Raw genomic sequence first — 56,962 nt, forward strand, 5'->3', positions numbered from 1 at the left:
GCGAGCGGCGTCGGGGTGCCCGCGGCGAGCCCGTCGGTGCGGGTCCGCCCGGGGTCCGGCCGCAGGTCGGTGCGGGCCAGCAGCACCGTGGTGGTGTCGCCGTCGCGGCCGGCGGCGAGCTTGGCCAGCTCGTCGCGCACCTCGGTCATGGCCGGCCGGGCCGCCGGGTCGGGGTCGAGCATCCGCATCAGCGGCCGTTCCAGGGACCCGGCGCGCCGCGGCGGGCGGATCTCCCCGCCGGCCACCTTGTGCAGCAGCCGTAGGGCGTTGACGTCCATCCCGAACGGCGGCTCGCCCTCGAGGCACGCGTAGAGCGTGGCGCCGAGCGAGAAGACGTCGCTGGCCGCCGACATCTCGACGCCCTGGGCGACCTCGGGGGCCAGGAAGGCCGGCGTGCCGGTGATCTGGCCGGTCTGGGTCAGCGTGACGTCCCCGGCCGCGTGCGAGATGCCGAAGTCGGTGATCTTGACCAGGCCCTCGACCCGTCCACCGCGGCCGATGAGCACGTTGCCGGGTTTGACGTCGCGGTGGACGATGCCCGCCGCGTGCACGGCGGCCAGCGCGTCGGCCAGCTGGGCGCCGATCTGGGCCACCTGGTCGATCCGCAGCGAGCCCTCGTCCTGCAGCACCGCGGCCAGGCTGCGCGAGGGCAGGTACTCCATGACGAGGTACGGCGTCCCGCCCTCCAGGACGACGTCGTAGACCGTGACGGCGTGCGGGTGGCTCAGCCGGGCGGCGATGCGGCCCTCGCGCAGGGCCCGCTGGCGCTGCTCGTCGCCGAGTCCCGGCGCGTTCCCCGCCGGCAGCAGGATCTGCTTGACCGCGACCTGACGGCCGAGCAGCTCGTCCCGGCCCAGCCACACCGAGCCCTGGCCACCGCCACCGATCTGCGTCAGCAGCCGGTAGCGGGCCGCGACGAGGCGGCCGGGCGCGGTGGTGGTCACCGGACGCCCTTACCCCCCGGTGCCGCCCCGCTGAACCTGCAGGTCACACGCCGCTGGGCACGCCGAAGCGGCGGGCGTACTCCTCCTGCGCACCCGAGGGCAGGACGTCGTAGAGCTCACCGAGCTCCTCGACCGCCTCGGGGGCCAGGTCGTCGAACAGCCGCGCCCAGGTCGGGGGCTCGTCGTAGCTGCGTGTCAGCAGCAGCTCCCACGCCTGTGCCTGGCGGTCGCGCTTGCTGCGCTCGGCGACGAACTCCGAGAGGTAGCGGTCCTTGGCCGCCTCCTTCTCCTCGCGGGTCGCCGAGGGCGGCAGGCCGGCGGGGTCGGCGCCGTGCAGGACGGTCACGATGGCCTCCACGACCTCTGGTCGGACCTGCTCCGGCTCGCTCATCCGTCCTGCCTCCTCGTGATCGTGTCGGCGCTCCGCCTCGACGCCTGGCCCGGGTCCCGCGGTGTCACCACGCACTCCCGTGAGGGGTCAGCCTGCCCCGTGCCGTCCCGCCGGACCACCCGGGACGGCACCCGGCGTGCCCGTGACGTCCCGGGGCGCCGGCTGACCCACGTCGCACCGCCCGCTAGGATCGGCCCCACTGGAGGATTCGCCTAGTGGCCTATGGCGCTCGCTTGGAAAGCGGGTTGGGGGCAACCCCTCGGGAGTTCGAATCTCCCATCCTCCGCAACGACGGGGTCGCCACGGCGGCCGGCACGACCACCCCTCCCGGCCAGGGCGCCGGAGGGCAGTTGCGCACCCGGGAGCGCCGCGGCCGGCAGGGGCCGCGGTGACCCGTTCCACCAGCGTGACGATCGATGCCACCGGCCCGTCCTCCTCACCCCTCGCAGGCTCGAGGCGAGCCCCGGGACGGGGCCTGGGCGTCACGGGACGCGAGGCTGCCGGCCGGCGTCCTCTACAGTGGTGGCAGACCCCTCGTGTGGCGTCACCCCGTGAACCTCCCCAGGGCCGGAAGGCAGCAAGGATAAGCGGGCTCTGGCGGGTGCGCGGGGGGTCCCTTGCTTCCCGGGCCCGCCTGTCGGAGCGCGGTTCACAGACTCCTGCCAGGTTCGTGCGTTTGCATCCTTGAACCGTCAAGGGGAGGAGCCGTCGTGGCCCGTCGTCGTCGCACCTGGTGGATCGTCGGGGGGATCGTCGCGGTCCTCGCGCTCGGCCTCGGCATCGGGCCGCTCCTGTACGCCGCCACCCAGGAGGACGCCGCGGCCGCGCCGACCGTGCAGGCCCAGCCCTCGGAGGTCGAGCTCGCTGCCGACACCGACGGCGCCTGGACCGTCTCGCCCGGCTCGTCGGCCGGCTACCGCGTCGACGAGGTCCTCAACGGGGCGAACGTCACCGTCGCGGGCACCACCGACCAGGTCACCGGCTCGGTCACCGTCGAGGGCGGGGACATGGCCTCGGCAGAGGTCGTCGTCGACGTCGCCAGCATCCGCACCGACAACGGCCAGCGGGACAGCTACTTCCGCTCGAACGTCATGGACGTCGAGACCCACCCGACGGCCACCTTCACCGTGCAGGGGCCGGTGGACCTCCCCGAGCTGAGCGGGACGCCGGTGACTGTGCCGGTCACCGGGGAGCTCACGCTCGTCGGCACCACCCGGCCGGTGCAGGCCGACCTCGCCGTCGTCCGCACGGCCGAGGGCGTGGACGTCTCCGGGGCGGTCCCGGTGGTGTTCGCCGACTTCGGCATCGACGCCCCGGACCTGGGCTTCGTCCGGGTGGAGGACCGCGGCCAGGTCGAGTTCCTGCTGCGCCTGACGAAGTGACGAGCCGGACGTCCCGGTGCTGCCGGGACGTCGGTCCGGGCACGTAACCTCGCCGCGTGGCTCTGGCGCTCTACCGGAAGTACCGCCCGGCGACCTTCGCCGAGGTGGTCGGCCAGGATCACGTGACCACCCCGCTGGTCAACGCCGTCGACGGCGGGCGGATCAACCACGCCTACCTGTTCAGCGGCCCGCGCGGCTGCGGCAAGACGTCGTCGGCGCGGATCCTGGCCCGTTCCCTGAACTGCGAGCAGGGGCCGACGTCGACACCCTGCGGGGTGTGCGGCTCCTGCGTGGCGCTCGCGCCCGACGGCCCCGGCTCGCTCGACGTCATCGAGATCGACGCGGCCAGCCACGGCGGTGTCGACGACGCCCGCGACCTGCGCGAGCGCGCGTTCTTCGCCCCGGTGAGCAGCCGCTACAAGGTCTACATCGTCGACGAGGCGCACATGGTGACCACGCAGGGCTTCAACGCCCTGCTCAAGGTGGTCGAGGAACCCCCGGAGTTCCTGGTCTTCGTCTTCGCGACGACGGAGCCGGACAAGGTGCTGCCGACGATCCGCTCGCGCACCCACCACTACCCGTTCCGCCTGGTGCCGCCGACGACGCTGCGCGGCCTGCTGGAGAGGACCTGCGCCGCCGAGGGCGTGCAGGTGGAGCCGACGGTGTTCCCGCTGGTCGTGCGGGCCGGTGGCGGCTCGGTCCGCGACTCGCTGTCGATCCTCGACCAGCTGCTGGCCGGCGCCGGGCCCGAGGGCGTCACCTACGCCAGCGCGGTCGGGCTGCTCGGTGTCACCGACGACGCCCTGCTCGACGAGGCCATCGACGCGCTGGCCGCCTCGGACGCGCCGGGCGTCTTCCGCGCCGTCGACCGCGTGGTCGAGGCCGGGCACGACCCGCGGCGCTTCGCCACCGACCTGCTCGACCGGCTGCGCGACCTGATCGTCCTGGACGCGGTGCCCGACGCCGGCGGCAACGGCCTGCTCGACTGCCCGCCCGACCGGCTCGACCTCATGGTCCAGCAGGCCCGTGCGCTGGGCTCGGCCACGCTGTCCCGGCTGGCCGACACCGTGCACGACGGGCTGTCCGAAATGCGCGGCACGACGGCGCCGCGGCTGCTGCTCGAGCTGGTCTGCGCCCGGATGCTGCTGCCCGGCACCGACGACTCGAGCGTCGCCACGCTGCAGCGGCTCGAGCGGCTGGAGCGGCGGCTGTCGATCGCGGGGGGCGGTGCCGGGACCGACGTCGCCGCCGACGTCACGCCGGCGCGGGAGCCGGTCCGTGAGCCGGTGCGGGAGCCCGCGCGGCCGGCGCCCGCCCACGACGAGCCGGCCCCGGCCGAGCGCCCGGGTGCGCCACGGCGGGAGTACGTCCGCCCGTCGCAGCGCGGGTCCGCCGTCATCGCGGGACCGGCCGAGGCGCCCGCCGCGCCGCCGGCCGCTCCGGTCACCCCGCCGGCGACGCCGTCGGTCGCACCTGCGGAGCCGGCCGCGGCCGCCGCCCCCGTCCCGGCCGCCGCGCCGCCGGGTGACGACGACTGGCCCGAGACCACGCCGCCCGGCTCGGGTGCGTCCCGCCCGGCGCCGGCCCCCGCCGCTCCCGCCGACGACGACTGGCCCGAGACGACCGCCCCGGGCTCGGGCGCGAGCCGCCCGGCCCCCGTTCCGTCGCCGACCCCCACCCCGGCTCCCGCGGACCGGTCGGGCGTGCGCGTGGCCACGGGCGAGCCGGACATCCCGCTGCCGCCGGAGCCCACCGACGACGAGGAGTGGCCGCACCCCGCGGAGCCGGCCGCCGCCCGCGCCGCGGCGGCCCGGGTGGCCGAGCCGCGCCCGCCCGCCGCACCTCCGCGGGCCGCGGCCGAGTCCACGCCGGCCCCGCGCGGTGGCGAACCGACACCCGTCGTGTCGGCGAACCCCGGGGGGATCGACGGGGCCGCCGACGGCGCGCTGACGACCGGCGACGTCCGCCGGGTGTGGCCGGAGCTGCTCGCCGTCGTCAAGCGGCACAAGCGCACGACCGAGGCGCTGCTGAAGAACGCCCAGGTGCACGACCTGCGCGGGGGCGTGCTCACGCTGTCGACCGGCTCGCCGGCGCTGGCCCGCCGGATCGGCGACGACCTCAACAAGGACGTGCTGCGCGAGGCGCTCAACGAGCTGCTCGGGGTGCGGTGGAAGGTCGAGGCGGTCGTCGAGGGCGCCACGGGCCGGTCGCCGGGGACCACGGTGACGCCCGAGGTGGCCCGCGAGGCCGCGCGCGCCGCCGAGGCCGCCGAGGCGCGTGAGCTCATGGCCGAGCGGGCCGCGGAGACCTCCGACGGCGGCGACCGGGAGCACGTGCCGGCCGTCGACCCCGAGCAGGCGGCGCTGGCGCTGCTGCGCGCCCAGCTGGGGGCCCGGCCGGTCGACTGAGGACCTCGTCCTGCCCGTGAAGGACCCCCTTGCCCTCACCACTCGCAGGCTCGAGGCGGGCCCCCTGCAGGGGGGCCGATCGAGGCTCGCGGCGGGACCAGGGACGAGGTCGAGCGGATCGTCGGTGCGGCGGCATAGGCTCGGTGGCATGTTCCCCGGTGGTGGCCAGCCCGACCTGCAGGCGATCCTCCAGCAGGCCCAGCAGATGCAGCAGGCGCTGGCCGCCGCCCAGGACCAGCTGGCCAACGAGGAGGTCACCGGCTCGGCCGGCGGTGGTCTGGTCACCGCCACGATGACCGGCAGCGGTGAGCTGACCGCCGTCACCATCGCGCCCGCCGCCGTCGACCCCGACGACCTGGAGACGCTGCAGGACCTCGTGGTCGCCGCCGTCCGCGACGCCTCCCGCCTCGCGAGCGAGCTGACCGCCGACCGCATGGGCCCGCTGGCCGGCGGCCTCGGGGGCGGCTTCCCCGGCGGGGGTGGTCTCCCCGGTGGCGGCGTCCCCGGTGGTGGTGTCCCCGGCCTGCCCGGCGCCTGATCTCCCGCACCCCGGCGCGCGCCGGGGTGCCCCGTCTCTTTCCCCGAGGAGCACCGTGTACGAGGGTGCCGTCCAGGACCTCATCGACGAGCTCGGCCGCCTGCCCGGCGTCGGGCCCAAGAGCGCCCAGCGCATCGCCTTCCACCTGCTGGCCGCCGAGTCCGCTGACGTCGGCCGGCTCGTGGCCGCCCTGCAGCGCGTCCAGGCCGAGGTCCGCTTCTGCGTGACCTGCTACAACGTCGCCGAGGCCGAGCAGTGCCGCATCTGCCGCGACCCGCGCCGCTCCGACGACGTCATCTGCGTCGTCGAGGAGCCCAAGGACGTCGTCGCGATCGAGCGCACGCGGGAGTTCCGCGGCCGCTACCACGTGCTCGGCGGCGCGATCAGCCCGATCGAGGGCGTCGGCCCCGACGACCTGCGGGTCAAGGAGCTCATGACCCGGCTCATGCACGGCTCGGTCACCGAGCTGATCCTCGCCACCGACCCCAACCTCGAGGGTGAGGCGACCGCGGCCTACCTGGCCCGCCTGGTGAGGCCGCTGGGGCTGACGGTGTCGCGGCTGGCCAGCGGCCTGCCCGTGGGCGGCGACCTCGAGTACGCCGACGAGATCACGCTGGGCCGGGCGTTCGAGGGTCGCCGCCGCATCGACGCCTGAAGGACCCTCCTGCCCCCCGCCGCTCGCAGGCTCGCGGCGCGACCCTGCAGGAGGGCCGCCGTCCTCCCCACCCCCGGGACGCCTCGGAGGGGCCGGGTGCCGGAGGCGCTCCATCGCACCACCCGGACGCCGTCCGCGCTGGTCGCGGGCGCGGTCCGGCAAGGTCACAGGATGGTGTCGATGAGTTCGCGCGGCTCACGACCGTCCTCGGGGCACCCCTAGGGTCCGACGCACGTCCGTGTGGTTCTTCCGCCACACGGCGCCCAGTCGCAGAACTCATCCGGCCCCGCGGGGTCGAGAAGGCAGGTCTTCCGCGATGCAGCGTCGACCCCAGCGTCTGCTGGCCGCCTCGGCGGCCGCGCTCACCGCAGTCACCCTGACTGCCTGTGCCTCCAGCGACCGCGACTCCGGCGGCGGCGGGACGGAGGGCGAGGCCGAGTCCGGCGGCACCCTCGTGTTCGGAGCCGCCGGTGACCCGGCCATGTTCGACCCCGCCTTCGGCAGCGACGGCGAGACCTTCCGGGTCGCCCGTCAGATCCACGAGGGCCTGCTCACCAACGAGCCGGGCGGGACCGACCCGGTGCCCGCGCTCGCCGAGGACTACGAGGTCAGCGACGACGGCCTCGAGTACACGTTCACCCTGCGCCAGGGCGTCACGTTCCACGACGACACCGAGTTCAACGCCGAGGCGGTCTGCTTCAACTTCGACCGCTGGTACAACTTCGAGGGCCTGGCCCAGAGCCCGAGCGCCTCGTACTACTACCAGGCGGTCTTCGGCGGCTTCGCCAGCACGCCGGACACCCCGAGCATCTACGAGAGCTGCGAGGCGACCGACGAGGACACCGCGGTCATCCGGCTGACCCAGGTCACCTCGAAGTTCCCGGCCGCGCTGTCGTTGCCGGCGTTCTCCATCCAGAGCCCGACGGCGCTGCAGGAGTACGACGCGGACAACCTCTCCGGCAGCGAGGACGCGCTCACCTACTCCGAGTACGCCCTCGAGCACCCCACCGGCACGGGCCCGTTCCGCTTCGAGAGCTGGGACCGCGGCAACGGCCAGGTCACCATCGTCCGCAACGAGGACTACTGGGGTGAGCCGGCGCTGCTCGACGAGATCATCTTCCGCACCATCTCCGACCAGAACACCCGCCGGCAGGAGCTGCAGGCCGGGTCCATCGACGGCTACGACTTCGTCGCCCCGGCCGACTACCAGACGCTCGAGGACGAGGGCTTCCAGGTCCTGGTGCGCGACCCGTTCAACATCCTCTACCTGGGCTTCAACGGCGGGAACGTCCCCGGTACCACCGCCAACCCCGCCCTGAAGGACCCACGGGTGCGCCAGGCGATCGCGCACGCGATCGACCGGGACACGATCGTCAGCTCCCTGCTGCCCGAGGGGGCCGAGGCGGCCACGCAGTTCATGCCGCCGACGGTCGACGGTTGGGCCGACGACGTCACCACGTACGAGTACGACGCGGCGCGTGCCCGCCAACTCCTGCAGGAGGCCGGCGCCGAGGGGACGACGCTGCGGTTCTACTACCCGACCGACGTCAGCCGGCCCTACCTGCCGGACCCGGCCGCGATCTACCAGGTCGTCAGCCAGAACCTCACCGACGCCGGCTTCACCATCGAGCCGGTCGCCCTGCCGTGGAACCCGGACTACCTGAACGCGGTGCAGGCCGGCCAGGCCGACATCCACCTGCTCGGGTGGACCGGTGACTACAACGACGCCTACAACTTCATCGGCACCTTCTTCGCCGAGGCGTCGAACGGCCAGGCGTCGGCGGAGTTCGGGGCGTTCAGCGCGCCGGAGATCTTCGAGGCGCTCGCCCAGGCCGACGCCGAGCCGGACCCGAGCACCCGGACGGAGCTGTACCAGGAGGCCAACCGCCGGATCATGGACTACCTGCCGGGTGTCCCGATCTCGCACTCGCCCCCGGCGCTGGTCGTCTCGGAGGACGTCAGCGGTCTGGAGCCGAGCCCGCTGACCGCCGAGGTCTTCTCCACGGTCTCCATCGGCGGCTGATCCCCGTCCGCGAGTCCGAGGAAGGGTCGGGTCCTCCGCGTCGTGCTCCGCTTCATCATCCGACGGCTCCTGCAGCTCGTCCCCATCCTCCTGGGCCTGTCGGTCCTGCTCTTCGCCTGGCTCCGGGCCCTCCCCGGTGGCCCGGCGCAGGCCGCCCTGGGGGAGCGGGCCACCCCCGAGGCGATCGCCCGCTACAACGAGCTGTTCGGTCTCGACCAGCCGATCTACGTGCAGTACCTGCGCTTCCTCGGCCGCGCGCTCACCCTCGACTTCGGCGTCTCGGCGCGCACCGGCCGCCCGGTCACCGAGGAGTTCCTCGAGCGGTTCCCGGGCACGATCGAGCTGACGCTGTTCGCGATGGTCTTCGCCATCGGCCTCGGCATCCCGCTGGGCTACCTCGCCGCCCGCCGCCACGGCAGCTGGCTGGACTCGACGTCGGTCATCGGGTCGCTGCTCGGCGTGGCGATCCCCGTCTTCTTCCTCGCCTACCTGCTCCGGCTGCTGTTCGCCGTCGAGCTGGGCTGGCTGCCGGGCTCGGGCCGCCAGGACGTGCGGATCGAGGCCACGCGCGTCACCGGCTTCTACGTGCTGGACGGGCTGCTGACCCGGGAGTGGGACGCCGCCTGGGACGCGATGGCGCACCTGGTGCTGCCCGGGATCGCGCTCGGCACCATCCCGCTGGCCATCATCGTGCGCATCACCCGGGCGTCGGTGCTCGACGTGGTGAACGAGGACTACGTGCGGACGGCGAACGCCAAGGGGCTGGCCACGCAGACGGTGCGGCGCCGCCACGTCATCCGCAACGCCCTGCTCCCGGTGTCGACGACGATCGGCCTGCAGACCGGCCTGCTGCTCTCCGGCGCCGTCCTCACCGAGACCGTGTTCGCCTTCGGGGGCGTGGGCTCGGCGTTGCGCGACGCCATCTTCGCCCGCGACTTCTCCATCCTGCAGGGCTTCATCCTCCTGCTGGCGATCGTGTACGTGCTGGTCAACCTGCTGGTCGACATCTCCTACGGCCTGCTCGACCCGAGAGTGAGGGTCGGATGACCGCGGTGGGCGAGGTCAAGCGGCGCCGCATCGACGAGCTGGCGGCGCGGGCCGGTCAGGTGCCCGAGGGCGAGGGCGGCGTCTCGCTCACCAAGAGCGCCGTCCGCCGCCTGCGCCGCGACCCCGTGGCGATCACCGGCGCGGTCATCGTGGTGGTCTTCCTCGTCGTGGCGGCCTTCGCGCCGCTGCTGGCCCCCCGCGACCCGCTGGCGCAGACGCTGTTGTCGGAGATCCGGCCCGGCTTCATCCCCGGCAGCCGGGAGGGGTTCCCCCTCGGCGTCGACAACCTGGGGCGCGACACGCTGTCCCGGCTCGTCTACGGCTCGCGGCAGTCGCTGCTGATCGGCGTGGTGTCCACCGTCCTCGGCGCCGCCGTCGGCATGGCGCTGGGTGTCCTGGCCGGCGCGTTCGGCGGCTGGGTGGACACCGTGGTCATGCGGTTCGTCGACATCCTGCTGTCGATCCCCGGGCTGCTGATGGCGATCAGCATCTCGGTGCTGCTGGGGCAGAACCAGTACGCGCTGATGATCGCCATCGCCGTCACCCAGGTACCGGTGTTCGCCCGGCTGCTGCGCGGGTCGATGCTCGCCCAGCGGGGCAGCGACTACGCCCTCGCCGCCCGGGCGCTGGGGGTCAGACGGGGGCGCATCGTCTTCGGCCACGTGCTGCCGAACTCGCTGTCCCCGGTGATCGTGCAGGCGACGCTGTCGCTGGCGACGGCCATCATCGAGGCGGCCGCGCTGTCGTTCCTCGGCCTCGGTGACCCCGACCTGGCGCGGCCGGAGTGGGGGGCGATGCTGTCCACCGCCCAGGACTACCTCTCGATCCGCCCGGAGCTGGCCGTCTACCCGGCGCTGTGCATCATCGTGGTCGCGCTCGGCTTCACCCTGCTCGGGGAGTCGCTGCGGGAGGCGCTCGACCCGAAGTTCCGGAGGTGAGCGGGGCGTGACGATGGAGGTGCTGCCGGCCGACGGCCCCGCGCGCGGGGATCTGCCGGTGCTCGAGGTGGACGACCTCACGGTCACCTTCTCGCGGCGCGGCGAGCAGCCCACGCGCGCGGTGGACGGCGTCGGCTTCTCCGTGGCGGCCGGTGAGACGGTCGGCCTGGTCGGGGAGTCCGGGTGCGGCAAGTCGGTCACGTCACTGGCGATCATGGGGCTGCTGCCCGAGCGCGGGGTGCGGGTCGGGGGGTCGGTCCGCTTCGGCGGCCAGGAGCTGGTGGGCGCGTCCGACCGGACGCTGCGCTCACTGCGCGGGGCGGACATGGCGATGGTCTTCCAGGACCCGCTGTCCTCGCTCAACCCGACCGTGTCGATCGGCACGCAGGTCACCGAGGTGCTGGTCGAGCACCGCGACATGTCGCGCAAGCAGGCGGCCGCGGAGGCCACCGACCTGCTCGACCGGGTGGGCATCCCCGACCCGGCGCGCCGGCTCAAGGAGTACCCGCACCAGCTCTCCGGGGGGATGCGGCAGCGTGCCCTCATCGCGATGGCGCTGGCCTGCTCACCCCGGCTGCTCATCGCCGACGAGCCGACCACCGCGCTGGACGTGACCATCCAGGCGCAGATCCTCGAGCTGCTCCGCGAGCTCGTCGTCGACACCGGGACGGCACTGGTGATGATCACCCACGACCTGGGCGTGGTCGCCGGGCTGTGCGACCGCGTGCACGTCATGTACGCCGGCCGGATCATCGAGTCGGCCGACCGGCACGACCTCTTCGCCCGCCCCCGGCAGCCCTACACCGGCGGGCTGCTCGCCTCGGTGCCCCGGCTGGACGGCGCGCGCGGGGTGCCGCTGCACCCGATCCGCGGCTCGGCCCGCGACGCGATCCCGTGGGCCGAGGGGTGCGCGTTCGCGCCACGCTGTGACAACGCCCAGGACGACTGCCTGACCGAGGTCGCGGGGAGCACCGTGCCACTGGAGTACGACGGGCCGGGGCGCGAGCTGCGCTGCCGCCACCCGCTCACCTACCCGTCGACCCCCGCCGGGGCCACCGCCTCGGGAGCTGCCCGGTGACCGCCGGGGGCGAGCCCCTGCTGCGCGTGGAGGGCCTGGAAGTGCACTTCCCGATCAAGCGGGGGGTGTTCTTCGACCGCACCGTCGGCCACGTCCGCGCCGTCGACGGTGTCGACCTGACCGTCGACCGGGGCACCACGTACGGGCTGGTGGGGGAGTCCGGCTGCGGGAAGTCGACCTTCGGGCGCGCCGTCCTCCGGCTGGTCGAGCCCACCGCCGGCCGGGTGGTCTTCGACGGGGTCGACGTCGCCGCGCTCTCCGGCGAGCCGCTGCGCCACATGCGCCGCCGCATGCAGATGGTCTTCCAGGACCCGCTGGGCAGCCTCGACCCGCGGCAGGACGTCGAGTCGCTGCTGTCCGAGCCGCTGCAGGCGCACGGGCTCGGCGGGGGAAAGGCGGGCATCGCGCAGCGGATCCGGACGCTGCTCGACGCCGTCGGTCTGCCCGCGGCGGCGCTGCGCCGCTACCCGCACGAGTTCTCCGGCGGCCAGCGGCAGCGCATCGGCATCGCCCGGGCCATCTCGCTCGAGCCAGACCTGCTCATCGCCGACGAGCCGGTCTCCGCGCTCGACGTCAGCGTGCAGGCGCAGGTGGTGAACCTGCTCGAGGAGCTGCAGCAGCGGCTGGGCCTGACCTACCTGGTCATCGCGCACGACCTGGCGGTGGTCCGGCACATCAGCGACGTCGTGGGCGTCATGTACCTCGGGTCGCTGGTGGAGCAGGCGCCGTCCGACGTCCTCTACGAGCAGCCGCTGCACCCCTACACGCGGGCGCTGATGAGCGCGGTGCCGGTGCCGGACCCGGTGGTCGAGGAGAGCCGCGAGCGCATCCTGCTCGCGGGCGACCTGCCCTCGCCGGCGAACCCGCCCAGCGGCTGCCGGTTCCACACCCGCTGCCCGTGGCGGCAGGAGACCCGCTGCGACGACGAGGTGCCCGTCCTGCGCGAGCTCGGCACCGGGCACCTGGTCAGCTGCCACTGGGCCGAGGAGATCCGCGACGGCCTGATGCAGCCGCGCTCGCCGGAGGAGGTCGCCGCCAGCCAGGGGGTGGCCATCGCCGCGACCGGCGCCGCGAACCCCGAGAGCGACGCGCTGGTCCAGGGCCTGGACGCCCCCATCGAGCGGCGGTGAGGCCCCGAGACCCCCTGCCCCCACCGCTCGCAGGCTCGCGGTGGGACCCTGCAGGGGGGCCGGCGTCACTCGACGACGACGTCGTCCCCGCGCCGCAGGGCCCTCCGGACCCGCAGCCGCAGCACGCGGCTGTAGGCGCGGACGAACTGGGTGTAGCCCGGCGTCGGGCCGTGGTAGCCGAGGAAGCCGCGCGGACCCGCGACCATCTCCCCCGTGCCGACGTCGTAACGGGCCCCGTGCCAGGGACAGACCAGGCAGCCGTCGGCGTCGAGCTCGCCCTTCGACATGTCCGCCAGCTGGTGGCGGCAGCGGCGCGAGACGGCGAAGTACTCCCCGTCGCGGTTGCCGACCGCCCAGGTGCCGGCCCGGCGCACCGCCCCGGGGGGCAGCTCGCTGGCGGGGATGCGGTCGTTCTCGCTCACGGGGTCCTCCTCGGGCCGGGTGCTGGGCTGACCGGGCCCTACCCGGTTGCGCGCGTCCTACCCGGCCCGGCCGTTCCGGCGGCGTCCACCCGCGGACGCCCCTAGGGTCGGTCCCGTGCGCCGGGTGATGGGGGTCCTCGCCGTCGCGGCGGTGCTGCTGCTCGCCGGCGGCGGGCCTGCGCTGGCCGAGCCGCCCTTCTCCGTGCCCGGGGAGGTGACCGACCTCGTCGGGGCGCTCGGTGGCGACACCGCCCAGGTGCAGCAGGCCGTCGACGAGCGGCAGGCCGAGGACGGCACGCAGGTGTTCGTCGCCTACGTCTCCTCCTTCGACGGCCTGGCGTCCGGCGAGTGGGCGGCGCGGACCGCGCAGTTCTCGGGGCTCGGCCGCACCGACGCGCTGCTCGCCGTCGCCGTGGACGACCGGCAGTACGGCTACTGGGTCGACGACGCCTTCCCGTCGAGCACGGCGGAGATCGACGACCTCCTGGCCACCGACGTGGAGCCCGACCTCGCGGCCGGCGACTGGGCCGGGGCGGCGGTGGCCTTCGCCGACGGGCTGGGCGGCACGACGTCCTCGACCTCCTCGGACGCCGGGTCGGGCGGCGGCGGGTCCGGCGCGGCCACCGCCGCCGTCGTCGGCGGGATCGCCGTCGTCGGGGGCGGGGCGTACCTGGTGGCGCGGTCCCGGCGCCGCCGCCGGGAGGCGCAGCCGCCGCCCACCACCCGGCTGGAGCGTCCCGACCCGCACGCCGGCGTGCCCACCGAGGAGTTGCAGGGCCGGGCGAGTTCCGCGCTGCTCGACCTCGACGAGGCGGTGAAGACCTCCGCCCTGGACCTCGACTTCGCGCGGCTGCAGTACGGCGAGGCCGCCGTCGCCGGGTTCACCGAGGCGCTGGCGCAGTCGCGCCAGGAGCTCACCCGCGCCTTCACGCTGCGCCAGCAGCTCGACGACGAGGTGCCCGAGGACGAGCCGACCCGGCGCGCCGTGGTGACCGAGATCCTGCAGTTGACCGCGGCCGCCGACGAGCGGCTCGACGCCCAGGCCGAGGCGTTCGCCCAGCTGCGCGACCTGGAGCGGACCGCGCCGCAGGTCCTGGAGGGGCTGGGACCGCGGATCACCGCGCTGCACGGCCGGCTGCCCCAGGACGAGGAGCGCACGGCCCGGCTGCGCCGCCGCTACGCCGCCGCGGCGCTGGCGCCGGTGGCCGACAACGTCGACCAGGCCCGTGCGCGGCTGGCCGCCGCCGAGCAGGAGGCCGCCGAGGCGCGCGCCGCCCTCGACGCCGGCCGGTCCGGGGAGGCGGTGGGCGACCTGCGCGCGGCCGAGGACGCCCTGGCGCAGGTGGGCACCCTGCTCGACGCCGTCGCCCGCCTCGAGCGCGACCTCGAGGCCGCCGCCGCCCGCATCCCCGCCGTCCGCGCCGAGACCGAGGAGGACCTCGCCGAGGCCCGCGCGCTGCTGTCCTCCGGTGGTGACAGCGCCGGCCTGCGCCCCCAGGTGGCCCGCGCGGAGGCCGGGCTGGCCGCCGCCGACGAGGCGCTGCGCCCCGGCGACGGCGGGCTGCCCGACCCGATCACCGCGCTGCGCCGGCTCGAGGAGGCCGACCTCGCGCTCGAGCAGGCGCTGGCCGTGGCCCGGGACGCGCAGACGCGCACCCGCCGGGCCGCCGCCGCGCTCGACCAGACGCTGCTGCGGGCCCGCTCGACGGTAGCCGCGGCGGCCGACTTCATCGCCACCCGGCGCGGCGCGGTCGGGCCCGACGCACGCACCCGGCTGGCCGAGGCGCAGCGCCACCTCGACGTCGCCGCGGGCACCGGCCGCACCGACCCCGAGAGCGCGCTGCGGGAGGCGCAGGTGGCCGACCAGCTGGCCCAGCAGGCGCTGCAGCTGGCCCAGGACGACGTCAGCACCTGGTCGGGCGGCTACGGCGGCGGCTACGGCGGCGGCGGGTACGGCGGCGGCTACGGGCCCGGGTACGGCGGCGGGCGGGGCGGCGTGGACCTCGGCAGCCTCGTGCTGGGCGGCATCCTGGCCGGCGGCGCCCGCGGGGGGTTCGGTGGCGGCTACGGCGGCGGGGGGCTCGGCGGCGGTTTCGGCGGCGGGCGCGGCGGAGGCGGCGGGCGGCCCCGCGGCGGCGGGTTCGGTGGCTCGCGCAGCCGCGGGCGCACCGGCGGCGGCCGCTTCTGACCGGAGCTCCCGTGCACCTCCGCGGGCACGGGAGCTCCGATCGCGGAGCCGAAGGGGTCGGGAACTGTCGGCCCCCGGTGGGACGGTGCCCTCCCCGATCACCGAGGAGCAGACCATGCCCACGCGCGACACCCCCTGGCCCGACGGCACGCCCTGCTGGATCGACTACGGCGCGCCCGACGTCCCCGCGGCCAAGGCCTTCTACGGCTCGCTGTTCGGCTGGGACTGGACGGCCGACAGCCCCGAGTTCGGCGGCTACGTCAACGCGCTGAAGAACGGCCACCAGGCCGCCGGCCTCGGCCCGCTCGTGGACCCGGGTGCCTCGCCGTCCTGGACGACGTACTTCGCGGCCGGTGACGCGGCCGCCACCTGTGACCGGATCCGCCAGGCCGGCGGCACCGTCGTCGTCGAGCCGATGGAGGTCGGGCCGATGGGCACGATGGTCGTCGCGGCCGACCCGCAGGGCAACGCCTTCGGCCTGTGGCAGGCCGGCACGCACACCGGCGTCCAGGTGTACGGCGAACCCGGCTCGCTGGCCTGGAACGACGCGGCGGTCGACGACCCGGGCGCGGCCCGCGAGTTCTACGCCGCCGTCTTCGGGTTCACCTACGACGAGGTGCCCGGCGCCGAGGGCTACACCACCTTCGCCACCGCCGACCGCCCGCTCGGCGGTCTCGGCGGCCTCGCCCCGGGTGCGCCGAAGGGGTGGGCGACCTGCTTCGCGGTCGCCTCCACCGACGACGCCGTGGCCGCGGTCGAGGCCGCGGACGGCAAGGTGACGATGGCGCCGATGGACACCGAGTACGGCCGTGTCGCCGTCGTCAGCGACCCGTGGGGCGCGTCGTTCTCGGTGATGCAGTAGGAGGACCCCGTCGCCCCTCACGCCTCGCAGGCTCGGCGCGGGTCCCTGCCAGAGGGCCGTTCCGGCAGGTCACCGGCTGGGCAGCTGGCCGTAGGTGTGCTCGGGGGTGAACCGGACGACGAGCCGCCGGTCGGCGACCATCGCCGCGCGGTACTCGTCCCAGTCCTCGTGCTCGCCGGAGATGCCGCGGTAGTAGGCGACCAGCTCGTCGGCCGCGGCGTCGTGCGGGTCGGTGGCCACCGGGGTGAGCTCCGCGGTGCCCTCGACGGCCACCCACGACCAGAAGTCCTGCGACGAGACGTGCAGGGTCAGCCGCGGGTCGGCCTGCAGGTTGCGGGTCTTGGCGCGGTCGGCGGTCACCGACACCCGGAACAGCCGCTGCGCCGGGTCGTAGGCGTACCCCACGTTGGACAGCTGCGGCCGGCCGTCCCGCTTCACCGTGGCCAGCACGCCCCAGCGGTGCTCGGCGAGGAAGGCGAGGTGCCGGTCGTCGGCGCTCACCGGACCCGCCCGCGGGCCTTGAGCGGCACCGGCGGCAGCGCCGGGGCGGGCTGACGGCCACCCTCGTACCCCTCGACGACGCCGAAGCGCTCGTCCTCGGCGTTCCACCGCTCGGCGTACTCGACGATCTCCTCGCCGGACCGGCCGACGAAGTTCCACCACATCACCAGCCGCTCCTCGAACGGCTCGCCGCCGAGGAGCAGCAGCTTCGTGGCCGCCTCGGTGCGGATCCGCACCGTCCGGCGGCCGGTGCCGAGGTAGACCATCGCGCCGTGGGCCAGCGGCGCGCCCTCGACGTCGGCACCGCCGGAGGCGCCGAGCAGCGCGTGCTCGAAGTCCGGCTCCAGCGGCAGCTCGACGTCGGCGCCCGCGGCGAGGTCCAGGTCGACCCCGACGATCGGGGTGTGTGCCGTCCCCGGCGACGTCGCCCCGCCGAAGCCGCCCATGAGCACCGTGGCCCCCACGCCGTCGGAGTCGAAGCCGGGCAGGGTGGCGTGGTGTTCGAAGGCGGGCGCGGTGTCGCGGGCGGCGTCGGGCAGCGCCACCCACAGCTGGGCGCCGTGGAGGTACCGCGGGTGGGGCACCGGCGACTGCTCGGAGTGGCTGATTCCGTGCCCGGCGGTCATCAGCGCCAGCTCGCCGGGGCCGAAGGCGACGTCGCTGCCGAGCGAGTCGCGGTGGTGCACCCGGCCCTGCAGCAGCCAGGAGACCGTCTGCAGCCCGGTGTGCGGGTGCGGCGGCACCTGCATGCCCGGGCCCTCGGCGACGTCGTCGGGGCCGTAGTGGTCGACGAACGCCCAGGCGCCGACCATCCGCCGGCCCAGCGTGGGCAGCAGCCGCCGCACCATGGTGCCCTCGCCCAGCAGCACCTCCTTGCCGGGCAGCAGGTCGAGGGCCGGGCCGGCGGTCGTCCCCGCCAGCCCGCCCAGCTCGCGGGCGGGCGGACGGGGTCCTTCTCCGAGGTTGCTCATGGCGTGGACTCCCGGACGGTGCGAGCGGTCGTGGTCATCGTGGCTCGGGTGCGGTCGGACAGCGGAGGGCACCGAGGTCCCAGCCCGCGCGGCGGGCGCCGGCGGCGTAGGCGCTCTCCAGGAAGTCGAGGACGACGCCCCGCGGGTCGGCCGCGGTCCGCACCTCGTCGTAGGGGAGCAGCGCGAGGTGGGCCCCGCGGCTGTCGATCCAGCGCGCCGCGGCCGGCCGCAGCGGCTCCTCGGCCAGCCCCGCCGGCTCGGGCGCGGTGTAGGAGTAGAAAGCCGGCTCGGCCACCTGGGCGTCGCCGAACCAGAAGCCGGCGCTGATCACCTCGTGCGAGTAGGCCTCGCGGGTGACGGGGTCGACGGTGTCCGGCTGCTCCACCCTCCGGTCGGAGAAGCGGGTGACGGCGAGGTCGAAGGTGTGCCAGAAGTGGTGCACCGGGCTGGTCTTGGCGTAGCTGCGCCCGGCGAACTCGTCGAGCACCTGCGCCACCTGGCCCAGCACCACCCAGTAGCGGGTCACCATCGCCGGGTCGTAGGACGCGTGGTGCTCGTCCTCGGCGAACGGGGTCCGGTCGGCCAGGTCGAACGGGACCGGGAGCTCGACGGTCGCCGGCAGGCCCAGTGCCGAGAGGGTGTCCAGCAGCTGCCGGTAGAACCCCGCCACGCTCAGCCCGGGCAGCGGGAACGACGCCCGCCGTCCGTCGGCCACGGCCACCTCCAGCCGGTGGTCGACCAGGTCGAGGTCGACGGCGAAGACGGGGTCGAAGCCCATGGGCCGGGTGGTGAGGCCCCGGCCGGTGAGGTGGAAGGGGATGTGCCACCAGTGGTTGCGCCGCGGGGCGTTGGCCAGCCGCAGCTTGCCGACGACCTGCAGGAACCGGTGCACGGTCTCCTTGGTGTCGGCCCACTCGGCCAGCGGGATGGGCGGGAAGACGGTCACGGGCGGCTCCTCCGTCGGCTACCGGTGGCGGCCAGCATGCAGTCCCCGGCGGCGGCGGGGAAGCCGCCACCGGGGGTCGCGGTCACCGGCCGCTCTCGCCCCGGACAGCGGCGTGCGGCACGTGCTGGGCGGGCACGGCGCCCAGACGGCCGGCCGAGAAGTCGGTGAAGGCGTCGAGCACCTCCTGCCGGGTGTTCATCACGAACGGCCCGTACATCGCGATCGGCTCGCGGATCGGCCGGCCACCGAGGACGACGACGTCGAGCGCCGGCGTCCGCGACTCCTGGTGGACGGCGCCGTGGACCGTCACCGTGTCGCCCGGGCCGAGGACGGCGAGCCGGCCGGTGCGCACCGGCGCCCCGTCGACGCCCACCGAGCCGGCCCCGGACAGGACGTAGACCAGCGCGTTGAACGACGGGTCCCACGGCAGGTCCAGCGTCGCGCCGGGGGAGACGGTGGCGTGCACCATCGCCATCGGCGTGTAGGTCGAGCCGGGGCCGTGGTGCCCGCCGACGTCGCCGGCGCTCACCCGGAGGAACGCCCCGGCGTCCGGGCTGGCCAGCAGCACGGACGCCTCGGCACGCAGGTCCTGGTAGCGGGGCTCCACCCACTTCTGGGCCCGCGGCAGGTTCACCCACAGCTGCAGGCCGTGGAACAGCCCGCCGCTCCGCACCAGGTGCTCCGGCGGCCGCTCGATGTGCAGGACGCCGCCGCCGGCGGTCATCCACTGGGTGTCGCCGTTGCTGATGGTGCCGCCGCCCCCGTGGGAGTCGGCGTGCTCGAAGGTGCCGTCGATGATGTAGGTGACGGTCTCGAACCCCCGGTGCGGGTGCCAGGAGGTCCCGCGGGGCTCGCCGGGTGCGTACTCGACCTCGCCCATCTGGTCCATGTGGATGAACGGGTCGAGGTCGCGCAGGTCGACGCCGGCGAAGGCGCGGCGGACCGGGAAACCCTCGCCCTCGAAGCCCGACGGCGCCGTGGTCACCGAGCGGGTGCGGCGCCGGACGGTGCCCGGGGCGGGCAGCGGGACGCGGGGGAGCGTGGTGGTGTCCTCGACGGTCACGGCGGGCATGGCCGGCCTCCTCGGTTGAGGGCTCAACTAGTGACGACTGTAGCGCCTGGATGAGCCCGTGTCTTCCCGCCGGCGGACGGACCCGTCAGGAGGCGCGCTCGGCGCGACCGACCCCGCGGGCCGGCGGGCCGTGCTCGGCGATGAGCGCGGTGTTGGCCACCTCGGCGTCGTCGAGGTGGACGGCGTCGCGCGGGTCGGTGGTGTCGAGCAGCCGCGTCTCGTGGCCCCGGCCGACGACGAGGACGACGTCGGCCGGGCCGGCCGCGCGGACGGCGGCGGAGATGGCCTGCCGCCGGTCGGGCACCGTGTGCACGGCCGCGTTCGTGCCGAACAGGCCGACCCGCAGCTCGGCGATGATCGCGGCCGGGTCCTCACCGTGGCTGCCCTCGTTGGTCAGCCACACGCAGTCGGCGGCCCGGGCCGACTCGCCCAGCCCCTGCCGCTTGTAGCGGTCGCGCCGGCCGCGGGCGCCCAGCACCAGGTGCACCCGGCCGCCGGGGCCGCACAGGTCGCGCGCGGTGGTGATCGCCGCGGCCAGGGCGCGCGGCGTGTGCGCGTAGTCGACGACGACGACCGGGCGTCCCGACCCGCCGAGCACGGTCCCGCGGCCCCGCGGCGGGGCCACCGCGGCCAGCCCGGCGGCGATCCGGTCGGCCGGTACGCCGAGCACCCGGCCGGTGGCCCAGGCCGCGGCCAGGTTGCCCACGTGCACCCGGCCGACCAGCCGGCTGCGCACCCGGTGCCCGCCGGTGTCGTCGGCCAGCAGCAGCTCGGTGCCCGCGGCGCCGGTCCGCCAGCCCAGCACCCGGACGTCGGCGTCGGACGCCGTCCCCACCCGGGTCACCGGCACCCGGGCCTGGTCGGCCAGCCGCCGTCCCCACGGGTCGTCGACGACGACCACGCCGGCCGCCGTCCGGTCCGGCTCGAACAGGCGTGCCTTGCTGGCCCAGTAGTGCTCGAGGGTGCCGTGGTGGTCGAGGTGGTCCTCCTCGAAGCCGGTGAACACGGCGACGTCGAGGTCGAGCCCGTCGACGCGGCCCCGGTCCAGCGCGATGGAGGAGGCCTCGACGACGGCCCGCCGCGCCCCGGCGTCGACCATCCAGCGCAGCAGCTCGTGCAGCTCCGGGGCCTCGGGCGTGGTCAGCGCCGTCAGCCGCGAGCGGGTGCCGACGCGGGCGCCGAGCGTGCCCACGACGCCGGTGCGGTCGCCGCCGGCCTCCAGCACGCCGCCGACGAGCGCGCTGGTCGTCGTCTTGCCGTTGCTGCCGGTCACGCCCACCAGGCCCAGCTCCAACGCGGGGTCGCCGGCCAGCAGGGCGCCCAGCGGGCCCAGCTGCGCGCGCACCCACGGCACGCAGAGGACGGGCAGGTCCGTGGTGACCGGGCGGTCCACCAGCAGGGCGGCCGCACCGGCGCGGGCGGCGGCGGCGGCGTGCCGGTGCCCGTCGCTGGCCGCCCCGCGGACGCAGGCGAACAGCGAGCCGGGGACCACCCGCCGCGAGTCGGTGACCAGGCCGCGCACGGTCAGGTCGTCGGCGCCCCCGGACCGCACGACGGGTCCGCCGGGGAGGGTGCGGGCACGGCGTTCCACCTCCGACCAGGGGACCGTGGGCAGCACCTGGCCGACGCTATGTCCGCCGGGGGGATCGGTGCAGATCGGAAGGGCGCCATACGGTGGCGCGCCGTCCTTCGCACCGGCCGCGGTGACCGTCCGGTGACTCAGCGCAGCAGGCGGGTGACGCCGGTCGGGCCCTCGTCGGTGTCCTCGGGCGCCAGCACCGCCGTGCGCTCGGCCAGCCGCGGTCGCCAGGCGGCGGGGGCGCCGGCCAGCCAGCCGGCGCCGGCGTCGGTGAGCCGGCCGTCGGAGCGCAGCGGCGCCCAGCCGCGCAGCGAGCGCAGTCCCTCGGCGGCGGTGACCAGCGTGCGGGCGACGCCGCGGCGGCGGTACACCGGCGCCACGGTCACCGTGTCGACCAGCCCCGAGCGGGTCCACCAGCGCACCTCGGCGATGCGGTCGGCGGCGTGGACCCCGGCGGCGGCCAGCTCGTGCGGGCCGACCAGCGCACCGGGCGGGAAGGCGGCGCCCCGGAAGGCCAGCAGCGAGGTCGAGGGCAGCGCGGTGGAGGCGTGGTGCACCTCGGCGAACCACATCGGCGGGCACAGCGCGGCCAGCGACCCGGCGACCTCGATCCGCAGCACCCGGCCGTCGGCGGCCCGGAAGCGGACGTCGACCTGCCACCCGGCGGGCCGGCGGCCGCGGGCGTCGACCGCGGTCATGTCCACCGGGGTGCCGTCGGCGAAGCGGTCGGAGTGCACCGCGACGAGCGAGTGCTCGACCGGGCCGGGGCCGCGGCGCAGCAGCCGCGCCCACCACAGCGCGGTCGTCGCCGGGGCCGGCTCGGGCAGTGGCGGGACCGCCCGCAGGTGCGGCCCGGCCGGCGCCGGACGGGGGACGCCGCGTCGTCGGCCGCTGCCGTGGTGCTCACGTGGTCCTCCGCTGCCTGTCGGACGTGTGGGGACGACTCCCCGGACGCCGCTTGCAGCCGCCTTGGGGTCCACCAGCGCAGTCGACCCGGGATCCGGCCCCTCTCACGAGAGGCCCTGGAGGCGACGGCGATACTGGGGAGCCCATGACCTGGACCCGACGGTGAGCGCCCCGCTGAACCTGCTCAACCTCGAGCGGGTGTCGAAGGCGCACGGCACGACCGTGCTGCTCGACGACGTCTCGCTCGGGGTGGCCTCCGGCGAGCGGATCGGCGTCGTCGGCCGCAACGGCAGCGGCAAGTCCACGCTGCTCGGCGTCCTCACCGGGCGGGAGGACCCCGACACCGGGCGGGTCACCCAGCGCGGCGACCTCGCCGTCGGTGTCCTCGACCAGTCCGGCACCCTGCCGCCGGGCGCGACCGTCCGCGACGTCGTGTTGCCGGAGAGCCTGTTCGCCGCCGAGCACGAGTGGGCCGCCGACGCGGGCGTCCGCAGCGTGCTGACCGGCCTGGAGCTCGACCGGCTGGGGCTGGACAGCCCGGTCGCGCCGATGTCGGGCGGCGAGCGGCGCCGCGTGGCGCTGGCCGCGCAGCTGATCCGGCCGCTGGACCTCCTCGTGCTCGACGAGCCGACCAACCACCTCGACGTCGAGGGCGTGGCCTGGCTCGCCGACTTCGTCACGCGGCGGGTCGGCGCGCTCGTCGTCGTCACCCACGACCGCTGGTTCCTCGACGAGGTCTGCACCCAGACGTGGGAGGTCGCCGACGGCGCGGTGCACGCCTACGAGGGCGGCTACGCGGCGTACGTGCTGGCCCGGGCCGAGCGCTCGCGGATCGCGGCGGTCACCGAGGAGCGGCGGCAGAACCTGGTGCGCAAGGAGCTGGCCTGGCTGCGCCGCGGGCCGCCCGCGCGCACCAGCAAGCCACGGTTCCGCATCGAGGCGGCCGAGGCGCTGATCGCCGACGAGCCGCCACCGCGCGAGACGATGGCGCTCAAGGGCTTCGCCGCCCGCCGGCTCGGCCGGACCGTCTACGACGTCGAGGACGTCGACTACGCCGTCCCCGCCGACGACGGCCCGCGCCCGCTGTTCCGGGACCTGACCTGGCACGTCGGACCCGGCGACCGGATCGGCGTCGTCGGGGTGAACGGCGCCGGGAAGACGTCGCTGCTGCGGCTGCTGGTCGGTGAGACCGAGCCCGACCGCGGCCGCGTGGTGCGCGGGCAGACGGTGGCGCCGGCCTACCTGTCGCAGCACGTCACCGAGCTGCCCGCGCGGCTGCGGGTGCTCGAGGCGGTGCAGGAGATCGCCCGCATCGCGCGGATCGGCAACCAGGAGATCTCGGCGTCGTCGCTGGCCGAGCGGTTCGGGTTCCCGGCGTCGCGGCAGTGGACGCCGGTCGGCGACCTCTCCGGCGGTGAGCGGCGCCGGCTGCAGCTGCTGCGGCTGCTCATGGCCGAGCCCAACGTGCTGCTGCTCGACGAGCCCACCAACGACCTCGACATCGACACGCTCACCCAGCTCGAGGACCTGCTCGACTCCTTCCCCGGCACGGTGCTGGTGGTCAGCCACGACCGGTACTTCGTCGACCGGGTGTGCGACTCGGTGGTGGCCCTCATGGGCGACGGCTCGCTGGCCGCGCTGCCCGGCGGCGTCGAGGAGTACCTGGCGCGCCGGGCGGCGGGCGAGGCGGCCCTGCCCTCCTCCGGGGGCGGGCTGACCCCGGCGGCCGCGGCGCCGGTCGCCGCCGGGCCCTCGGCGGCCGAGGTCCGCGCGGCCCGCAAGGAGGCCGCCCGGCTGGAGCGCCGGCTGGAGAAGCTGGGGACCGAGGAGGAGCGGCTGCACGCCGACCTCGCCGCGGCGGCCACCGACCACGCGCGGGTGCTCGAGCTCGACGGCCGGCTGCGGGAGCTGCTCGCCGAGAAGGAGCAGGTCGAGACCGACTGGCTGGCCGCCGCCGAGCTCGCCGAGGGCTGAGGTGGCACGTCCTCCCGCACCGCAGCGGGTCCTCCCCGGCGGGTGGGCGGTCGGGGAGGACGCGCGACGATCAGGGGACCTGATCGTGGCCGGGTAGTCTGGGGGTCACCGCCGGCCGTCGTCCGACCGACGTCACTGGTGTCCCCGAGCCGCCCCTCGACTCCCGGAGACACGTGCTCGTACTGCTGCTCCTCCACCTCCTCGCCGGCGTGCTGGCGCCTCTTCTCGTGCGGTGGTGGGGCAGGCAGGCCTTCCTGGCGCTGGCGCTGGTGCCCGCCGCCGCCTTCGCGTGGGTGCTCTCCCGGCTCGGCCCCGTGCTCGCCGGCGAGGAGCAGCGGGAGACGGTGCCGTGGGTCCCCGCGCTCCAGCTCGACGTCGCCCTGCGGCTCGACGCCCTGGCGCTCGCCTTCGCCGCGCTGGTCACCGGCGTCGGGGCGCTGGTGCTGGTCTACTGCGCCCGCTACTTCGCCCCGGGCGAGGAGGGCACCGGCCGCTTCGCCGGCTGCCTCACCGCCTTCGCCGGGTCCATGCTCGGCCTGGTCCTCGCCGACGACCTGCTGCTGCTCTACGTGTTCTGGGAGCTCACCACCGTCTTCTCCTTCCTCCTCATCGGGGGGTCGGGACGGCGGCTGGCCGCGCGCCGGGCGGCGTCCCAGGCGCTGATCCTCACCACCGCCGGCGGCCTGGCCATGCTGGTCGGCCTGATCCTGGTCGGCCAGGCCAGCGGCTCCTTCCTGCTGTCGGAGGTCGTCGCCGACCCTGGCAGCGGCACCGCGATGACCGTCGGGGCGGCCCTGGTGCTCGCCGGTGCGGTCACCAAGTCGGCGCTGGTGCCCTTCCACTTCTGGCTGCCCGCGGCCATGGAGGCGCCGACGCCGGTCAGCGCCTACCTGCACGCCGCGGCGATGGTGAAGGCCGGCGTCTACCTGGTCGCCCGCCTCGCTCCGGGCCTCGCCGACGTCCCCGGCTGGCGGCCGGTCGTGCTGGGCCTGGGCGTGGCGACCATGCTCGTCGGCGGGTACCGCGCGCTGCGCCAGAAGGACCTCAAGCTGCTGCTGGCCTTCGGCACCGTCAGCCAGCTGGGCTTCCTCGTCACGCTCGTCGGTGCGGGCAGCTCCGAGCTGGCCGTCGCCGGGCTGACCATGACGATCGCGCACGCGCTGTTCAAGTCCACGCTGTTCCTCACCGTCGGCGTCGTCGACCACGCGACCGGCACCCGCGACCTGCGCCGGCTCTCCGGCCTCGGCCGGCGGTTGCCGGTCCTCGCCGCCATCGGCACGGCCGCCGCGGCCTCCATGGCCGGGCTGCCGCCGCTGCTGGGCTTCGTCGGCAAGGAGGCGGCGTTCACCGCCCTGCTGGACGGCGGGCTGCCCGACCGGACCGTCGCGCTCGTCGTCCTCGCCGGGCTGGTCGCGGGCTCGGTGCTCACCGCCGCCTACACCGCCCGCTTCGTGTGGGGCGCCTTCGCCCGCAAGCCCGGCAGCGCCGACACCGGGCTCGAGCACCCGCCGGAGCCGCTGTTCCTCGCCGCCCCCGCCGTCCTGGCGCTGACCGGGCTGGTGCTCGGGCCGGCCAGCCCGCTGCTGGACCCGCTGGTCGCCGCCTACGCCGAGACGCTGCCGCTGCTGGCCCCCGAGGCCGAGCACCTGGCGCTGTGGCACGGCTGGCAGCCGGCGCTGGCTCTGTCGGCGCTCACGGTCGCCGGCGGCGCCGCGCTGTTCGCCGTCCGGGAGCGGGTCCAGCGGCTGCAGCGGCGGGTGGCCGTCGGCGCCTCGGCCGACGAGGGCTACTGGAACGTCGTGCAGGGCATCGACCGGCTCTCGGTGCTGGTCACCGGCACGACCCAGCGCGGCTCGCTGCCGGCCTACCTCGGCACCATCCTGGTGACCGTGCTGGCCCTGCCCGGCACGCTGCTGCTCACCCGCGCACCGTGGCCCGGTGAGTGGCGGGCCTGGGACACCCCGGTGCAGGCGGTGGTCGGCGTCGTCGTCGTGACCGCCGCCGCGCTGACCCTGCGGATCCGCCAGCGGCTGTCGGCGGTGCTGGTCGTCGGCGTCACCGGCTACGGCATCGCCGTCGTCTTCGCGCTGCAGGGCGCCCCGGACCTCGCGCTCACCCAGTTCCTCGTGGAGACGCTCACGCTCGTCGTCTTCGTGCTGGTGCTGCGCAAGCTCCCCAAGGACATCTCCGAGCGGCACCGGCCCCGCGAGCGCGCCGTCCGCGGGGTGATCGCGGTCGCGGTGGGCGCGTTCATGGCCGCCGTCGGCGCGGTGGCGCTGTCCGCCCGCACCGCCACCCCGGTGTCGGCGGGCTGGCCCGGGCCGGCGTACGACTTCGGCGGCGGCAAGAACGTCGTCAACGTGACGCTGGTCGACATCCGCGCCTGGGACACCCTCGGCGAGATCTCGCTGGTGGTCGTCGCCGCCACCGGCGTGGCCAGCCTGGTCTTCCTCCGCGGGCGCACCGGCGGCGTCGACCGCGTGACCCGCGCGGACCTGGCGCAGCGGCGCGAGCCGGCCCGGCGGGCCCCGCGGGACCGCTGGCTGGCCGCTACGGCGACGCTGGACCCGGCCCGGCGCTCGGTCGTGCTCGAGGTGGTCACCCGGCTGCTGTTCCACACGATCATGGTGTTCTCGCTGTACCTGCTCTTCTCCGGCCACAACGAGCCCGGCGGCGGCTTCGCCGGCGGCCTGGTCGCGGGCCTGGCCCTGGTGCTGCGCTACCTGGCCGGCGGGCGCTACGAGCTCGGCGAGGCCGCGCCGGTGGCCCCCGGCCTGCTCCTGGGCAGTGGGCTGCTGTTCGCCGGCGGCACCGGCGTCGCCGGCCTGGCGCTGGGTGAAGGGGTCCTGCAGACGGCGATCCTGCAGACGACGCTGCCGGTCCTCGGCGACGTCAAGCTCGTGACCTCGCTGTTCTTCGACTGCGGCGTCTACCTGATCGTCGTCGGGCTGGTCCTCGACGTGCTGCGCAGCCTGGGCGCCGAGCTCGACCGCCAGGAGGACCAGGAGGACCCGATCGAACTCGACCCCGGGGAGGTGGTGCTGCGATGACCCCCACGATCGTGCTGCCGGTGATGATCGGCGGGCTCTACGCGGCGGGGGTGTACCTGCTCCTGGACCGCAGCCTCACCCGCGTGCTGCTGGGCTTCGTGCTGCTGGGCAACGCGACCAACCTGCTGCTGCTGTCCACCGGCGGACCCTCGGGGCTCGCGCCGATCCTCGGCTACTCCGACCCGGAGGAGATCAACGACCCGCTGCCGCAGGCGTTGATCCTGACCGCCATCGTGATCACCTTCGGCGTCTCGGCGTTCGTGCTGGCGATCATCCACCGCTCCTGGCGGCTGGCCCGCAACGAGGCCGTCGGCACCGACGAGGAGGACCGCCGGGTCGCCGCCCGGCGGGCTCCGGACGCCGACGAGCTCGACCCGGACGACCTGGACCCCGACGACCGGGCCGCCGGCCACGCCGACAGCCTCGCCGGGGACCTCGACGACCTGGCCGACGACGTCGACCTGCCCGCGGGGAGCGGCAGCCGGTGATCGAGGTCCTCGCTCCGCTGCCGGTGCTGCTCCCGCTGCTGGGGGCGGCCGGCGCGCTGCTCGTCTCCGGCCACCCGACCTTCCAGCGCACCCTCAGCGTGACCGTGCTGTCCGCCGTGCTCGCCGTCTCGGTCGTCCTGCTGCTCGTCGCGGACGCCGAGGGCGCGAGCTCGGTGTCCGTCGGCGGCTGGCCGGTCCCGCTGGGCATCGTGCTGGTCGTCGACCGGCTGTCGGCGCTGATGCTGGTGGTCGCCTCGACCGTGGCGCTGGGCGTCCTCGTGTTCGCCGTCGGCCAGGGCGCGGCCGACGGGTCGGAGGAGACGCCGCTGTCGATCTTCCACCCGACGTTCCTGGTGCTCGTCGCGGGCGTGGGCAACGCCTTCCTCGCCGGTGACCTGTTCAACCTCTACGTCGGCTTCGAGATCCTGCTCATGGCCTCCTACGTGCTGCTCACCCTCGGTGGCACGGCGGCGCGCATCCGCGGCGGCATCACCTACGTCGTGGTCAGCCTGACCAGCTCGCTGGTGTTCCTCGCCGCGATCGGCCTGGTCTACGCCGCGACCGGCACGGTGAACATGGCGCAGCTCGCGGTCCGGCTCGGCGAGCTGCCCGAGGGCACGCAGGTGCTGCTGCAGTCGATGCTGCTCATCGCGTTCGGCATCAAGGCCGCGGTCTTCCCGCTGTCGGCCTGGCTGCCCGACAGCTACCCGACCGCGCCCGCCCCGGTCACCGCCGTCTTCGCCGGCCTGCTCACCAAGGTCGGCGTGTACGCGATCATCCGCACCCAGACGCTGCTGTTCCCCGGCGGCGCGCTCGACGACGTGCTGATGTGGGCGGCGCTGGCCACGATGCTGATCGGCATCCTCGGCGCGGTCGCGCAGAGCGACCTGCGGCGGATGCTGTCGTTCACGCTGGTCAGCCACATCGGCTACATGGTGTTCGGCATCGCCCTGGGGACGGCGGCGGGGCTGGCCGGCGCGGTCTTCTACGTGGCCCACCACATCGCCATCCAGACGACGCTGTTCCTGGTCGCCGGGCTGGTCGAGCGCCAGGGCGGGACGACGTCGGTGAACCGGCTCGGCGGCATGGCCCGGCGCTCGCCGCTGCTGGCCGTGCTGTTCTTCGTGCCGGCGATGAACCTGGCCGGGATCCCGCCGCTGTCGGGCTTCATCGGCAAGCTCGGCCTCCTGCAGGCCGGCGTCGCCGAGGGCAGCGCCGCGGCGTTCACGCTGGTCGCCGGCGGGGTGGTGACCAGCCTGCTCACGCTGCTCGCGGTCGCCCGCGTCTGGACCCGTGCCTTCTGGCGGTCCCCGAGCCAGGCGCCGGCCGAGGACACCGCGGCCGCCGCCGCGGCAGCCGCGGCCGCCACGCTGCGGCCCCGGGCCACGGGCGACGGTGCGGCGTCCTCCGACGGGGAGGCGTCCCCGGACGGCGGGGCACGCACCGCGCTGCAGGAGGCGTGGCGCCGGCACACCGCGGTGGCGACGGCGACCGAGCCCGACCTCCCGCCCGCGGCGGGGGCGGTCCGGGCGCTGCGCCCGCTGCCCGGGACGATGGTGGGCGCCACCGCGGCGCTGGTCACGCTCACCGTGGCCCTCACCGGGCTGGCCGGGCCGCTGTACGGCCTGGCCGACCGGGCCGCGACGGACCTGGTGGACCGCACGCCCTACGTGTCCTCGGTGTTCGGGACGGAGGAGGTGCCGTGAGCGAGCTCGCGAGCTCACGCATGAGCACGGCAGCGCCGCTCACGGAGGCGACGAGCGCCAGCGAGGAGGCTCCGTGAGCGTCGAGCCCGCCGCGACCCGGCTGCGCCACCAGATCCCGCTGGTCGTGTGGCTGGTCGTGGTCTGGATGCTGCTGTGGGGCACCTGGTCGTGGGCGAACCTGCTGTCCGGCCTGCTCGTCGCCCTGACCGTGCTGACGCTGCTGCCGCTGCCGCACGTGGTCGGCGGGGTCCGGCTCCGGCCGGCGCCGCTGCTGGCCTTCCTGGGGCACTTCGTCGTCGACCTGTTCGTGTCCGGTGCCGACGTCGCCTGGCAGGCCCTGCGACCCGGCGGGGTGCACCGCACCGCGATCGTGCAGGTCCAGTTGCGCGCCGACTCCGACCTGCTGCTGACGATGGTCGCCGAGGCGACCTCGCTCGTCCCCGGGTCCCTGGTGCTGGACCTGGACCGGGAGCAGCGGGTGATGACCCTCCACCTGCTGCCCGTGCGCGACCTGGCCGACGTGGCGCGGAAGAAGGCCCACGTCCTCGTGGTCGAGGAGCGGCTGGTCCGGGCGTTCGGCTCGGCCGACGACGTCGCCGCCCTCGAGGCGCAGTCCGGAGAGGGGGTGCCGACGCCGTGACACTCGTCGCCGCGGCGCTGTACGCGTTGATCGGCGGGGGAGCGCTGCTCGCCCTCGTCCGGCTGGCCCGCGGTCCGTCGCTGCTGGACCGGGTGGTCGCCACGGACACGCTCCTGGTGATCATCTCCGCCGGCCTGGCGGTCCACGCCGCGCTGGTGCGCGACCCGACGCTCGTGCCGGTGCTGGTGGTCGTGGCGCTGCTGGCCTTCGTCGGCTCGGTGTCGGTGGCCCGCTACGTCGGCGGGATGCTGCTGCGCTCGCGCACCGGGGACGGCCGGGACCTCGGCCTGCCGGTGGCCGCCGAGGTAAGGGAGAGCCGGTGGTGACCGCACTCGCCGACGTCGTGGCCTTCGCCTGCCTGCTGGCCGGCGCCGTCCTGTGTCTCACCGCCGGGCTGGGGCTGGTGCGCTTCCCGGACGTGCTGTCCCGGATGCACGCCGGCACCAAGCCCCAGGTGCTCGGTGTCCTGCTCGTCATGGTCGGGGCCGCCATCCGGCTCGACGGCTGGGCCAACGCCTGGATGCTGCTGCTCGTGGCGGCCTTCCAGCTGCTGACCGCACCGGTGAGCGCGCACCTGATCAGCCGGGTGGCCTACCGCCGCCGGCACGTGCGCCGGGACCTGCTGCTGGTCGACGAGTTCGGCAGTGCCGGTCACCAGGACGTGCGCCACCACGGCGACGAGCCCGGCGACGCCCCACCCGAGGACCCGGAGGCCCGGCCGGCCGGCTGAGCTCCTGCCGGCCGGGCTCCGGTGGCCTACCGCTGGGCCCGGTTCACCGCCGAGACGACCGCGCGCAGCGACGCCGAGACGATGTTCGGGTCGATGCCCACGCCCCACAGCACGCGGTCGCCCACGGCGCACTCGACGTAGGCGGCGGCCCGGGCGTCACCGCCGGCCGAGAGCGCGTGCTCGGCGTAGTCCAGGACGCGGACGTCGACGTCGAGGCTCCGCAGCGCGTCGACGAAGGCCGCGATCGGGCCGTTGCCCCGGCCCTCGACGACCACCGGGACCCCCTCGTCGGTCAGCTCGACCACCATCTCGTCGACCTGGTCGCCGTGGGCGGTGTGCCGGTGGCCGCTGAGCGCGAAGCGGCCCCACGGCGTGTCCGGGTCGGGCAGGTACTCGCTGCTGAACGCGGCCCACATCTGCTGGGCGGTCACCTCACCGCCCTCGTCGTCGGTGTGCCGCTGGATGACCGCGCTGAACTCGATCTGCAGCCGGCGCGGCAGGTCGAGCTGGTTCTCGGTCTTCATGATGTAGGCGACGCCGCCCTTGCCGGACTGGCTGTTCACCCGGATGACCGCCTCGTAGCTGCGGCCGACGTCCTTGGGGTCGATCGGCAGGTACGGGACCGCCCAGGGCATCTCGTCGACGGTCCTGCCGGCGGCCTGCGCGTCGGCGGCCAGCGCCGCGAAGCCCTTGTTGATCGCGTCCTGGTGCGAGCCCGAGAAGGCGGTGTAGACCAGGTCGCCGCCGTAGGGGTGCCGCTCGTGCACGCCCAGCTGGTTGCAGTACTCGACGGTGCGGCGGATCTCGTCGATGTCGGAGAAGTCGATCTGCGGGTCGATGCCCTGGCTGAACAGGTTCAGGCCCAGCGTGACCAGGTCCACGTTGCCGGTGCGCTCGCCGTTGCCGAACAGGCAGCCCTCGATGCGGTCGGCGCCGGCACGGTGGCCCAGCTCGGCGGCGGCGACGGCGGTGCCGCGGTCGTTGTGCGGGTGCAGGGACAGGACGACGGCGTCGCGGCGGCCCAGGTTGCGGTGCATCCACTCGATCTGGTCGGCGTAGACGGTGGGCTCGGCCATCTCGACGGTCGCGGGCAGGTTGAGGACGGTCGGCCGGTCGGGGGTCGGCTCCCAGACGTCGGTGACCGCGTTGCAGATCTCGACGGCGAAGTCCAGCTCGGTGCCGGTGAAGGACTCCGGGCTGTACTGGTAGCGGATCTCGGTGTCGCCCATCTGCTCGGCCAGCTTGCGCACCAGCTGCGCGCCGTGGACGGCGATGTCGACGATGCCGGCGCGGTCGGAGCCGAAGACCACGCGCCGCTGCAGGGTGCTGGTCGAGTTGTACAGGTGCACGATCGCCTGCCGGGCGCCGCGCAGGGACTCGAAGGTGCGCTCGATCAGCTCGTCGCGGGCCTGGGTGAGCACCTGGACGGTGACGTCGTCGGGTACCAGGTCGTCCTCGACCAGCTGGCGGATGAAGTCGAAGTCGGTCTGGCTGGCCGCGGGGAAGCCGACCTCGATCTCCTTGTAGCCCATCCGGACCAGCAGCTCGAACATCCGCCGCTTGCGGTCGGGGGTCATCGGGTCGATGAGGGCCTGGTTGCCGTCGCGCAGGTCGACGGCGCACCAGCGCGGGGCCGCGGTGGTGACCTTCGCCGGCCAGGTGCGGTCGGGCAGGTCGATCTGCTGGAAGGGGGCGTAGCGGTGGATCGGCATGCGCGAGGGACGCTGGGGGTTGCGGGCGTGCGGGTGCTGCGGGGTGCTCACGGGGACTCGACTCCTCTGGCGCGGGCTGGACTGTCGCTCCTGGGGGCGGTCAGCAGGCGCCGGGGACGCACCCGAACACACGGCAGGATCTCCGCGGCGAGGGGGCCGACCTAGGAGAGGGCCTCGCCGCGGCGGGTAAGCAGGAGGCTGCCGCGCACGGTCATCACGGTAGCAGCGGGTCAGCCGGCGTCGCAGCCACACGGGCAGTCCGCGGCGTGCCGCGGCCGTTCCCCGGGCCGGGGTGGCTCCTCGTCGAGCAGGAACTCGTCGCAGGCCGGCGGGCAGGTGCAGCGGAGGTCGTCGATCGGCCGGCGTCCCGCTGAGCGGCGGCGCTCGAGCTCCTCGACACGAGCCCGGCGGGCCGCCGCCCGCCGCGCCGCGGCCCGCTCGGCCGGCGTGTCGCCGGGGCGCGGCTGCTGGTGGTCGGCGGGGGTGCCCCCTCGCGCCCGACGGAGGCGGTCCCTGGTGCCCCGGTCACGCGTGAACGTGTAGGTGACCGGTGGGCGGTCGTAGCGGTGCGGACCGTGCCACCAGCCGTCGTCGCCGTGCCGTGTGTCGAGGTGGGCGGGGAAGCGCCGGCCGCCGTCGTCCCGGACGGCGTCGCCGTCCATGGGGACGATCTCCACGCCGTCGCCGTCCAGCAGCGCGAGCCGGAGCCCGGCGACGGCCGCGGCGCGGGCCAGGTTCCGGGCGTCGAGTCCGCGCGTGCCCGCCTCGGCCGTGGCGATCGCCGTCTTGGACAGGCCGCTGCGCTCGGCCAGTTCCCGCTGCGACACGTCGGCCGTGCGGCGGATGCGCCGCAGGATCCCGGACAGCTCGAACTCGGCCACGCGGCCGGCGTGGCCGTAGATCGACCTGCCGCACGGCCCCTCACCACCCTGGGGACGGTCGTGCTCTGCCCACGGTCCGGACCAGAGCACGAGGGGTCGAGGGTGCTAGGGGTTGTGCGACCTCGTGCTCTGGTCCGTATCGGGGGCAGAGCACGAGGACGCCGGAGGTGTACCTGCCGGGTGTCCGCGGGCGGGGAGCGGGACGCAGGAGCGGCGGCGGGCGGCGGGCTCAGAAGTCGCCGCGGCGGCGGAGGCGCAGGGGGCGGCCGTCGGGGTCGTCGACCAGGCGGTAGACCGGCGTGGCCCACAGCCGGGTCGGCAGCGACAGGCGCTCGGGCCGGTGGTGGCGCAGCCGGCCGCGGGGGCGCGGGCCGACGCGGCCGCCGTCGTGCCAGGCGTCGAGCGCGTCGGCCGCGGCGTCGAGCGTGGCGACGAACGCCGCGGGGTCGACCAGGTCGGCGTCCTCGCTGCCGTCGGCGGCCCGGTCGGTGTGCTCGCGGGCCAGCTGCAGCCGCAGGTCGCGGGCGAAGGTGCGCGCGCCGTCGCCGGTGCCGGCCGGGTCGCGCGGCTCCCGGGGGTCGAGGGTGGTGTCGAGGACGGCGCTGGAGAGCTCGCTGTCGTGGGTCCACGAGCGCCGGTTGAAGTTGTCGCTGCCCACGCTGGCCCACACGTCGTCGACCACGCACACCTTCGCGTGCATGTACACCGGCGTTGCCTCGTGGTTCTCGACGTCGTAGACGTGCACCCGGTCGCGGCCGGCCCGCCGGCACGCCTCGATCGCCTCCCACCGCCCGACGTACTGCGGCCGCTCGGCGATCGCGCCCTCCTGGTCGGGCACCCGCGGGACCACGACCACCAGGTGCAGGTCGTCGTACCCGGCCAGCGCCTCGGCGAACAGGCGGGCGACGTCGGCCGACCACATGTACTGGTCCTCGAGGTACACCAGCCGGCGCGCCCGCCTGATCGCCTTGCTGTAGCCGCGGGCGATCGAGCGCTCGCCGTCCGGGGCGAAGTCGTAGGGCGGCCGGATGGCGGGGTAGGTCCGCAGGTTCTGCACCAGGTGCGGCCCGGCCGGCGGCGGGGGTGGCAGTTGTGGCGGCAGCGGGTCGGCGTCCACCCGGCCGTGCCGCAGCCGGTCGAGGACGTGCGCGATCGGGTTGCCGGAGTCGGGGTCGGTCGGGTCGTCCCACCGCTCCCGGAAGACCGTGTCCACCGCCGCCACGGCCGGTCCGCGGATCTCCAGCTGGACGTCGTGCCACGGCGGGGTGGGCCCGTAGGCCGAGGACATCGGCAGCGTCTGCGGGTCGCCGCGGTGGTCGGCGTCGTCGCGCCGGCTGTGGCACAGGTCGATGCCGCCGACGAAGGCGACGTCCTTCGTGGAGTCCTGGTCGTGCCGGCAGACGACGAGCTTCTGGTGGTGGCTGCCCCCGCGTCGGACCCGCTGGTCGAGCACCACCAGGCCGCCGCCGTCCTCCACCTCGCGGTCGAGCGCCCGGTTCTCCCGCGCGCTGAACGACAGCCAGTCCACGTGCGAGCGCCAGACCAGCCCGCGCACGGTCACCCCGCGGCGGACCGCCTCGGTGAACAGCTGGGCCACCGTCGGCCCGCCGGGGCGCAGCTCCTCGTCGGGGTCGCCGCGCCAGTCGGTGAAGAACAGGTGGTCGTCCTCGTCGAGCTGCTCGACCACCTCGACCAGGCGGTCGAAGTAGGTGGTCCCGTGCACCAGGGGGATGGCGAGGTTGCCCTCGGTCCACGCCGGCAGGTCCGTGGCCGGGTTCCCCCGCTCCTCGGCACTGAGCAGCCAGTCCTCGGGAGCGGTCACCCGGCGATCACATCGTGCCGGGGCGGAGGGGCGCAACGGGGGTGCACACGGACGGGGAGTCGGGCGCCGCCCGCCCGCATCGGTAGCCTGTGGACCCGTGGCCCTCGTCGTGCAGAAGTACGGTGGCTCCTCCGTGGCCTCCGCCGCCCACATCAAGCGCGTGGCCGAGCGCATCGTCGCGGAGAAGAAGGCCGGCAACGACGTCGTCGTGGTCGTCTCCGCGATGGGCGACACCACCGACGAGCTGCTCGACCAGGCCAGCCAGATCACCGACGACCCGCCCGGCCGCGAGCTCGACGTGCTGCTCACCGCCGGCGAGCGCATCTCCATGGCGCTGCTGGCCATCGCGATCAGCACGCACGGCTACGAGGCCCGGTCGTTCACCGGCTCGCAGGCGGGGGTGATCACCACCTCCAGCCACGGCAGGGCGCGGATCATCGACGTCACGCCCGGCCGCCTGCGCTCGGCGCTCGACGAGGGCTCGATCGTCATCGTCGCCGGGTTCCAGGGCGTCAGCCAGGACACCAAGGACATCACCACGCTCGGCCGCGGCGGCTCCGACACCACCGCCGTCGCCGTGGCCGCGGCGCTGCGGGCCGACGTCTGCGAGATCTACACCGACGTCGACGGCGTCTTCACCGCCGACCCGCGGATCGTCCCCAACGCCCGGCGCCTGGAGACGGTCACCTACGAGGAGATGCTCGAGCTGGCCGCCTCCGGGGCGAAGGTGCTGGTGCTCCGGTGTGTCGAGTACGCCCGCCGCTACGGCATCCCCGTGCACGTCCGCAGCTCCTACTCACAGCTCCCCGGCACCGTGGTGACCGGCTCGATGGAGGACCTCAGCGTGGAACAGGCGATCATCACCGGCGTCGCGCACGACCGCAGCGAGGGCAAGATCACCGTCTACGGCGTCCCGGACCGGCCGGGCGAGGCCGCGCGGATCTTCCGGGTCCTCGCCGACGCGGAGATCAACATCGACATGATCGTGCAGAACGTGTCCGCCGAGGCCAGCAAGCTCGCCGACATCTCCTTCACGCTGCCCAAGAGCGACGGCCCGGCGGCCATCGCCGCGCTGGAGGGGGTCAAGCACACCGTCGGCTACAGCGACGTCCGCTTCGACCAGCACATCGGCAAGGTGAGCCTGGTCGGCGCCGGCATGCGCTCGCACCCCGGCGTGTCGGCCCGCTTCTTCGGCTCGCTGGCCGACGCCGGGGTCAACCTGGAGCTGATCAGCACCTCGGAGATCCGCATCTCCGTGGTGTGCCGCGACACCGACGTGGACGTCGCCGTCCGCGCGGTCCACGACGCCTTCGACCTCGGCACCGCCGACGAGCAGGCGGTCGTCTACGGAGGGACTGGACGATGAGCACCCCCAGCACCTGGAACGGCGACGGCCTGCGGGTCGGGGTCGTCGGCGCGACCGGCCAGGTCGGCGCCGTCGTGCGGCGGCTGCTCGCCGAGCGGCGCTTCCCGCTGGCCGAGCTGCGCTTCTTCGCCAGCGCCCGCTCCGCCGGCAGCACCCTGCCGTGGGCCGGCGGCGAGATCACCGTCGAGGACGCCGCCACGGCCGACCCCACCGGCCTGGACATCGCGATCTTCTCGGCCGGTGCCTCGACCTCGCGCGCGCAGGCCCCGCGTTTCGCCGCGGCCGGGGTGACCGTCATCGACAACAGCTCCGCCTGGCGCCGCGACCCCGACGTCCCGCTGGTCGTCAGCGAGGTCAACCCGCAGGCCCTGGCCCACGTCCCCAAGGGGATCATCGCCAACCCGAACTGCACCACCATGGCCGCGATGCCGGTGCTGCAGCCCCTGCACGCGCACGCCGGGCTCGTCCGCATCGTGGCCAGCACCTACCAGGCGGTCTCCGGCAGCGGGCTGGCCGGCGTCGACGAGCTCGACGGGCAGGTGCGGGCCGTCGTCGACAAGGCTGCCGAGCTCACCCACGACGGCGCCGCGGTGACCTTCCCCGAGCCGCAGAAGTACGTCGCGCCGATCGCGTTCAACGTGCTGCCGATGGCCGGCTCGGTCGTCGACGACGGCTCGTTCGAGACCGACGAGGAGCAGAAGCTCCGCAACGAGAGCCGCAAGATCCTCGGCATCCCCGACCTGCGGGTGTCGGGCACCTGCGTGCGCGTGCCGGTCTTCACGGGGCACTCGCTGTCGCTCAACGTCGAGTTCGACCGGCCGATCAGCGTCGAGCGCGCCACCGAGCTGCTCTCGACCGCGCCCGGCGTGCAGCTCACCGACGTCCCGACCCCGCTGCAGGCCGCCGGGCAGGACCCGAGCTACGTCGGCCGCATCCGGCAGGACGACGGCGTCGACGGCGGCCGCGGCCTCGCGCTGTTCGTCAGCAACGACAACCTGCGCAAGGGGGCGGCCCTCAACACCGTCCAGATCGCCGAGCTGCTGCTGGAGCGGGGTCGCTAGGGCGCCGAGGGCGGCCGGCTCCGGTGGGCGGCAGGACCCCGCTCCCGGCCGGCCGTGCCCGGGTCGCCGGGCAGGTCGCGGTCGTCCTGCTGCTGTCCGCGGTCGTCGCCGGGGTGTCGACGGTGGTGCCCAACGACCCCTGGCACGACTTCTTCGACCTGCGCGTCTACCGCGGCGCCGTCGTGTGGTGGCTCGACGGGCGGCCGCTGTACGACTTCACCTACGGCCGCAGCCCCTACGGCTTCACCTACCCGCCGTTCGCCGCGCTCCTGGTCGTCCCGATGGCCGCGCTGCCGTTCTGGGCCGTGGCGAGCGCGCACACGCTGCTCAACGTCGCCGTCCTGGCCGGGCTGACGCGCTGGCTGGTGGTCCCGGTGGCCCGGCGGCACGGGTGGCCGCTGCCGTTCGCCTGGGTGGTCGCCGTCCCCGCGCTGTTCGTCCTCGAGCCGGTCCGGGAGACGATGGGCTTCGGCCAGGTCAACCTGTTCCTGGCCGCGCTCGTCCTGGCCGACGTCGCCGCCCTCCGGCGCGGTTCCCGGTGGGCGGGCGTCGGCATCGGGCTGGCCGCGGCGGTGAAGCTGACCCCCGGCCTGTTCGTGGTCTACCTGCTGCTCACCGGCCGACGGCGCGCGGCCGGGGTCGCGGTGTCCACCGCCGCGGGGGCGACCCTGCTGGCCGCAGCCGTGGCGCCGGCGACGTCGTGGCGGTTCTGGACCCAGACGCTGTGGGAGACCGAGCGGGTCGGCCGCCTGGACAAGACCTCCAACCAGTCGCTGCTCGGTGCGCTGGCCCGCCTCGCCGACCCCGGCGAGCCCCCGAGAGCGGTCTGGCTGGTCCTGGCCGTCGGTGTCCTGGCGCTGGTGCTGACCCGCGCCGTGCGGGCGGCCCGCGCCGGGGACGACCTGGCCGGCGTCGCGCTGACCGGGCTGGCCGCCTGCCTGGTCAGCCCCGTCTCCTGGTCGCACCACTTCGTCTGGCTGGTGCCGGCGCTGGTGGTGCTCGTCGACCTCGCCGCAGGCGCCCCGTCCGCGCCGGGCACCCCGCGGTGGTGGCGGGACCGCTCGCGCGTCCTGGCCGGGTCGCTGGCGGCCGTCACGACGCTGGTGCTCGCCTCGTCGTCGATCTGGTTCGCCTTCGCCCTGACCGGCCACCACCACGACGCCGGCGTGCGCGGGATCGTCGTCGAGGACCTCTACCTGCTGGTGACCCTCGCCGTCGTCGCCGCGCTGCCCGCCCGGCTCACGGTGCGACGTGGCGGAGCGCGAAGGACAGCGCCGTCTCCACCTGGCGGATCGTCTCCTCGATGACCAGCGAGCCGTGGCCGGCGTCGAAGCGGTACACCTCGTGCGGCGCGCCGAGCTCCTCGAGCCGGCCCAGGTAGTTCTCGATCTGGCGGATCGGGCAGCGCGGGTCGTTGGCCCCGGCGACGACGAGGACCGGCGCGCGCACCTGCTCGACGTAGGTGATCGGCGAGGACCGCACGTAGACGTCGCGCACCTCGTCCGGGGAGCCGCCGAACAGCGCCCGGTCGTAGGCCCGCAGGCCCTCCATCTCGTCCTCGTAGGCGGCCAGGTAGTCGGCCACCGGCACCTCGGCGATCCCCGCGGCCCAGCGCTCCGGCTGGGTGCCCAGGCCGAGCAGGGTGAGGAACCCGCCCCACGACCCGCCGGAGATCAGCGCCCGCGACGGGTCGAGGAAACCCTCCTCGACCAGCGCGTCGTACACCGCGGCGACGTCCTCGAGCTCGGTGAGCCCCGGCCGGCCGGTGAGCGCGTCCCGCCAGGCGCTGCCGTAGCCGCTGGAGCCGCGGTAGTTGACGTGCACCACGGCGTACCCGGCGTCGACGTAGGCGGCGCGGCGGGCGCGGTAGGAGTCGTCGTCGGCCGCCTCCGGGCCGCCGTGCACGAGGAAGGCCGTCGCGTACGGCGCCGGCCCCGCCGGGCGCACGACCAGCGCGTGGACGTCGCCGCCCGGCCCGGGCACCCAGCGGTCCTCGACCGGGAAGGCCGCGGGCGGCTCCTCGCCGGGCGCGGCCAGCACCACCGGCCCGTCGGCGCGGCGGACCACCGGCGGTTCCTGCGAGGAGGACCAGGCGAGCTCCACCGTGCCGTCGGGGCGGGCGGTGGCCCCGCGGACGACGCCGCGCGGGGTGTCCAGCCGCTCCAGCGCCCCGCTGCCGAGGTCGTAGCGGTAGAGCTCGCTGCGGGCGGCGTGGTCGTGGCCGACCAGCAGCGCCGAACCGTCGGGGTACCAGCCGGCGGTTACGTCCCCGGGCAGGTCGAGCACGATCTCGGTCTCGGTGCCCGTCGTGACGTCCCAGACCAGCAGCTCCTCCCGGCCGCGCCGCTCGTGGCCCACCAGCAGCCGCCGGTCGCCGGGCAGCGGCGCGAACTCCAGCGCGTGCAGGCCGCGGCCCTCGCCGTCCCACTTCTCCGCCACCACGGAGTCGTCGTCGGTGCGCAGCACCCGCAGTGCCGGGTAGCGCGGGTCGCCGTGCTCGGAGTGCGAGATCACCAGCAGCTCGTCGTCGAGGGTGAGCGCGTCCACCGAGGCCGGGTCCTCGTGCCGGTAGACCACCCTCGGCGTCCCGCCGGAGGGGACCAGCCACAGCTCGCTGCCGTCGTCGGTGGAGCGGCCGACCGCGACGACCGAGGCGCCGATCTCCAGCCCGGCGGGGTAGGCCGGCCCGACCTCCGGGACGGCGACCCGGTCCGCACCGCCGCGGAACGGCTGCACCATCCAGACGCCGAACTCGTCGCCGTCGGTGTCGGCGAACCACCAGATCGTCTCGCCGTCCGGGCTGATCGTGCTGATCAGGGTGCCGTTGGCCCGGTCGGTGACCTGGCGGTGCACGTCGGTCGTGCGGTCCCAGGCGTACTGCTCGACCACGCCGCTCACGTCGGAGGAGTACAGGCTGCGGTGCGGGGCGTGCAGCGCCCAGTCGGGCAGGCTGACCCGGGGTGCGCGGAAGCGGGCCTGCCACCGGGCGGTGACGTCGGGCGGGAGGACGGGCGCGGTGGTCTCGGCACTCATGCGGACTCCTCGCTGGCGCTCGGCGCCGCACTCGTGCGGCACTGCGGTGTCGTCGGGCGAGGTCGCACGCTCCCTCGCCGGCTCATCGTCCCCCGGCGCCGGCGCCCGCCGGGTACCCGGCCCGGCCGGCGCGGGCAGCCCGGTCGGCCAGCACCCGCGTGTGCTCGGCCGCGGCGTCGCGCACGTCGCCGATGAGCAGCTCGAGGACGTCCTCCAGGGCCACCAGGCCCACGGTCCGCCGGTCGGCCACCACGCCGCCGAGGTGCGCGCCCTGGGCCCGCATCTCGGCGAGGACCTCGGGCAGCGTGCTGCCCGGTGCCAACGGCACCAGCGGGGTGACGTGCTCGTCGGGGACGGGCCGTTCGCGTCCCTCGGCGTCGATGCCCAGCACGTCCTTGACGTGCACGAAGCCCAGCAGCGCGCCGTCCTCGCCCTGGACCGGGTAGCGGCTGAAGCCGTGCTCGGCGACGACGGCCTCCAGCTGCCGCGGCGTGGTCGAGCGCGGCACCGTGACCACGCCGTCCATCGGCAGCAGGACGTCCTCGACGGTGTGCTGCTCGAAGGTCAGGGCACCGGCGGCCAGCTGGCCGACCTCGCTGCCCAGCAACCCCTCCTGCTGCGACTGGGTGACCATCGAGCTGATCTCGGTCTCGTCGAAGCTGGCGGCCACCTCGTCGGTGGGCGTGACGCCGAAGAGCCGCACGAAGGCGTTGGCGATCGTGTTGAAGAACCAGATCACCGGGCGGAGCAGCCGGGTGAAGGTGGCCAGCGGCGGGCCGAGGGCCAGCGCCGCGCGGTCGGGCCCGGCGATGGTGATGTTCTTGGGCACCATCTCGCCGAGCACCATGTGCAGCACGGTGACGATCGACAGCGCGATGACCAGGGCGATGGGGTGCAGCAGCGCCTCGGGGACGCCGAGGGCGGCCATGGGCGCCTCGATGAGGTGGGCGACGGCGGGTTCGCCGACGGCGCCGAGGCCCAGCGAGCACAGCGTGATGCCCAGCTGCGCGCCGGCCATCATCTGCGAGACGTTGCGCATGGCGGCGAGGGTCTTCTTCGCCCGCGCGTTGCCGGCGTCCGCGCGCGGCTCGAGCTGGTCGACCCGGGCCGACACCAGCGCGAACTCCGCCGCGACGAAGAACGCGTTGCCCAGCAGCAGCGCCACCAGCACCAGCAGGCTGACGGCGTCGCTCATGCCGCGACCTCCCGCTCGGCGCGGACCCGGGACGCCGTGGCGCCCGACGGCACCACCACCGTCCGCTCGGCCCGCACGCGGGCGACCCGCCGGCCGTCGAGCGACTCGACGGTGAGCCGCGCGCCGTCGAGCTCCACCGTGTCGCCGGCCTCGGGCAGCCGCTGCAGCTGCTCGGCGAGGTACCCGGCCAGCGTCTCGTAGCGGCCCTCGGGCACCGGGATGCCGGTGCGCTCGAGCACCTCGTCGGGGCGCAGCAGCCCGGAGAGCACCCACCGGCCGTCGTCGACCTGGCGCAGTGTGCGCAGCGGCCGGTCGGTCTCGTCGGTGATCTCACCGACCAGCTCCTCGACGATGTCCTCCAGCGTCACCACGCCGTGCGTGGCGCCCCACTCGTCGACGACCAGCGCGATCTGCAGGCCCTGCTCGCGCAGCAGGTCCATCAGCCGCTCGAGCCGCAGCGACGACGGGACGGCGAGCACCGGGTCGGCCAGCTCCCCGGCCGTGCGGCGGGAGCGCTCGCCCTCGGGGACGGCGACGGCGCGCTTGACGTGCACCACGCCGGTGACCTCGTCGAGGTCGGAGCCGTACACGGGGAAGCGGGAGTTGCCCGACTCGGTGGCCGCGGCGAGGACGTCGGCGGCCGTGGCGCTGGCCCGCAGCGTCCACAGCCGGGTGCGCGGCGTCATGACGTCGGTGGCGTACTTGTGCCGCAGCTTCAGCGAACGCTCCAGCAGCCGGGCGGCGACGGGGGAGAGGTCGCCCTCCTCGGCCGAGCGGCGGGCGACGGCGGCCAGCTCGTCGGCGCCGCGGGCGGAGTCGAGCTCCTCGCGCGGCTCGAAGCCCAGCCGGCGCACGATCGCGTTGGCCAGCCGCTGCAGGTTGTTCACGACGACGCCCGTGACCGCGGTGAACGCCCGCATGCCCGGCGCCACGAACGTGGCCACGCCGAGCGGGTTGGCGATCGCGAGGTTCTTGGGCCCCAGCTCCCCGAGCAGCATCTGCAGCGTCGTGGCCAGCGCCAGGGCCAGGCCGTAGGAGACCGCGGTGGCCGCGCCGCCGGAGACGCCCACCGCCTCCAGCGGGCCGCGCAGCAGCTCACCCAGGGCCGGCTCGGCGAGGTAACCGACCACCAGGGTGGTCAGCGTGATGCCCAGCTGGGCGGCCGAGAGCTGGGTGGAGAGCGACCGCAGCGCGGTCACCACGCCGCCGGCTCCCCTGTCACCGGCGCGGGCGGCCTCCTCGGCGCGCCCCCGGTCCACGGTGGTGAGGGAGAACTCGGCGGCGACGAAGAAGCCGGTGAGTGCGGTCAGCACCACGGCGGCGAGGAGGAGCAACCACTCGGTCATCAGGTCCCCGGTGCCCGCCGCACGGGCTCCCCAACCGGAGACGGACGATCCCGCCCCCGGAACGACCCAGGGGCCGCCTTCCGGCGGCCCCTGGGCAGTGGGTCGGGGTGACAGGATTTGAACCTGCGGCCTCGTCGTCCCGAACGACGCGCGCTACCAAGCTGCGCCACACCCCGAGGCGTGCGGCGACCACTGTACCGTCCCGCTCCCCGCGGCCCTTCTGCAGGGCCCTCCGACGGTGGGGGCAGAGGGGTCCTCCGTCACGGCTCCCGGGCGGTGAGGGTCAGCAGCGTCGCCTCGGGCGGGCAGGCGAACCGGGCGGGCGCGTACGGGCTGGTCCCGAGCCCGGCCGAGACGTGCAGCCAGGTGCCGGCGGGCCGGCCGGGCGCCGGCGGCGCCCAGCGGTGCAGCCAGCGGGCGCGCGCCCGGTCGATGCCGCAGTTGGTCACCAGCGCGCCGTAGAACGGCACCCGCAGCTGCCCGCCGTGGGTGTGCCCGCACAGCAGCAGCTCGTGGCCGTCGGCGGCGAACCGGTCGAGCACCCGCGGCTCGGGGGAGTGGGCCAGCCCGATCCGGAGGTCGGCGGTGGGGTCGGCCGGGCCCTCGACGAGGTCGTAGCGGTCCCGCCGGAGGTGCGAGTCGTCGACGCCGGCGAAGGAGATCCGCCGGCCGGCCACGGTGAGCTCGCCCGTGGCGTTGGTCAGGTCGAGCCAGCCGCGGGCGGTCATCCCGTCGCGCAGGTCGCGCCACGGGAGCTCCTCGCCGTGCACCCGCTTGTCGGTGCGGGTGAAGTACGCGAACGGGTTCTTCGGCCGCGGCGCGAAGTAGTCGTTGGAGGCGGTGACGAAGGCGCCGGGGAGGTCCAGCAGCGGGTCCAGCGCGCGCAGCGTCGGGCCGACGGCGTCGGCTCCGGCCAGGTTGTCGCCGGTGTCGACGACGAGGTCGGGCTCCAGTGCGGCCAGCGAGGCCACCCACTCCTGCTTGGACCGCTGACCGGCGGTCATGTGCAGGTCGGACAGGTGCAGGACGGTCAGCGGCGCGGAGCCGGGGGCCAGCACGGGGACGTCGAAGCGGCGCAGCGTCCAGCGGGTCCGCTCGTAGAGCGAGGCGTAGCCCAGCGTCGCGGTGCCCGCCGCGACGGCGGCCGAGGGCAAGGTGTACCAGCGCACGGTCCGGGAGCCTACGGGCGCGGGGGTGCGCCACCGGGCGTCCGGGGCGGCAGCGGCCGTGCCAGGCTGGGGCCGTGTCCGCCCTCAAGGATCAGCTGCGCGCCGACCTGACCACCGCGATGAAGTCCCGGGACGAGCTGCGCACCGCCACCCTGCGCATGGTGCTCGCCGCGGTCAGCGCGGAGGAGGTCGCCGGCAAGGAGGCCCGTGAGCTGAGCGACGACGAGGTGCTCGCGGTGCTGCGGCGGGAGGCCAAGCGCCGCCGGGAGGCGGCCGAGGCCTTCGCGGGAGCCGGCCGGTCCGAGCAGGCCGACCGGGAGCGGGCCGAGGGCGAGGTCGTGGCCGGCTACCTGCCGGCGCAGCTCGAGGACGCCGACCTCGCCGCCCTGGTCGCCGACGTGATCACGCGGACCGGCGCCACCGGCATGAAGGACATGGGCCGGGTCATGGGCGCGGCCAACGCCGAGGTCGCCGGCCGGGCCGAGGGTGCCCGCGTGGCCGCGGAGGTCCGCCGCCAGCTGGGCTGACGAAGGACCCCGTCCTCCCACGCTCGGGGCGGGACCCGGGACGGGGCCGCGCTGCAGGGGGACCGCTGCGAGGTCGCGAGCAGTGGGGGGCAGCGGGTCCTTGCTCAGTTGCCCCGGCCGCCGCCCCCGCCGCGGTTGCCGCCCCAGGTGCCGGGGTTGGCCGGCGGGCCGTCCGCGTCCCCGGTGGCCGGGGCCGGGCCGTCCACGGGCGCGGGCGGGGGCGGGGGCTGGTTCTGGCCCAGGAGGGCCGGGTCGGCCGGCGGGAAGGCCGCGGTGGGCTTGTCGGCGAGGTAGGGCGTCATCGCGTCCCGGAAGATCGTCGCCGGCATGTTGCCGCCGTAGCCGCCGACGTCCTGCTGGGTCTTGGGGTTGAAGACCATGACGCTGACCGCGTACTCGGGCATGACGCCGACGAAGGCCACCGAGTCCCGGCCCTGCGAGGTGCCGGTCTTGCCGGCGATCTGGTGGCCCGGGATGGCCGCCCGGGTGCCGGTGCCCTCGGGGCTGGCGGTGTCGCCGACGAGGATGTTGGCCAGCGTGTTGGCGATGTTGGCCGGGATCGAGTTCGGCGTGCAGTTGTCGCCGGTGACCAGCGGCCGTCCGTCGTCGCCGGTGAGCGGCTCGCCGTTGCGGTCGAGCACCTGCAGCACCGGGACCGGGTCGCACTGGGTCCCCTGGGCGCCCAGGGTGGCGTAGGCGTTGGCCAGGTCCAGCGGGCTGGTGGCCTCGGCGCCGAGGGTGAACGACCCCCGGTTCTCGGCGATGATCCGGTCGGCCGGGGTCTGGTTGGGCTGGTCGAAGTTCATGCCCATGCGCTCGGCCATGCGGACCGGGCCCTCGACGCTGCCGAGCCGGTCCTCCAGCGCCAGGAAGTAGGTGTTCGAGGAGCGGACCAGGGCCCCCACCATGTCGAGGGTGTCGGGGTAGTTGCCGACGTTCTCGACGCTGTAGGGCTGGCTGCCGTTCGTGTAGACCCGCGAGGTGTACCGGTTGCCCGGGGTGCTGATCACGGTGCTGGCCGGGAGGCCTGCCTCGAGCGCGGCCGCGGCGGTGAAGACCTTGTAGGTGGACCCGGCGCCCTTGCTGGCGACCGTGTTGAGCACGACCGACTCGCACTGCGGGTCGGCGCAGCCGTACTGCCGGTTCACGCTCATCGCGAGCACGTGGCCGGTGCCGGGCGCGATCGCGGTGAACATCCCGGCCAGCGGGTCGCCCATCGGCAGGGTGGTGAGCACCGCCTGGTCGCCGAGGGTCTGCAGCTGCGCGTCGAGCGTCGTCTGGATGGTCAGGCCGCCGTCGTCGAGCTGCTCCTGACTGATGCCGAGCGTGCCGGTGAGGTACCCGGCGACGTAGGCGCAGAAGAAGCCGCCGACCGTGGCGTCGATGCAGCCGTTGGGTGCGTTGGGGCTGGGGGCCACCTGCACCGGCTGGCCGGAGATCTCGGCGAGCTCGGCCTCGGTGACGTGGCCGAGGTCGGACATCCGCTGCAGCACCTGGTTGCGCCGGTTCTGCGCGTTCTCCGGGTTGGTGATCGGGTCGTCGTTGGCCGGGCTCTGCACCAGCCCGGCGAGCATCGCCGCCTGCGGGAGGGTGAGGTCGGCGGCGTCGACGCTGAAGTACTTCTGCGCGGCGGCCTGGATGCCGTAGGCGCCCTGCCCGAAGTACACGATGTTGAGGTACCGGGTGAGGATCTCGTCCTTGTCGTAGGTCTCCTCGAGGGCGAGGGCGAGGCGCGCCTCGCGCAGCTTGCGGCCGATGTCCTGCTCGGTCGCCGCCTGCCGGTCCTCAGCGGTGTCGGCCGTCTCCAGCAGGGTCTGCTTGACCAGCTGCTGGGTGAGCGTCGAGCCACCCTCCTGCACGGACCCGGCGGCGACGTTGGTCACCGCGGCGCGCAGCGTGCCCTGCACGTCCAGGCCGTTGTGCTGGTAGAAGCGCGAGTCCTCGATGTCGACCAGCGCCTGCTTCATGACGTCGGCGATCTGGTCCGACGTCACCACGGTGCGGTTGTTCGCGTAGAAGCTGGTGATCAGCGACCCGTCCGCCGCCAGCACCCGGGAGTTGCCCGCCGGCGTGGCGTCGGTGAGCTCCACCGGCAGCGCGTCGAGCAGCGTGGCGGAGTTCCTCGCGACGACGCCGGCCCCGCCGACGACGGGCAGCGCGAGGGCGGCGACGAGCGCGCCGGCCACGACGATCAGCGTGGCGAGCTTGACCAGGACCCTGGTGCGGGCGGGAGTCGACATCACCCGCCAATGTACGGCGCGTTCCGGCGGCGGGTCCCGTCTCAGGCGCGGCGCGCGGGCAGCACCCGGGCGCGCGGCACGCCGGTCGGCGTGTCGTCGTCCGCACCGGTGAGGGCCTCGCCCATGGTCCGCAGGCCGTCGAGGTCGTGGACGTCGCCGGCCGCGGCGGGGACGGTCCGGATCGCCACCTCGGGGTGGGCGCTGGTGAACCGGTCGGCCAGCCGCTGCTCGCGGGTGGCGAGGGTCATCCGCTCGGCGTGCACCCGCAGCACGCCGGCGGCCAGGGCCGCGACCGCGTCCCCGTCGTCGACCGCCTCGGCGGCGGCCTCGGCGCGGGTGGCCGACAGGGTCGTGCTCGCCGGCGGGTGCGTGCGGTTGAGCACCAGCCCGGCCAGCGGCATCCCCTCGGCGGAGAGCCGGTCGACGAAGTAGGAGGCCTCCCGCAGCGCGTCGGGCTCCGGCGTCGCGACGACGACGAACCAGGTCCCCGGCTTGCGCAGCAGCTCGTAGGTGGCCGTGGCCCGCTCGCGGAAGCCGCCGAACATCGTGTCCAGCGCGGCCACGAAGGCGGAGATGTCGCGCAGCAGCTGCCCGCCCAGGATCTTGGAGATGATCCGGGTGAAGATCATGAAGCCGGCGCTGGCGAACTTGAACCCGGCCCGGCCGCCGGCCCGGGCGGGGGCGGTCAGCAGCCGGATCATCGTGCCGTCGAGGAAGCGGCTCATCCGGTTCGGGGCGTCGAGGAAGTCCAGCGCCGACCGGGACGGCGGGGTGTCGACGACGATGAGGTCCCACTCGTCGCCGGCCCGCAGCTGTCCCAGCTTCTCCATCGCCATGTACTCCTGCGTCCCGGCGAAGGACGAGGAGAGGGTCTGGTAGAAGGGGTTCTCCAGGATCTGCTCGGCCCGCTCCGCGGTCGAGTGCGCCACGACGATGTCGTCGAACGTGCGCTTCATGTCCAGCATCATCGCGTGCAGCTCGCCCGGGACCCCCGGGACGTCGACCGGCCGCGGCTCGTTGTCCAGCTCGACCAGCCCGAGCGACTGGGCCAGCCGGCGGGCGGGGTCGATGGTGAGGACGACGACCCGGCGGCCGGCCTCCGCGGCGGCCAGCGCGAGCGCGGCCGACGTCGTCGTCTTGCCGACGCCGCCGGAGCCGCAGCAGACGATGATCCGGGTGTCGGGGTCGGCGACCAGCGCCGCGAGGTCCAGGGGCGGGGCGAGCCGGTCGGTCGCCGGTCGAGCGGTCCGGGCCGGCCGCGACGGCGTCCCGGGCGTCTCCTCCGCGGCGCTCATGCCGCCACCTCCGCACCGAGGTGGTCCTCGAGGCGGCCGGCCAGCTCGAACAGGCAGCCGAGGTCGATCGGTGCGGTCAGCAGCGGCAGCTCCACCGTCGGCCGTCCCAGGGCCTCCACCCGGGTGCGCAGCGCGTCCTGGGCGGCCCACCGCCGGGCGTGCTCGACGGCCTCGGCGGCCAGCGCGTCGGCGAGGGCGCCGTCGCCCGGGAGCCCGGCCGCGGTCAGTCCCGGCGCGAGGTCGGCACCGGTGAGCCGGCCCTCGGCGGCCCGGGCCAGGCTCGCGGACGGCAGCACCGGCTCGGTGGCCATGTTGACGACGACCGAGCCCACCGGCAGGCCCACCGCGGTGAGCTCGGCGATGGCGTCGGCGGTCTCCTGCACCGGCATGTCCTCGAGCAGGGTGACCAGGTGCACCGCCGTCTGCGGGGAGCGCAGCACCGCCATGACGCCGTCGCTCTGGGTCTTGATCGGCCCGGAGCGGGCCAGGCCGGCCATCTCGCCGGTGACGTTGAGGAACCGGGTGATCCGCCCGGTCGGCGGGGCGTCGACGACGACGGCGTCGTAGACCGGACGGCCGTCCTTGCGGCGGGTGACCGCCTCCTTGATCTTCCCGGTGATCAGCACGTCGCGCAGGCCCGGGGCGATGGTGGTGGCGAAGTCGACCGCGCCCATCTTGCGCAGCGCCCGGCCGGCCCGCCGGAGGTTGTAGAACATCTCGAGGTACTCGAGCAGGGCCTCCTCGACGTCGATCGCCAGGGCCCGCAGCTCGCCGCCGTTGCGGGTGACCGCGACCCGGCGCTCCTCGTAGGGCAGAGGGGGCGTGTCGAACAGCTGGGCGATGCCCTGGCGGCCCTCGCACTCGACCAGCAGGACGGTGTGTCCCTCGGCGGCCAGGGCGAGGGCCAGGGCGGCGGCGACGGTCGTCTTGCCGGTCCCGCCCTTGCCGGTCACGACGTGGCAGCGCACGGGGAGGGGCTGGGGGCTCACCCCGACCAGCCTATGCGGACCCCGTCCTGCCCACCCCTCGCGAGCTCGGGGCGGGACCCGGGACGGAGCCGAGGACCTGCGCTAGCGTCGTCCCCCATGAGCGAACCGGCCCGCCGCCGCTGGGAGTACGCGACCATCCCGCTGCTGATCCACAACACCAAGGCGATCCTGGACTCCTGGGGCGTCGACGGCTGGGAGCTGGTCACCGTCCTGCCCGGTCCGAACGGCGCCGCGCAGCCGGTCGCCTACCTCAAGCGCCCCGTCGACTGAGGCCGACGCGATGACCCAGACGCAGGGCACGCCGACGCAGAGCTGGAAGGCGCGGCTGGCCGAGCTCGGCATCCGGCTGCCCCCGGTGGCGGCGCCGGTCGCCTCCTACGTGCCGGCCGTGCGCAGCGGGCAGCTGGTCTTCACCTCCGGCCAGCTGCCCTTCGTCGACGGCGGGCTGCGGCGCACCGGCAAGGTCGGCGGCTCGGTCGACCCGGAGGACGCCGCCGCAGACGCCAAGCTGTGCGCGCTCAACGCGCTGGCCGCCGTCGACGAGCTGGTCGGCCTGGACTCGGTGGCCCGCGTGGTGCGCGTGGTCGGCTACGTGGCCAGCGCCGAGGGCTTCACCGGCCAGCCGCGGGTGGTCAACGGCGCCAGCGAGCTGCTCGGCAAGGTGTTCGGCGAGGCCGGCCGGCACGCCCGCAGCGCCGTCGGCGTCGCCGAGCTGCCGCTGGGCGCTCCCGTCGAGGTCGAGCTCACCGTCGAACTGCGGTGACGGCGGTCCGGCCGGCGGCGACGGTCCTGCTGCTGCGCGACGGCGCGGCGGGTCTCGAGGTCCACCTGCTCCGCCGCACGAGGGGCATGCCCTTCGCCGGCGGGATGACCGCCTACCCCGGCGGTGGCGTCGACCCGCGCGACGGCGACACCGACGTCGCGTGGGTGGGGCCGCGGCCGGCCGTGTGGGCCGACTCGCTGGGCTGCGACGAGCGCGTCGCCCGCGAGCTGGTCTGCGCGGCCGTCCGCGAGACGTTCGAGGAGGCCGGCGTCCTGCTGGCCGGGGCGCCCGCCGGGTCGGACGGGCCGGACGTCGTCCCCGACGTCTCCGGTGAGGAGTGGGAGGCGCAGCGGCAGGCGCTGCTGACGCGGGAGCTGTCGCTCGCCGAGCTGCTGGCCGCCCGCGGGCTGGCGCTGCGCTCGGACCTGCTGCGGCCCTTCGCCCACTGGATCACCCCGCCACAGGAGACGCGGCGCTACGACACCCGCTTCTTCGCCGCGGCCCTGCCGGCCGGGCAGGAGGCCCGGGACGTCTCCGGCGAGGCGGACGAGGCGAGCTGGCTGACGCCCGCGGGAGCGCTGGCCGAGATGCGCGCCGGCACGCGGCCGATGCTGCCGCCGACGATCCACACCCTCGACCAGCTCGCCGCGTTCCCCGACGTCGCGTCGGCGCTGGCCGGCTCGCCGCCGGCACCGCTGAGCCCGATCATGCCGACGTTCGCCGACGAGCCCGACGGCCGCTGGGCGGTGCTGCCCGACGGCACCCGGATCCGCCTGGTCGTGCCGCTCCCCTCGTGACCCTCCGGGTCACACCGCGGCCCGCCCGCGGTCACGACCGCACGGGAGGGGCTTGAGACCGGCGCGGTCCCGGGCCCCTCCCGTGCGGTGCCGTGTCAGCGCGCGCGGCGGCGCAGACGGTCCTCGTCGAGGATCACGACCGACTTGCCCTGCAGCTGGAGCCAGCCGCGGTGCACGAAGTCGGCCAGCGCCTTGTTCACCGTCTCGCGGGAGGCGCCGACCAGCTGGGCCAGCTCCTCCTGGGTGAGGTCGTGCTTGACCCGCAGACCGTCGGACTCCCGGCTGCCGAAGCGGTCGGCCATCTGCAGGAGCGCCTTCGCGACACGGCCGGGGACGTCGGTGAAGATCAGGTCGGCCACCGAGTCGTTGGTGCGCCGCAGCCGGCGGGCCAGCACCCGCAGCAGCTGCTCACCGATCTCGGGGTGGGCCTCGATCCACGGCCGCAGCACCGCCTGCGGCATCTTCGCCAGCCTGACGTCGGTCACCGCCGTGGCCGTGGCCGTGCGCGGGCCGGGGTCGAAGACCGACAGCTCGCCGAACTGGTCGGAGGGGCCCATGACGGCGAGCACGTTCTCGCGGCCGTCGGGGGAGCGGCGGGAGAGCTTGATCTTGCCGCTCAGCACGATGTAGAGGCTGTCACCGGGCTCACCCTCGTTGAAGACGACCCGGCCGCGGGGCAGGGTGATCGTCTCCAGACGGCTGGCGACCGGGCCGACGGCCTCCTCCGAGAGCCCCTGGAAGATCCCGGACTGGGCCAGCACCTCGTCCACCACGTTGTCTCTCCACCCCACCACTCGTGCTCGACCTGCGGGGCCGACGGCACCCGCATCCACGGCGAGTCTAGGGGGCTGTGCCCGTCGTCACCCGTTCGGTGTCGGGCGACCTCCCCCTCCCGGGGGAGTCGGCCCTCCTGCAGGGGCCCGCGGCGAGCCTGCGAGCGGTGGGGGGCAGCGGGGTCCTCAGACCAGCGGTTCGGTGCTCTGCTGCACACGCGAGCGGCGGCGCCGGCGCCAGCGGGCCATGGCCCGGCGGATGCCCGAGGCGGCCAGTGTGTCGACCTCGCCCGGCGACGCCGACTGGAGGAACTCGGCGACCTCGCGGGGCGACGTCGGCCGGCGCAGCGGCTCCTCCACGCGCTCCATGATCAGCAGGAAGGCGATGACCATCGGGGGGAAGAGGATGACGATGAGCGCGACCACGTCCACCTCCCGGTCCGGTCGCAGTGGCCAGGTCCTGTCCGGACCCCGCACGTCCATGGTGGCACGGGACCGGCGGTGTCGCTGGCGCCGCCTACCCTCGACCGCGTGTCCTCGCCGGCCTACGCGCGCCCTGCGGCGCGCCGCGCTCCCGCCCGCCGCCCGGCCGCCGCGCCGTTCGACCCGGGCGAGACGCCCCTGGCCCGCACCCGCCGCGCCCGCCGGATGGCCCGCGAGCTGGCCGTGATCCACCCCGACGCGCACTGCGAGCTGGACTTCACCACGCCCCTGGAGCTGCTGGTGGCCACCGTGCTCTCGGCGCAGACCACCGACAGGACGGTGAACAAGGTCACGCCGCGGCTGTTCGCCCGCTACCCCGACGCAGCGGCCTACGCGGGTGCCGACCGGGCCGAGCTCGAGGACGTCCTCAGGCCCACGGGCTTCTTCCGGGCCAAGGCCAACTCGGTCATCGGTCTCGGCCAGGCGCTGGTCGAGCGGTTCGACGGCGAGGTGCCCGGCCGGATGGCCGACCTCGTCACGCTGCCGGGGGTGGGTCGCAAGACGGCCAACGTCGTCCTGGGCAACGCCTTCGGCGTCCCCGGGCTGACCGTCGACACGCACTTCGGCCGGCTGGTCCGCCGCTTCGGCTGGACCGCCTCCACCGACCCGGTCCAGGTCGAGGCCGAGATCGCCGAGCTGGTGCCCAAGCGCGACTGGACGATGTTCAGCCACCGTGTGATCTTCCACGGCCGGCGGGTCTGCCACGCGAAGAAGGCCGCGTGCGGGGCGTGCGGGCTGGCCCGCTGGTGCCCGTCGTACGGCATCGGCCCCACCGATCCCGAGGCGGCGCTCAAGCTGGTCAAGACGCCCGCGGCGTCGGACACCGAGTGAGCACGGCGGACCGGGGGGGCGCGACGCGGCGGGCGGCCGCGCTGCTCGGGCTCGGCGTCCTCCTCGTGGCCTGCACGTCGACGGCGGACGACGGCGGCGGCACCCCCAGCGCCGCGCCGACGACGTTCGGCGCGCCGCTGCAGGCCTGCCCCGAGCAGCCCGACCGGCCGGCGAGCGGTGCGCAGACCCTGCCGCCGGTGTCGCTGGCCTGCCCCGGCGGCGGCACGTTCGACCTGGGCCGCGCGCCCGGGGCGCCGACGGTGGTGAACCTGTGGGCCAGCTGGTGCGGCCCGTGCCGCGAGGAGCTGCCGCTGGTGCAGCAGTTCGCCGACGTCGCCGCAGGCCGCGTGGGCGTGGTCGGCGTCATCAGCAAGGACGGCGTCCCGCAGGCCGACTCCTTCGCCACCGACGCCGGTGCCACGTTCCCGAACGCCTACGACCGCGACGGCGCGCTGATGGACGGCCTGGGCATCCAGGCGCTGCCCTTCACCTACCTCGTCGACGCCGACGGCGCCCTGGTGTTCACCAAGGTGGGGCCGATCGCCTCGGTCGACGAGCTGCGGGCGCTGGTCGCCGAGCACCTCGGGGTGCAGCTGTGACCGGCGTGCTGGCCGGGGTGGACCTCGCCGGCCTGCCGGACCACGTGCGCCGGCTGCTCGAGGCCGGCCCCGACCTCCCGCTGCGCCACCGCATGCCGCGTCCCAGTGCCACCGCGCGCCGCTCGGCGGTGCTGATCCTCTTCGGTGAGGGACCGCGCGGCGCCGACGTGCTGCTGATCGAGAAGTCCCCGCGGCTGCGGACGCACGCCGGGCAGCCGGCCTTCCCCGGGGGTGGCGCCGACCCGGGCGAGGACTACCCCGTGGGCACCGCGCTCCGCGAGGCACAGGAGGAGGCCGGCATCGACCCGGCCGGTGTGCGGGTGCTCGCGACGCTGCCGGAGCTGTTCCTCGGCCCCTCGGACAACCTCGTCGTCCCCGTCGTGGCGTGGTGGGACGATCCGCGGGACGTGACCGTGGGTGACCCGCGTGAGGTGGCCCGGGTGGCCCGCGTGCCGCTGGCCGAGCTCGCCGACCCGGCCAACCGGTTCCGCGTGCGGCACCCCTCGGGCTACGTCGGCCCGGCCTTCGGGGTGGCCGGGATGGTCGTCTGGGGCTTCACCGGCGGGCTGCTCGACGCGGTGCTCGAGGCGGCCGGGCTGGCGCGGCCGTGGGACGCCCGCGACGTGCGCCCGCTGGAGGTCGCCGGTGCGGGGCCGGCCGCGGCACCCGGCTCGCTGGGCGAGGGCGGCGCCGAGGACGCCGCCGCGCCGACGGTGGCAGACCCCCCGCCCGACGGCGGTCCGGCAAGTACCGTTCCCCCGCGATGAGCGGGACGAGGGGACGGGCCGGGCGCGTCCCGGCGCTGCTGTGCGGCGTGCTGCTGGCCGCCGGCGGACTGGCCGGCTGCGGCGGCGACGACGGCGCGGGCGCGGCCGGCACCTCGGCGCAGCCCTCGAACCCGTCGGCCGGCACGGTGACCACCGCCGAGGACGGGGTCCAGGAGGTCACCATCGAGAGCCCCGACGACTACGTCTTCGTGCCCGACACCTTCACCGTCGCCCCCGGCCGGGTCCGGCTGACCGTGACCAGCACCGCCGAGCAGATGACGCACAACTTCCGCTTCCGCCCGGACGCCGGCCCGGAGCCGATCGCCGAGGAGATCACGCTGCTGGCGCCGGGGGAGAGCCGCACCATCGAGTTCGAGGTCACCGTGCCGGGCGAGCACCCCTTCGACTGCACCTTCCACGTGCAGCTGGGGCAGTCCGGCGTGATGACGGTCTCGGGCTGAACCGTGGTGCTGGTCGACCTCCTCCTCGTCGCCCTCGCCCTGGCCTTCGCCTTCTCCGGCTTCCGGCAGGGCCTGCTGGTGTCGGCCACCTCCTTCCTCGGCTTCCTCGGCGGGGCGGTGCTCGGCGCGCAGCTGTCGGGCCCGGTCGCCGACCGCCTCGACGGCTCGCCGGTCACCCGCGTGTTCGCCGCGCTGGTCGTCGTCCTGGCCGGGGCGCTGCTCGGGCAGGTGCTGGCCGGCGCCGTCGGGCGGGCGGTGCGCCGGCGGGTCACCTGGGAGCCGGCCGAGGTGCTCGACTCGGTGACCGGCGCCGTGGTCTCGGCGGTGGCGGTGCTGCTCGTGGCGTGGATGATCGCCACCCCGCTGGCCAGCGCGCCCTTCCCCCAGGTCGCCGGGCAGGTGCGCCAGTCGGCGCTGGTGCAGGTGGTCGACCGGGTGGTCCCCGACAGCGTCCGGGCGGTGTACGACTCGCTGCGGGAGGCGATCGACCGGCGCGGCCTGCCCGACGTCCTCGACCCGCTCACCCCCACCCAGGTGCGCGACGTCCCGGAGCCCGACCAGGCCCTGCTGAGCAGTCCCGTGGTCGGCCGGGTGACCGGCTCGGTGGTGAAGATCAGCGGGGTCGCGCCGTCGTGCTCCCGGCAGATCGACGGCTCCGGCTTCGTCTACGCCGCCGGCCGGGTCATGACCAACGCCCACGTGCTGGCCGGCGTCACCGACCCCGTGGTCCTGGCGGAGGGCGAGGAGTACGAGGCGACGCCGGTCTACGTCGACGAGGAGGTCGACGTCGCGGTGCTCGCCGTCCCCGGTCTGCCGCAGGTGCCGCTGGCCTTCGCGCCGCAGTCCTCGGGCACCGGCGACGACGCGATCATCATGGGCTACCCGGGTGGCGGGGACCTGTTCGTCGGCCCGGCCCGCGTCCGCGACCGCGGCGAGATCAGCGGCCCCGACTTCCGCAACACCCGGACCGTCGAGCGCGAGGTGTACGCCCTCCGCGGCGAGGTGCGGTCGGGCAACTCCGGCGGGCCGCTGTTCGACCCCGCCGGCCAGGTGCTCGGCGTCGTCTTCGCCTCGGCGATCGACGACCCGCTCACCGGCTACGCGCTGACCACCGATCAGGTCGCCCCCGCCGCCCGCCAGGGCGCGGCGAACACCGCGCCGGTGGACACCGGCCCCTGCGAGTAGAAGGACCACCTCTCCCCCCACGCCTCGCACGCTCGGCGCGGGGCCCTGAGAGGTGGCCGTTCCAGCACGTCACCGCGCTCGGCGCGGGGCCCTGAGAGGTGGCCGTTCCAGCACGTCACCGCGCTCGGCGTTCGGCGCTCGTCAGCCGGCGGACCAGTCCCTGATGGCGGCGCCGACCTCGGCGGCGGCCTCCTCGGCCGGGAAGTGGCCGACGCGGGGCAGCTCCCGCCACTCGTAGGCCCCGGCGACGTAGCGGCCCGAGCCGCGGGCGGTGCCGGGCAGTACGAGGGGGTCCGCGGTGCCGTGCAGCTGCAAGGTGGGCGCGGTGACCGGCGCGGCCATCCGGCGGGCGTAGCGCAGCCCGTCGGGGCGCAGCTGGGACCGGCCGGCCCAGCGGAAGTACTCCATCGACCCGTAGGCGGCCTGCGGGATCCGCGCCGCGGAGCGGTAGCGCTCCACCGCCTCGGCGAAGTCGGCGGTGTGCGTCCACTCGGGCCCGGCCCAGCGGCGCAGGAAGTCGGCGACCGGGTCGTCGTCGGCGCGGGTCAGCCGCCGCTCGGGCAGCCGCGGCACCTGGAAGCCCAGGACGTGCCGCAGGGCGCGGCGCTGCGTGCGGTCGGCCAGCCCGGCGCGCAGCAGCCGGGGGTGGGCCATCGAGACGACGACGAGGCGGCGCACGCTGCGGGGGTGCAGTGCGGCCATCGTCCAGGCCACCAGACCGCCCCAGTCGTGACCGACGACGACGGCGTCGCGCTCACCGAGGGCCCGGACCAGCGCCGCCGCGTCGCTCGCCGCGGTGGGCAGGTCGTAGCCGCGCGGGGGCTTGTCGCTGGCCCCGTAGCCGCGCAGGTCGAGGGCGACGGCGCGGAACCCGGCCTCGGCGAGGACCGGCAGCTGGTGGCGCCAGGTCCACCAGAACTGCGGGAACCCGTGCAGGAGCAGCACGAGCGGGCCCTCGCCGGCCTCGGCCAGGTGCAGCCGGACGCCGTTGGCCGAGACGTCGCGGTGCACCCACGGGCCGGGCAGCAGGACGCTCATGGCGTCGGGCCGTTCGTCGCTGGGGACGGTGCCCGGCCCGCGACCGCCCGGCCCGGAGCG

Annotated in this window: 52 protein-coding genes, 2 tRNA genes and 1 other RNA gene; 32 read left to right on the forward strand and 23 right to left on the reverse strand. The window is 75.2% G+C overall.

The window, feature by feature from the left end:
• The coding region (locus ABQ292_RS07935; RefSeq protein WP_369205010.1) for a serine/threonine-protein kinase at nt 1-944 on the reverse strand (944 nt) is incomplete at its 3' end.
• A gap of 43 nt (nt 945-987) precedes the next feature.
• Nucleotides 988-1,335: a hypothetical protein gene (locus ABQ292_RS07940; protein ID WP_369205012.1), complete on the reverse strand. Its 348-nt coding sequence runs from the start codon at nt 1,333-1,335 to the stop codon at nt 988-990.
• A 201-nt stretch (nt 1,336-1,536) separates the two neighbouring features.
• Between ABQ292_RS07940 and ABQ292_RS07945 the strand changes: the two genes are divergently transcribed.
• The 11 genes from ABQ292_RS07945 (at nt 1,537) to ABQ292_RS07995 (ending at nt 12,534) form a co-directional block, all read left to right on the forward strand.
• Nucleotides 1,537-1,621, forward strand: a tRNA-Ser gene (locus ABQ292_RS07945).
• 239 nt (nt 1,622-1,860) lie between these two features.
• Nucleotides 1,861-1,956, forward strand: an RNA gene (gene ffs, locus ABQ292_RS07950) — signal recognition particle sRNA small type.
• A gap of 89 nt (nt 1,957-2,045) precedes the next feature.
• Nucleotides 2,046-2,717: a YceI family protein gene (locus ABQ292_RS07955; protein ID WP_369205014.1), complete on the forward strand. Its 672-nt coding sequence runs from the start codon at nt 2,046-2,048 to the stop codon at nt 2,715-2,717.
• Between the two features lie 56 nt (nt 2,718-2,773).
• Complete coding sequence (locus ABQ292_RS07960) at nt 2,774-5,125, forward strand: DNA polymerase III subunit gamma and tau (protein ID WP_369205016.1); 2,352 nt, start codon at nt 2,774-2,776, stop codon at nt 5,123-5,125.
• Between the two features lie 148 nt (nt 5,126-5,273).
• Entirely contained in the window at nt 5,274-5,663 is a 390-nt protein-coding gene (locus tag ABQ292_RS07965) for a YbaB/EbfC family nucleoid-associated protein (RefSeq protein ID WP_369205018.1), read from the forward strand.
• Between the two features lie 55 nt (nt 5,664-5,718).
• Complete coding sequence (recR, locus tag ABQ292_RS07970; protein ID WP_369205020.1) at nt 5,719-6,318, forward strand: recombination mediator RecR; 600 nt, start codon at nt 5,719-5,721, stop codon at nt 6,316-6,318.
• Nucleotides 6,319-6,634: 316 nt separating this feature from the next.
• On the forward strand, nt 6,635-8,341 hold the full coding sequence (locus ABQ292_RS07975; protein ID WP_369205022.1) for an ABC transporter substrate-binding protein: 1,707 nt from the start codon (nt 6,635-6,637) through the stop codon (nt 8,339-8,341).
• 42 nt (nt 8,342-8,383) lie between these two features.
• On the forward strand, nt 8,384-9,388 hold the full coding sequence (locus ABQ292_RS07980) for an ABC transporter permease (RefSeq protein WP_369205024.1): 1,005 nt from the start codon (nt 8,384-8,386) through the stop codon (nt 9,386-9,388).
• Nucleotides 9,385-10,326, forward strand: a complete 942-nt coding sequence (locus tag ABQ292_RS07985; protein ID WP_369205026.1) for an ABC transporter permease — start codon at nt 9,385-9,387, stop codon at nt 10,324-10,326. The genes ABQ292_RS07980 and ABQ292_RS07985 overlap by 4 nt, the downstream gene beginning before the upstream one ends.
• Before the next feature lie 13 nt (nt 10,327-10,339).
• On the forward strand, nt 10,340-11,404 hold the full coding sequence (locus ABQ292_RS07990) for an ABC transporter ATP-binding protein (protein WP_369205114.1): 1,065 nt from the start codon (nt 10,340-10,342) through the stop codon (nt 11,402-11,404).
• Complete coding sequence (locus ABQ292_RS07995) at nt 11,401-12,534, forward strand: ABC transporter ATP-binding protein (RefSeq protein ID WP_369205028.1); 1,134 nt, start codon at nt 11,401-11,403, stop codon at nt 12,532-12,534. Before ABQ292_RS07990 ends, ABQ292_RS07995 begins: the two co-directional genes overlap by 4 nt.
• A 65-nt stretch (nt 12,535-12,599) precedes the next feature.
• Here ABQ292_RS07995 and ABQ292_RS08000 read toward each other — a convergent pair whose 3' ends face one another.
• Nucleotides 12,600-12,956, reverse strand: a complete 357-nt coding sequence (locus ABQ292_RS08000; RefSeq protein ID WP_369205030.1) for a Rieske (2Fe-2S) protein — start codon at nt 12,954-12,956, stop codon at nt 12,600-12,602.
• A 115-nt stretch (nt 12,957-13,071) separates the two neighbouring features.
• On the opposite strand from ABQ292_RS08000, the gene ABQ292_RS08005 reads away from it, so the two are divergent.
• Nucleotides 13,072-15,144 (forward strand): TPM domain-containing protein, encoded by a 2,073-nt coding sequence (locus ABQ292_RS08005; protein ID WP_369205032.1) that lies wholly within the window; start codon nt 13,072-13,074, stop codon nt 15,142-15,144.
• Nucleotides 15,145-15,259: 115 nt separating this feature from the next.
• Nucleotides 15,260-16,006 (forward strand): VOC family protein, encoded by a 747-nt coding sequence (locus tag ABQ292_RS08010; RefSeq protein ID WP_369205034.1) that lies wholly within the window; start codon nt 15,260-15,262, stop codon nt 16,004-16,006.
• A 69-nt stretch (nt 16,007-16,075) separates the two neighbouring features.
• Here ABQ292_RS08010 and ABQ292_RS08015 read toward each other — a convergent pair whose 3' ends face one another.
• The 6 genes from ABQ292_RS08015 to ABQ292_RS08040 all read right to left on the reverse strand — a co-directional run bounded on the left by ABQ292_RS08015 (nt 16,076) and on the right by ABQ292_RS08040 (nt 22,055).
• Nucleotides 16,076-16,507 carry a PPOX class F420-dependent oxidoreductase gene (locus tag ABQ292_RS08015; RefSeq protein ID WP_369205036.1) on the reverse strand — a complete coding sequence of 144 codons (432 nt, stop codon included), beginning with the start codon at nt 16,505-16,507 and terminating at the stop codon, nt 16,076-16,078.
• The gene (locus ABQ292_RS08020; protein ID WP_369205038.1) at nt 16,504-17,478 is read right to left on the reverse strand and encodes a pirin family protein; all 975 of its coding nucleotides are present in this window, start codon (nt 17,476-17,478) and stop codon (nt 16,504-16,506) included. Before ABQ292_RS08020 ends, ABQ292_RS08015 begins: the two co-directional genes overlap by 4 nt.
• 34 nt (nt 17,479-17,512) lie before the next feature.
• Nucleotides 17,513-18,424, reverse strand: a complete 912-nt coding sequence (locus ABQ292_RS08025; RefSeq protein WP_369205040.1) for a DUF5996 family protein — start codon at nt 18,422-18,424, stop codon at nt 17,513-17,515.
• Between the two features lie 82 nt (nt 18,425-18,506).
• Nucleotides 18,507-19,496, reverse strand: coding sequence for a pirin family protein (locus ABQ292_RS08030; RefSeq protein WP_369205042.1), 990 nt, complete (start codon nt 19,494-19,496; stop codon nt 18,507-18,509).
• Between the two features lie 85 nt (nt 19,497-19,581).
• Nucleotides 19,582-21,114 carry a Mur ligase family protein gene (locus ABQ292_RS08035; RefSeq protein ID WP_369205044.1) on the reverse strand — a complete coding sequence of 511 codons (1,533 nt, stop codon included), beginning with the start codon at nt 21,112-21,114 and terminating at the stop codon, nt 19,582-19,584.
• Nucleotides 21,115-21,215: 101 nt separating this feature from the next.
• Nucleotides 21,216-22,055 carry a hypothetical protein gene (locus tag ABQ292_RS08040; protein WP_369205046.1) on the reverse strand — a complete coding sequence of 280 codons (840 nt, stop codon included), beginning with the start codon at nt 22,053-22,055 and terminating at the stop codon, nt 21,216-21,218.
• A gap of 88 nt (nt 22,056-22,143) precedes the next feature.
• Here ABQ292_RS08040 and ABQ292_RS08045 point away from each other — a divergent pair, with 88 nt between their 5' ends.
• The 7 genes from ABQ292_RS08045 to mnhG all read left to right on the forward strand — a co-directional run bounded on the left by ABQ292_RS08045 (nt 22,144) and on the right by mnhG (nt 30,569).
• The gene (locus ABQ292_RS08045) at nt 22,144-23,955 is read left to right on the forward strand and encodes an ABC-F family ATP-binding cassette domain-containing protein (RefSeq protein ID WP_369205048.1); all 1,812 of its coding nucleotides are present in this window, start codon (nt 22,144-22,146) and stop codon (nt 23,953-23,955) included.
• A gap of 173 nt (nt 23,956-24,128) precedes the next feature.
• The gene (locus tag ABQ292_RS08050) at nt 24,129-27,005 is read left to right on the forward strand and encodes a Na+/H+ antiporter subunit A (protein ID WP_369205050.1); all 2,877 of its coding nucleotides are present in this window, start codon (nt 24,129-24,131) and stop codon (nt 27,003-27,005) included.
• Nucleotides 27,002-27,493, forward strand: a complete 492-nt coding sequence (locus tag ABQ292_RS08055; protein WP_369205052.1) for a Na(+)/H(+) antiporter subunit C — start codon at nt 27,002-27,004, stop codon at nt 27,491-27,493. The genes ABQ292_RS08050 and ABQ292_RS08055 overlap by 4 nt, the downstream gene beginning before the upstream one ends.
• On the forward strand, nt 27,490-29,199 hold the full coding sequence (locus ABQ292_RS08060; RefSeq protein WP_369205054.1) for a Na+/H+ antiporter subunit D: 1,710 nt from the start codon (nt 27,490-27,492) through the stop codon (nt 29,197-29,199). The genes ABQ292_RS08055 and ABQ292_RS08060 overlap by 4 nt, the downstream gene beginning before the upstream one ends.
• Before the next feature lie 73 nt (nt 29,200-29,272).
• A complete protein-coding gene (locus ABQ292_RS08065) occupies nt 29,273-29,839 on the forward strand; it encodes a Na+/H+ antiporter subunit E (protein WP_369205056.1) in 567 nt (188 codons plus the stop codon).
• Nucleotides 29,836-30,165, forward strand: a complete 330-nt coding sequence (locus ABQ292_RS08070) for an MrpF/PhaF family protein (protein WP_369205058.1) — start codon at nt 29,836-29,838, stop codon at nt 30,163-30,165. Before ABQ292_RS08065 ends, ABQ292_RS08070 begins: the two co-directional genes overlap by 4 nt.
• On the forward strand, nt 30,159-30,569 hold the full coding sequence (gene mnhG / locus ABQ292_RS08075) for a monovalent cation/H(+) antiporter subunit G (RefSeq protein ID WP_369205060.1): 411 nt from the start codon (nt 30,159-30,161) through the stop codon (nt 30,567-30,569). Before ABQ292_RS08070 ends, mnhG begins: the two co-directional genes overlap by 7 nt.
• 26 nt (nt 30,570-30,595) lie before the next feature.
• On the opposite strand, the gene leuA is transcribed toward mnhG, so the two are convergent.
• From leuA to ABQ292_RS08090, 3 genes are all read right to left on the reverse strand, one after another.
• Complete coding sequence (gene leuA, locus ABQ292_RS08080; RefSeq protein ID WP_438940574.1) at nt 30,596-32,332, reverse strand: 2-isopropylmalate synthase; 1,737 nt, start codon at nt 32,330-32,332, stop codon at nt 30,596-30,598.
• A gap of 179 nt (nt 32,333-32,511) precedes the next feature.
• Entirely contained in the window at nt 32,512-33,162 is a 651-nt protein-coding gene (locus ABQ292_RS08085) for a helix-turn-helix domain-containing protein (protein WP_369205062.1), read from the reverse strand.
• Nucleotides 33,163-33,391: 229 nt separating this feature from the next.
• Complete coding sequence (locus ABQ292_RS08090) at nt 33,392-34,984, reverse strand: phospholipase D family protein (protein WP_369205064.1); 1,593 nt, start codon at nt 34,982-34,984, stop codon at nt 33,392-33,394.
• A gap of 97 nt (nt 34,985-35,081) precedes the next feature.
• Here ABQ292_RS08090 and ABQ292_RS08095 point away from each other — a divergent pair, with 97 nt between their 5' ends.
• Genes ABQ292_RS08095 through ABQ292_RS08105 form a run of 3 tightly spaced genes read left to right on the forward strand, consistent with a single transcriptional unit; the run spans nt 35,082 to nt 38,718 of the window.
• Nucleotides 35,082-36,350 (forward strand): aspartate kinase, encoded by a 1,269-nt coding sequence (locus ABQ292_RS08095; RefSeq protein WP_369205066.1) that lies wholly within the window; start codon nt 35,082-35,084, stop codon nt 36,348-36,350.
• Nucleotides 36,347-37,411: an aspartate-semialdehyde dehydrogenase gene (locus tag ABQ292_RS08100; RefSeq protein WP_369205068.1), complete on the forward strand. Its 1,065-nt coding sequence runs from the start codon at nt 36,347-36,349 to the stop codon at nt 37,409-37,411. Before ABQ292_RS08095 ends, ABQ292_RS08100 begins: the two co-directional genes overlap by 4 nt.
• A gap of 23 nt (nt 37,412-37,434) precedes the next feature.
• Entirely contained in the window at nt 37,435-38,718 is a 1,284-nt protein-coding gene (locus ABQ292_RS08105) for a glycosyltransferase 87 family protein (protein ID WP_369205070.1), read from the forward strand.
• Here the strand turns inward: ABQ292_RS08105 and ABQ292_RS08110 are convergent.
• From ABQ292_RS08110 to ABQ292_RS08130, 5 genes are all read right to left on the reverse strand, one after another.
• On the reverse strand, nt 38,651-40,444 hold the full coding sequence (locus ABQ292_RS08110) for a S9 family peptidase (RefSeq protein WP_369205072.1): 1,794 nt from the start codon (nt 40,442-40,444) through the stop codon (nt 38,651-38,653). The two genes, ABQ292_RS08105 and ABQ292_RS08110, sit on opposite strands and share 68 nt — an antisense overlap.
• An 82-nt stretch (nt 40,445-40,526) precedes the next feature.
• A complete protein-coding gene (locus ABQ292_RS08115) occupies nt 40,527-41,639 on the reverse strand; it encodes a hemolysin family protein (RefSeq protein ID WP_369205074.1) in 1,113 nt (370 codons plus the stop codon).
• The gene (locus ABQ292_RS08120) at nt 41,636-42,985 is read right to left on the reverse strand and encodes a hemolysin family protein (protein ID WP_369205076.1); all 1,350 of its coding nucleotides are present in this window, start codon (nt 42,983-42,985) and stop codon (nt 41,636-41,638) included. The genes ABQ292_RS08115 and ABQ292_RS08120 overlap by 4 nt, the downstream gene beginning before the upstream one ends.
• A gap of 102 nt (nt 42,986-43,087) precedes the next feature.
• Nucleotides 43,088-43,161, reverse strand: a tRNA-Pro gene (locus ABQ292_RS08125).
• Nucleotides 43,162-43,245: 84 nt separating this feature from the next.
• Nucleotides 43,246-44,154 carry a metallophosphoesterase gene (locus ABQ292_RS08130; RefSeq protein ID WP_369205078.1) on the reverse strand — a complete coding sequence of 303 codons (909 nt, stop codon included), beginning with the start codon at nt 44,152-44,154 and terminating at the stop codon, nt 43,246-43,248.
• A gap of 74 nt (nt 44,155-44,228) precedes the next feature.
• Here ABQ292_RS08130 and ABQ292_RS08135 point away from each other — a divergent pair, with 74 nt between their 5' ends.
• Entirely contained in the window at nt 44,229-44,681 is a 453-nt protein-coding gene (locus tag ABQ292_RS08135) for a GatB/YqeY domain-containing protein (protein ID WP_369205080.1), read from the forward strand.
• 104 nt (nt 44,682-44,785) lie between these two features.
• On the opposite strand, the gene ABQ292_RS08140 is transcribed toward ABQ292_RS08135, so the two are convergent.
• Genes ABQ292_RS08140 through bagA form a run of 3 tightly spaced genes read right to left on the reverse strand, consistent with a single transcriptional unit; the run spans nt 44,786 to nt 49,205 of the window.
• Nucleotides 44,786-46,921 carry a transglycosylase domain-containing protein gene (locus tag ABQ292_RS08140; RefSeq protein WP_369205082.1) on the reverse strand — a complete coding sequence of 712 codons (2,136 nt, stop codon included), beginning with the start codon at nt 46,919-46,921 and terminating at the stop codon, nt 44,786-44,788.
• Between the two features lie 41 nt (nt 46,922-46,962).
• Entirely contained in the window at nt 46,963-48,216 is a 1,254-nt protein-coding gene (gene bagB, locus ABQ292_RS08145; protein WP_369205084.1) for an ATPase BagB, read from the reverse strand.
• A complete protein-coding gene (gene bagA / locus ABQ292_RS08150; protein WP_369205086.1) occupies nt 48,213-49,205 on the reverse strand; it encodes an ATPase BagA in 993 nt (330 codons plus the stop codon). The genes bagB and bagA overlap by 4 nt, the downstream gene beginning before the upstream one ends.
• Nucleotides 49,206-49,301: 96 nt before the next feature.
• Here bagA and sp36 point away from each other — a divergent pair, with 96 nt between their 5' ends.
• The 3 genes from sp36 to ABQ292_RS08165 are packed head-to-tail and all read left to right on the forward strand — an operon-like array spanning nt 49,302 to nt 50,765.
• Complete coding sequence (gene sp36, locus ABQ292_RS08155) at nt 49,302-49,475, forward strand: Sp36 family protein (RefSeq protein ID WP_369205088.1); 174 nt, start codon at nt 49,302-49,304, stop codon at nt 49,473-49,475.
• Between the two features lie 10 nt (nt 49,476-49,485).
• Nucleotides 49,486-49,968, forward strand: a complete 483-nt coding sequence (locus ABQ292_RS08160) for a RidA family protein (protein WP_369205090.1) — start codon at nt 49,486-49,488, stop codon at nt 49,966-49,968.
• Nucleotides 49,965-50,765 (forward strand): NUDIX hydrolase, encoded by an 801-nt coding sequence (locus ABQ292_RS08165; RefSeq protein ID WP_369205092.1) that lies wholly within the window; start codon nt 49,965-49,967, stop codon nt 50,763-50,765. The genes ABQ292_RS08160 and ABQ292_RS08165 overlap by 4 nt, the downstream gene beginning before the upstream one ends.
• A 95-nt stretch (nt 50,766-50,860) precedes the next feature.
• Here the strand turns inward: ABQ292_RS08165 and ABQ292_RS08170 are convergent, their stop codons facing one another.
• Both ABQ292_RS08170 and ABQ292_RS08175 read right to left on the reverse strand, forming a co-directional pair.
• Nucleotides 50,861-51,538 carry a Crp/Fnr family transcriptional regulator gene (locus ABQ292_RS08170; RefSeq protein WP_438940575.1) on the reverse strand — a complete coding sequence of 226 codons (678 nt, stop codon included), beginning with the start codon at nt 51,536-51,538 and terminating at the stop codon, nt 50,861-50,863.
• Between the two features lie 186 nt (nt 51,539-51,724).
• Nucleotides 51,725-51,964, reverse strand: coding sequence for a hypothetical protein (locus ABQ292_RS08175; RefSeq protein ID WP_369205094.1), 240 nt, complete (start codon nt 51,962-51,964; stop codon nt 51,725-51,727).
• Nucleotides 51,965-52,069: 105 nt separating this feature from the next.
• Here ABQ292_RS08175 and nth point away from each other — a divergent pair, with 105 nt between their 5' ends.
• Genes nth through ABQ292_RS08200 form a run of 5 tightly spaced genes read left to right on the forward strand, consistent with a single transcriptional unit; the run spans nt 52,070 to nt 55,864 of the window.
• Entirely contained in the window at nt 52,070-52,852 is a 783-nt protein-coding gene (gene nth, locus ABQ292_RS08180) for an endonuclease III (RefSeq protein ID WP_369205096.1), read from the forward strand.
• Entirely contained in the window at nt 52,849-53,451 is a 603-nt protein-coding gene (locus ABQ292_RS08185) for a TlpA family protein disulfide reductase (protein ID WP_369205098.1), read from the forward strand. Before nth ends, ABQ292_RS08185 begins: the two co-directional genes overlap by 4 nt.
• The gene (locus ABQ292_RS08190; RefSeq protein ID WP_369205100.1) at nt 53,448-54,218 is read left to right on the forward strand and encodes an NUDIX hydrolase; all 771 of its coding nucleotides are present in this window, start codon (nt 53,448-53,450) and stop codon (nt 54,216-54,218) included. Before ABQ292_RS08185 ends, ABQ292_RS08190 begins: the two co-directional genes overlap by 4 nt.
• Complete coding sequence (locus ABQ292_RS08195; protein WP_369205102.1) at nt 54,215-54,679, forward strand: cupredoxin domain-containing protein; 465 nt, start codon at nt 54,215-54,217, stop codon at nt 54,677-54,679. Before ABQ292_RS08190 ends, ABQ292_RS08195 begins: the two co-directional genes overlap by 4 nt.
• A gap of 6 nt (nt 54,680-54,685) precedes the next feature.
• On the forward strand, nt 54,686-55,864 hold the full coding sequence (locus tag ABQ292_RS08200; protein ID WP_369205104.1) for a MarP family serine protease: 1,179 nt from the start codon (nt 54,686-54,688) through the stop codon (nt 55,862-55,864).
• Nucleotides 55,865-56,005: 141 nt separating this feature from the next.
• Here the strand turns inward: ABQ292_RS08200 and ABQ292_RS08205 are convergent, their stop codons facing one another.
• Nucleotides 56,006-56,902, reverse strand: a complete 897-nt coding sequence (locus ABQ292_RS08205) for an alpha/beta fold hydrolase (protein WP_369205106.1) — start codon at nt 56,900-56,902, stop codon at nt 56,006-56,008.
• Nucleotides 56,903-56,962: the final 60 nt, after the last annotated feature.

The organism is Geodermatophilus maliterrae, from assembly GCF_041018925.1.
GTDB lineage: Bacteria > Actinomycetota > Actinomycetes > Mycobacteriales > Geodermatophilaceae > Geodermatophilus > Geodermatophilus maliterrae.

Bases quoted from the DNA above. Each gene is read 5' to 3' on its own strand.
- ABQ292_RS08160 (WP_369205090.1), top strand. From the start codon at position 49,486: ATGACCCAGACGCAGGGCACGCCGACGCAGAGCTGGAAGGCGCGGCTG.
- ABQ292_RS07965 (WP_369205018.1), top strand. From the start codon at position 5,274: ATGTTCCCCGGTGGTGGCCAGCCCGACCTGCAGGCGATCCTCCAGCAG.
- bagB (WP_369205084.1), bottom strand. From the start codon at position 48,216: ATGAGCGCCGCGGAGGAGACGCCCGGGACGCCGTCGCGGCCGGCCCGG.
- ABQ292_RS07975 (WP_369205022.1), top strand. From the start codon at position 6,635: ATGCAGCGTCGACCCCAGCGTCTGCTGGCCGCCTCGGCGGCCGCGCTC.
- sp36 (WP_369205088.1), top strand. From the start codon at position 49,302: ATGAGCGAACCGGCCCGCCGCCGCTGGGAGTACGCGACCATCCCGCTG.
- ABQ292_RS08110 (WP_369205072.1), bottom strand. From the start codon at position 40,444: ATGAGTGCCGAGACCACCGCGCCCGTCCTCCCGCCCGACGTCACCGCC.
- ABQ292_RS08055 (WP_369205052.1), top strand. From the start codon at position 27,002: ATGACCCCCACGATCGTGCTGCCGGTGATGATCGGCGGGCTCTACGCG.
- ABQ292_RS08010 (WP_369205034.1), top strand. From the start codon at position 15,260: ATGCCCACGCGCGACACCCCCTGGCCCGACGGCACGCCCTGCTGGATC.
- ABQ292_RS07940 (WP_369205012.1), bottom strand. From the start codon at position 1,335: ATGAGCGAGCCGGAGCAGGTCCGACCAGAGGTCGTGGAGGCCATCGTG.
- ABQ292_RS07985 (WP_369205026.1), top strand. From the start codon at position 9,385: ATGACCGCGGTGGGCGAGGTCAAGCGGCGCCGCATCGACGAGCTGGCG.
- ABQ292_RS07990 (WP_369205114.1), top strand. From the start codon at position 10,340: ATGGAGGTGCTGCCGGCCGACGGCCCCGCGCGCGGGGATCTGCCGGTG.
- ABQ292_RS08020 (WP_369205038.1), bottom strand. From the start codon at position 17,478: ATGAGCAACCTCGGAGAAGGACCCCGTCCGCCCGCCCGCGAGCTGGGC.
- ABQ292_RS08195 (WP_369205102.1), top strand. From the start codon at position 54,215: ATGAGCGGGACGAGGGGACGGGCCGGGCGCGTCCCGGCGCTGCTGTGC.
- ABQ292_RS08205 (WP_369205106.1), bottom strand. From the start codon at position 56,902: ATGAGCGTCCTGCTGCCCGGCCCGTGGGTGCACCGCGACGTCTCGGCC.
- ABQ292_RS08140 (WP_369205082.1), bottom strand. From the start codon at position 46,921: ATGTCGACTCCCGCCCGCACCAGGGTCCTGGTCAAGCTCGCCACGCTG.
- ABQ292_RS08100 (WP_369205068.1), top strand. From the start codon at position 36,347: ATGAGCACCCCCAGCACCTGGAACGGCGACGGCCTGCGGGTCGGGGTC.
- ABQ292_RS08030 (WP_369205042.1), bottom strand. From the start codon at position 19,496: ATGCCCGCCGTGACCGTCGAGGACACCACCACGCTCCCCCGCGTCCCG.
- ABQ292_RS08115 (WP_369205074.1), bottom strand. From the start codon at position 41,639: ATGAGCGACGCCGTCAGCCTGCTGGTGCTGGTGGCGCTGCTGCTGGGC.
- ABQ292_RS08120 (WP_369205076.1), bottom strand. From the start codon at position 42,985: ATGACCGAGTGGTTGCTCCTCCTCGCCGCCGTGGTGCTGACCGCACTC.